A 57,671-nucleotide genomic window follows, 5' to 3' on the forward strand; every position below is an offset into this window, starting at 1 on the left:
GCGCATATTTTCTAGTTCAGAATCAGACATTTCTGGTGCAGCTGATGGCACTTCATTAGAACGGTAACTATCCTCATCAGTCTCCTCCTCTTGACCTTCAGGTTGCCAGTCAGTATTTGCCAAATTCATTTCTGGGGGTAAAATTAAATCGCTGTTGGCCGGAACAATTTCCCATTCATAGCCAGCACTTTCACAAAACCCCTTAATTTCCTCAGCATCGAGCATTTCCACTGTAGGGGTAGGAAAATCTTGAGCTTCGAGTAACAGGGCAAAGCGGAGAGCGTCATCTTCTGACTCGAACATCAAAATTTTATTGCGTACAGCCCCTGGCTGCGATGCCGAAGTATCTGCCACCCGAATTGAGTGAATCCCCTCATTTTCTGTGTGAGCATTGAAAATTAACACAAAAACACGCATTGGTGAAATCATCTGTCCTACTTTTTGGCGATCTACCTATACTATTAAAATTTGAGACTGTACATCAGGAAAACACACAGCTACAACTTTTACTTTATGCAAATTTTTTCCCAGCATCAATAACTATTGAGGTAGCAAGCAGGAGAAAATGGAACTTTGAACTCAAGAATTTCATATCCCAAAATCTAAAATAGGTCTGTATCCTGGAATAAGCATCACCATCATATTTGTCAGTTACTGCTAGTAGTCAGCCAGCTACACCAAGCCATAAGCGAAACCACATGACTAAATCTCCTAATGAAGATCACCATTCCAATTCCTCCGCCCACAAGCCTTTGTGGTGCATGGCTTTGAGTCGCGGTGGCATTGCCCTGAGCGGACTTTTGCTAGTGGGAATAGCCGGCGGTATTTGGCGGTTGAGGAGTTTTGTGCAACAAGAATTAACACCTCTAGCTCAAAGCGGCATCACGAACACACTCAACCGTCCGGTAAATTTGGGAGAAGTTACAGGCTTTTCCTTGACAGGAGTAAAATTTGGGGCTTCAACTATCCCCGCAACACCTACAGATTCAGATCGGGCAGTGGTTGATGCTGTAGAAGTGGGTTTTAACCCGTGGCAATTAATTTTTCAGCGTCAATTAAAGCTGGATGTGACATTAATTAACCCAGATATTTACATTGAACAAGATAATCAAGGGCGCTGGATTACGACTGAAATTGCCCCGCCTGGTAAACCAAGTCTGATTAAAACTGATTTAGACAAACTCCGGTTTCGTAATGGCAAGTTGGTTTTGATGGCGCAAGTCACAGATAAAACCCCTGTAGCATTTTCACAAGTCAACGGTACAGCCCAACTGCTAGAAAAAAACCAGCTGGTGAAGTTTGACGTGCGGGGTGAAGCAGATAGTGAGGGCAGTATTGCGATTCAAGGAGAACTCGTCCCCAAAACATTAGCAGCTAAATTACAACTGCGATCGCAAGATTTATTAGCTGCTAAAATTACCGACCTGATTAAGTTACCCTTCGACTTACAGGCGGGTAGAGTTAATGGCAACTTGCAGATTCAACTCAGACCAGAACAGCCGACTCTATTATTTGGCAATGCTGACTTACAAGGGGTAACGCTGCAAATTCCCAATGTACCCCAAGCTTTTCTGAATACTCAAGGGGCAATCCGCTTCCAGGGAACGGAAGTACAGCTAGATAATATTGTTGGTAGTTACGGTAAAATTCCTTTGGTGGCTACAGGCATTATCGACCCGCAAACAGGCTATAAATTGGCAGGGCGCGTCAATGGCGTGAGTGTGGCTAATACTCTAGAAACTCTGAAGATTAAAGCGCCAGTACCTGTAAATGGGGAATTACAAGCTAACTTGCAAATGCTTGGCCCCATTACCAAACCGATTCTCTCCGGCACAATTGGCACGATTAAAACAGCCCAAATTGATAAAATTAATTTCAATAATATTACAACTAAGTTTGAATTTGCTCCTAATGCTGATTTAATCAGTTTCAGAGACATTCAGGGCAAAGCCGCAGTTGGTGGAGAAATTACGGGGGTTGGTAAAATCAATCTAGGAACAACCCCCCAATTAGATTTTAATTTTGCAGCCAAGAATATTTCCGGGGATGCTGTAGCTAAACTTTATGAAACCACACCCCCAATCCAAATCGGTACTGTTTCCGCCACAGCTCAATTAACAGGTATAGCAAATAACGTCCAAACTATTGTCAGATGGCAAGCCCCGGAAGCCACCTATGCAGGTACTGGTGAAACTGCGATCGCCGCAGACCGTACCCTCGCCTTCCGCAATGTGGCGTTGAATGTCGGTGGTGGGATGGTGCGAGGTTCTGGTAGTTTTGCTAAAGGGCGTTGGCAAGCCGTCGCCCAAGCCTCTGGGGTAGGTTTGACACCTTTTGTAGACCAAAACCAACTGCAAAATATCTCTTTAGCAGGGGCAGAATTTAATGGTCGTGTCATTCTGGAAGGGAGCGCCGAACCATTTAAAATTGCTACGATTCGCACTGAGGGCGCAGGCGTAAACATTGGTGGTGGGACAGTTGCCGTTTCTCGTGTCGATTTGCAAAACCAAAACTTTTCGGCGCAACTGGTGGCTAATAATGTCCGCTTAGGACGCATCTTGAAAGAATCTCCCCCGGCTTTGGATAATCCCTTGGCGGGTACATTTCAAATCGCCGGGAACACAGAAAATTTGGGACTCAACACCTTACGCGGCACTGGTGAAGCCCGGCTGAATCTGGCAGGTGGAACTGTCACAGCCTCGAATATCCAATTAGCTAATGGTCTATATCAAGCCCAAGTGCAAGCCAATAATCTCGCTATACAGCAGTTGGCAGCAGTTCCAGAACAATTTAAAGGGGCGTTAACTGGTCAATTTAAGGTTGCAGGCTCGGTGGAATCTTTCAGTCCAGAAGCCCTCCAAGCCACTGGTCAGGGACGGCTTAACGTGGCAGGTGGTGCGATTACAGCCTCTAATATTCAATTGGCTAATGGTCGATATCAAGCGCAAGTGCAAACGAATAATCTTCCTTTGCAACAGTTGGTAGCAGTACCACCACAATTTCGGGGAGGGTTAACTGGTCAATTGAATGTAGCGGGGTCGGTTGAGTCTTTCAGTCCAGAAACTATTCAAGCTAGTGGTCAGGGACGGTTAAATGTTGCCGGGGGAACGATTACAGCCTCTAATATTCAACTGGCTAATGGTCGCTATCAGGCTGTAGTGGATGCGGCGGGGGTGGAATTAAATCGCTTCAATCAGCAGTTACGGGGTGATTTGGGCGGTAAGTTGCAGGTGGCTGGCATTTTGGGATCTGCCAAATTAGCTGATGTGCGTGCCGCTGGACAAGTACAATTATCTCAAGGTATCCCCGGTCTGGAGCAACCGTTGATTGCCGCACTCACTTGGACTGGGGAAAAAATAGCGATCGAACAAGCTATAGCGACTGGGTTAAATATCAGTGGTGACATTTTAACGAATGCGAAGACCGCAGCTATCCCGGAAATTACTCAGTTAAATCTCAACGTCCAAGCACAGAATTACAATTTACAACAGTTACCAATTAATCTGCCGAATCAGTTTGCTGTGGCGGGAAATGTCGATTTTGACGGACAAATTACTGGTAATCTGCCTTTACCCAATGTCACAGGAAAAATTGGGTTACGCGATTTAGTTGTCCAAGATATTGCTTTTGAGCCTTTGTTAACGGGAAATATCCGGTCGGCAACAAATCAAGGTTTAAATTTAGATTTGAGAGGTAATCGAGACAGGATTGCTTTAAACCTCGATGCCCAAAATCGTCCCCAATCGTTCCTCGTGCAGCGCCAAGAAGCATTCGCTACAGGTCAAGCCCAAGGCGATGATTTGGCGATTAAAGTCGCCAACTTTCCTTTACAGATTTTAAATCTCACACCACCGCCAGACCTGCGTTTAGGTGGGGGTACGGTGGCTGGGTCGTTAACTGGGGATGTGCTGGTTAATCAGCAGACATTGGCTGCAACTGGGAATTTAGCGATCGCCTCACCAGAAATTGGCCGGATTACAGGCGATCGCCTAGCAGCGGAATTCCGTTACAGTGATGGTCAAGCTACACTCACCAGCAGCGAATTTGTCAAAGGCGACAGTCGTTATGCCTTTGCTGGCAATTTTGGTCAAACCCCCCAAGGACCGCAACTACAAGGCAAACTGAATATCAATCAGGGTAATATCCAAGATGTGCTGACAGTAGCGCAGATATTTGAATTACAAGATTTTCAACGCGGCGCAGAGCCGCCCACCTACGGCACAGCAACGGATCTAGTCACTCAACCTCGTGGATTACCGGAACAGCCTTTATTAACCCAACTCAAACGCTTTTATGAAATTGATGCCCAGCTAGAGGCACAAGAACAACAACGGCGCGAATCCAATCCCATCCCAGACTTAGCAGACTTACAAGGGACTTTTAACGGAGAAATTGCTGTAGATACTGCCACAGCTAACGGCCTATCAGTGCAATTTAATTTGAACGGTCAAAATTTTACCTGGGGTCAAGAAACAGAAACTAATCGTTTCTATACTGCCAATAATATACTTGCCCAAGGCAGGTTTGAAAATGGCATTTTGCAATTACGACCATTACGAATAGAGTTAGAAAATAGCCGTCTCACCTTCGCTGGTAATATTGGCGGTGATGATCAATCTGGTCAGTTGCGGGTGAGCAATTTTCCCATAGAATTACTGAGTAATTTTGTTAATCTCCCAGTGGGAATTTCAGGTAATCTCAATGGTACAGCCGCAATCGCAGGTAGCATTGCCAATCCCCAAAGCAAAGGGCAGTTGGAAATTACAGAAGGAACATTGAATCAGCAGCCAGTTGAGTTAGCCAAAGCCAGTTTCAGTTATGCTAATGGGCGCTTCAACTTTGGCAGCATTGTCTCGGTTGTGGAAACAGAACCCGTGAATATTACTGGTAATATTCCCTATCAGTTACCTTTTGCTTCTGTAGCACCAGAAAACAATGAAATTACTTTGGATATCAAGGTACAAAATGAGGGATTAGCAATATTAAATCTCTTGACTAATCAGGTAACCTTTGAGAAGGGTGAAGGAGACGTAGACATTCAAGTGCGCGGAACCAGCGAAAAGCCGATAGTCAATGGAATTGCCACCCTGAATAATGCTACCTTTACCGCCCAGGCTTTACCAGAAAAAATCAGACGTGTTACAGGAAAAGTGCTGTTTGATTTTGACCGTATTTTAGTAGAAAACCTGGAGGGTCGGTTTAGCCGAGGTAATGTCGTAGCATCGGGAGAAATTCCCATCTTTAATAACGGACCAGCAAATCAGGAAAATCCCCTGACTGTTAACGTCGATGAGCTAGCTTTGAATCTTAAAGGCTTGTACCAAGGAGGTGCTAGTGGCAATTTACAGATTACAGGTTCTGCCCTAAATCCAGAAATTGGCGGTCAAGTGAATTTATTCGATGGTCAGGTTTTACTTGCAAATACTGCCAACCCAGAGCAACCTGTAAATAGTAATGGCTTGTCATCCTCTGTCCGAGACGCTACGCGAACAACAGCCAACAAGCAGATTCAACCTGATGGCGGGGATGCAAATGTGATGTTTAATAATTTAGATATAGAACTTGGTAAAAACGTAGAAGTCAATAATCCACCTATTCTCAGCTTTCGAGCCACAGGTAACCTCACCGTTAACGGCTCCTTTGCCGAACCAATACCCGATGGTACCATCAACCTAGAGGCAGGCGGAGTAAATTTATTTACTACACAGTTTAACCTCGCTCGTGGTTACAAACATACAGCCACCTTTAGAGCCAACCAACCCCGTGACCCCGAATTAGATGTGCGGTTAATCGCCAAAGTACTAGATGTCGTTCAGAGTAGTGATTTTACCAGGGCCAATACTGCCGGGTTAGCAGCCTTAGAAAGTGTACAAGTAGAAGCAAATGTCCAAGGTTTTGCCAGTCAAATCAATGAAACACTGGAACTCACAAGCAGTCCCAGCCGTTCAGAAACTGAAATTGTCGCTTTGTTAGGAGGTGGGTTTGCAGATGGACAAGGCGGTGGAGATAGCACCTTGGGTCTGATTAACATTGCCGGTTCAGCTGTATTCAGCAACTTTCAGTCAGCCTTTAGCCAGATTGGTAGTGCTGTCGGTTTAAGTGAACTGCGGATATTTCCCACAATTGTTTCTAATAATCCCGAAGCGGGAAGAAGCAGTTCCTCCAGCTTGGAATTGGCTGCGGAGGCGGGGATTGACGTTTCTCCCAAAGTTTCTCTTTCCAGTATCAAAATTTTGACAGCAAATGACCCATTTCAGTGGGGTGTAAATTACCGCATCAATGATGAAATTCGTTTGCGTGCTTCCACAAATTTAGACGATGATAGTCGGGCTGTAGTCGAGTTTCAACGGCGATTTTAAAGCTTATGTGGTGTTTTTGGGCGATGAAACCGATGGAAAAAGTTGCTACATATATAGTTATTTGCCTGATATAAATTCCGTTTTTCTCACCCAGACAGCACAGTGAATAGAAAAATTAAATAAATCAGTGTTAATTTATACTATTTATAATTTGGATAGTCGTTATACTCATTTTTAGGTTCTACCTGGGAATTATGAAGTGGCTTTGCCACTTCATTTTTATTAGACATCTGCGAAAATCAAATATGCATTATCCATCACCCTTGTAGAGACTCAGCATAAAAAACCTCTACATTTTTGTTCACCAGATAGCTATCAATCATTAGACTTTGTATCCTGCCATTTTTCACGGGTTTCTTTCACTTCGACATTTTTTGATCGCGCTAACTGCCAAGTTTTCAACATTAGAGGTTTTTGTCTTTCCAGATGGTTGACAAACTGCATAATTGACTGGTCTGACTTGATGGGGTTTTTCAAATCAAATTTAATTGTCTGAAAAATCTTCAGATCATCCTGAACAAAATTTATCCCCACAATTTTCATCAGCCACAGCACAACTCGATTATATAACCAACCTAAAATTCCCTGACGTTTCTGACTAATCAGCATCACCTGAACTTCCGATTTTCCCCCTTCCAGCAGGCGCACGGCAGAAATAACGTGAACATGGAAGCCATCAGTCCCAAATGTTGCTATGTTAGTGCTACCGTACCAATAGCAAATATTGTAAACATTATTTTTACAGAAGGGACGGAGCAGCTTCTCTAAAAATGACTTTCCAGTGTTAGGTTTAGTATTCGTGAAAATAATAGCATTCTGATTGATTTCCTGTTTTTCCAAATAAATTTCTGATGTTAATTTGTGAACTGTATTCATGTGTTGAGCATCAATCGGATTAATCATCACCGTATTCGGGTGACAGTTCACCAATAAATAATCACCAAAGACCACATCACATTCCTTGTTTTCTAACTCCAAAACAAAGGGTAAGGGTTGTTTGGGTATTGCTCCAGTCCAAACCCAAATCAGCCCATATTTTTCATCACTAGGCCAAGTTTTTAATTTGACGGAAATAGGCTCATTTAAACATGGAATATCAACACAAAATCCTTGAGCATCAAACTTCCAATGATGGAAAAAACAACGCAGTTCGTTACCCTCAACTTTTCCTTCAGCTAGGTGAGCGCCCATGTGCGGACAGTAAGCATCAACGATCACGACTCTTTGATCTTTACCACGGTAAATCGCTAATTCTCTCCCCAAAACTGTGACAGGCTTTACCTCTCCGACCCGCAGATTTTTTGATGGGATCACCCAGTACCATCCCTCAATAAAACGTTCAGGATTATTAAAGATTCTCGGTTTGTGGGTTGAGCTAAGGTTCTGCAAATTAACATTCATTTTCAGAGTTTCACTTGAAGTGAAGCGGTTAATCTAGAAGTAACATGATAATCATAAAAAAACAGTTACTTTTATTACTGGGAAATATAGTTTCACAACTAATTGATCAAATTCCCCAGATGAACTCTGAAATAAATATTCTAAAAATGTCTTTTTTTGTCAATTAAAAAACTTTTAAGATAGGCTGTTCTTGACTCAGTATATATATTTGAACAATGAAAACTGAGTATAATCTCTAATTAATTAAAAATTTCAGCTACTGACCCTAATATTTTGCTCATCTCTAAGTAACCCACTATTATCCTGAAGTTTATGGTGGGTTACGCTGCGCTTTAGCGAAGCCATGCCCCTTGGGCTATACCCACCCTACAATTTTTGGGTAATTTATTTGTTGGTGTTCCCCTACCTACTTAAGCTCTGTTAGCTATTGATGAAATATGTCATAATAAACACAAGAGTTAGGGAAGTCTGCCGTGTTAACTCAGGATAAAAAACTGTTTTTAATTGGTCAAGTCACGAATTTAAGCGGAATTTCGATCAGGACAATTCGCTATTACGAAAGTTTAGGTTTAGTAGAATCATCAGGACGCACAGAGGGAGGTTTTCGTCAATTCTCTACGGATGTGCTGACTCGTTTAGCTTTCATTAAAAGGGCGCAAAGTTTAGGTCTGAGTCTGGAAGAGATTCGAGATATTCTTCAAGTCTATGACCAAGGACAACCCCCCTGTGGCGAAATTAAAGAAAAGTTAGAAGACAAACTTTCACAGATTGATAGCCAAATTACTCAGTTGCTGACTTTACGTTCGGAAATTGGCGAATTACTTGCTGGATGGCACAATAAACCAGGTAAGCAAGAAGATAGAATCTGTCCAATTATCCAATAAACATGGACATAAATTCAATATGCTTTTTCTCAAACGCCTGTAGGGATGTTCCATGGAATATCTCTACATTCTTTGTCAGCAAATGTCTGATAAATTTAATCTTCAGTTAAAAATTCTTGTTCCTCTAGGTAACGAATAGCTAATCCATCCACTACCTTAATCACTCCTTTGGTATAGGTAGCGGCGTTATGTGCGGCTCTCCAGGCTGCCCAATTCGGAACAAAGCCTGTGAGGGTGACTCTGGCATTTTCCACTACGACGTTGACATCTTCAGCTTCTACAAAGCTATTGCGCTCCAAAGCGTTTTCAATGCTTCTGGCAATTTCCTCATCTTCAGGTCTTTTAGTAGGCACAACTGCTAGTTCATTGATAATATCAATTACCCCGGTAATGCCGTAACCTATATCTTCTACCTGAAATTTCTTCCAATAAGCGTCTACTGTACCTCGCATAGTCAGCAATCCACCAATGACGCTAACATCAATTTTGTTGGCATCAATATCGGGGTCCCAAGTCAGGGCATTTGCCACATTTGAGGCGATTTCGTCATCTATGGGAATAGGAATTGAGGCAGGATACTCCACCTGTAAATGATTAACTACCTCAATGATTCCCTCTAGTTCTTTAGTATCTTCTTCTGCTATGGTTTTGGCTCGATAGCTAGGTACTGTTCCCCGCAAGGTGACTTTGGCATGATCAACAGTTACACCAACATTCGCTGCATTCACACGGTCATCCCAGTGAAGTTTATCTACAACTTTAGCTTGGAGTTCTTCGTCTGTCGCTACAGTCATAATTACACCTGTTTGGTTGTTGTTTTCTCATCTGTGCAGCAACCATATTTATTTTGCTATTAATCCTATTTCCCTTTCCTCTTTCTTCGGAGATGAGTATGAAACTTTGATTCATATACCCCAGAAGGATGCTGTTTTTATCTGCCTAGCTAATATGGGAGGGGATTTTTTTGATCAGAGGAGATCATCGCTATGCCTCTAATCAGCATTCAAAAACCCCAAATCCGAAGAATCTTCAGCCCGCGTGGGCGAGCTGAGTTTGTATTGCTAATGAGATGCAGCTAATGTTTTATCAGTAACTTGGGTATATTGCATCACGATTTCGCGGAATCGTTCACCTTCAATGGTTTCTTCGTCTGCCAACAAATCGACTAAATATTCCAAGGCGGCGCGGTTGTCTTGCAACAGTTGTTTTGCTTCCAGGTAGCAATTGTTGATAATTTCGCGGACTTGGGAATCAATTTTGGCGGCAATTTTTTCCGAAAAGTCTGGTTTATTCATCCAGTCCCGTCCCAAAAATACTTCGCTATTCTGACTTTCTAAGGACAATAGTCCTAAATCAGACATCCCGAATCTGGTCACCATTTGCCGTGCCATTCCGGTAAGATGTTGCAAATCATTACTAGCACCTGTGGTGACTTCTGGCTTACCGAAAACAATTTCTTCGGCGGCGCGACCACCCAAAGTAGAGGTAATTTTGGCTTTGATTTGAGAACGAGAAACTAACCCCTGTTCTTCGTTGGGAGTAAACCAAGTTAATCCTAGTGCTTGACCCCGTGGAATGAGTGTCACTTTCTGCACTGGGTCATGGTCTTTGAGTAATGTGCCGATTAAGGCGTGTCCGACTTCATGGTAGGCAATCAAGCGCTTGTTCTTGCTATCTACTAAGGCTGTGCCTTCCATCCCTGCTACGACTCGATCTATGGCATGATCAATTTCCAGGATGGTGATCGCTTCTTTGCGTCTTCTGGCAGTAAGAATTGCGGCTTCGTTGAGTAAGTTGGCTAAATCAGCACCAGTAAAACCAGGAGTGCGGCGGGCGATCGCATCTAAAGATATACTGGAGTCAATTTTCTTATTGCGTGCGTGGACTGATAATATTTCGGCTCGTCCTTTGAGGTCTGGTGCATCGACCATCACTTGTCTGTCAAAGCGTCCTGGTCTGAGCAATGCCGAATCTAAGACATCTGGGCGGTTAGTGGCAGCAATAATAATAATGCCTGTATTACCTTCAAAACCATCCATTTCGGTGAGCAATTGGTTGAGAGTTTGTTCTCTCTCGTCATTACCACCACCGATACCGGTTCCACGTTGTCGTCCCACGGCATCGATTTCATCGATAAATATTAAACATGGCGCACTGTCTTTGGCTTTCTTAAACAAATCGCGCACACGGGATGCACCCACACCCACAAACATCTCCACAAATTCCGAACCGGAAATGCTAAAGAAAGGGACACCAGCTTCTCCGGCGATCGCTTTTGCGAGTAAAGTCTTACCAGTACCAGGAGGTCCAATTAATAAAACTCCCTTGGGAATGCGTGCGCCTACAGCCGTGAATCTTTCGGGCTGCTTCAGGAAGGTAACCACTTCTCCTAGTTCCTCTTTAGCTTCTTCTACCCCAGCTACATCGTCAAACTTCACACCAGTTTTGGCCTCCATTTGGAAACGAGCTCGAGATTTGCCAAAGTTCATCGCTTGATTAGAAGCATTGGTAGAGCGTTTCAGGAACAATAACATTAACACTACCAGTGGTAAAATCCACATCAGGTTAATCAACAGCCCCACAGCCACTGTGCTGTTAGCAGAGGAAACCTGACCAAAATCAACGTTTTGCTCTTTGAGTGTGTTAATTAACTCAGTGTTTTGTTGTAAAAGCCTAACTTCTATTGGTGGTGTATCCGGCTCTTGTCCCTTGAGATAAACCCTGGCTATTTGTTGAGTTTCGTCAAGCTCTACTTTTGTGACTTGCCCTGCCTTAGATTTATTGAGTAACTGACCATAAGTTAGAGATTCGCGCTCTACTTTTTGCGCCAGGGCGGGAGTACCCATGAAAATACCCGGCAACATCATTAAACTGGCTGCTAAGGCGGCTGTACGCTGTTTTATCAATGCCTTTTTCCCGAAATTTTGCATAATAATTACCCTTTGTCTATTGGCATCAGCTGAGCGCTGGTTTTATGCCTATTCTTCTAGCAAAAATTGCCATAACTGGAAATCACTATTTTCTCATCTAGTCTAACTTCTAGACAAAGCTATTCCCCAGTTTCCACCCCTGACTATTCAATAGTTCTCCAATTATGACGCTATCAGCCAGGGAGAAATGACAAAAAATTAGATCATCGTCAATAGAGTTATATAATATACAATTATAGATATTTGACTGCGAATCGCCACCCATTCGGATCATGTTGATTGACGATAAAAATATAAATCGCTAATATAAAATCGTAATGACTCCGCCTTTTATATATCCTGGTGGTGTAGAAAAATATTTAGTTGATGGGTGAATTATGGTAAAAATTGTTGGACTTGGTGGTAGTTTAAGACCTGATTCCTACACCCAAATCGCTTTACAAGTAGCAGCACAACGAGTAGAAGCCCTCGGTGCAGAGGTAGAAATTTTGGATTTGCGGCAGTTGAACTTACCATTTTGTCATGGTGGAAAAGAGTATCCAGAATACCCAGACGTTCAACGGCTACGTGATACCGTCAGTGCTGCTGATGGATTAATTTTAGCGACACCAGAATATCATGGCGGTGTGAGTGGTGTTTTGAAAAATACTTTAGATTTGATGAGTTTTGAGGAACTCTCTGATAAAGTCACGGGAGTGCTGAGTGTATTAGGAGGTCAAGTTAATAGCAATGCACTTAATGAGCTACGGCTGATTGTCAGATGGGTACATGGCTGGGTTATACCAGAGCAAATTGCCATTGGACAAGCCTGGGGCGCTTTTAGTCCGGAAGGAAAGCTGTTGGATGAAAAGCTGTCGGAACGGTTTGATAAATTTGCTCAGAGTTTAGTAGAAAATACTCGTAAGTTGCGAGGAGTTGATTAGAAACAAGATAGATATCAGGGGAGGACATTTCCGTGCATGGATTCTCCCTCAAACTAAACTAGTTTAATCCTTCGCCCAAAATATGTTAAATTTTGGGCTACTTTTATCGCCTTTTTCTTAACATTCAACACTTCTGTCGTAACCGGTCTTTTTTGAATTTTTAAACCTGTAGGAATCGGAAGATGAACAGGCGATCGCACTTTTGCGAAACCAACTCCAAAACTTGCTACAATCACAAATACCTGATTTAGTGATTAACGGAGACTTAAACAACCGTTTATCAGGTAACTTACATATTTCTATCCCGAATATTCCTAATAGTGCGATTATTGCTAGAGTTCGCCATCAATTAGCCATTTCCACAGGTGCGGCTTGTTCTTCCGGTGTTGTTGCATCATCTCACGTTTTACAAGCGATGAATCTTGCAGAAAATCTGATTGAAGGAGCGTTAATAATCGGTATTGGTAAATTTACAACCAAAGCAGAAATAGAAAAAACATCCTCTCTGATAATCAATGCAGTCAATAAAATTCAGCAACTTCTTTAAATTCCAGTCAACTCCAAACCTCAGTTAAATCCAACACAAACCCAGGTAAAATATCTTCCCCTGATAAACTAACAGGATGATCTAAAACTTCCACATTTCTACCAGGACGATAAATTTCTACTCGTTGATTTTTGCGGTCAATCAACCAACCCAAACCAGCACCATTTTCTATATATTCCCTCATCTTTGCTTGCAACTTTTCTAGAGAGTCCGTTTTAGAACGTAATTCCAGCACAAAATCCGGACAAATTGGCGCAAAGGTTTCTTGCTGTTCTGAAGTTAGAGCATTCCATCTTTGTTTACTTACCCAAGCTGCATCAGGAGAGCGATTAGCACCATTCGGAAGGCGAAAACCTGTTGAAGAATCAAAGGCTTCCCCTAATTTAGTTTGACGGTTCCACAACCACAGTTGTCCCGCTATATCCAAGTTTCTTTTTCCGGTATCACTGCCCGTGGGTGGCATAATAATTAACTCCCCCGTAGCATCTCGTTCTAATTGTAAATCTCGGTTAGCGAGTGCCAAATCAACGAATTGCTCATGGGAAACTTGAAGTGTGAGCGTATTTGGGATATTGACAGCAATAGCCGGGGTTAAGTTAGGTTGTGTCATCATTCCATCCTGAAACTGTTACTTATGAAGACTGTTGTACCAAATCTTCTAGCTACTTTTAGATTAACAACGAAACTTGATCTGTGGTATCAGAAAAACCTCTCTCCTGCAAGGAGAAAGGCTTTAAATTCTCCCCATTCCCTACAAGGGAATGGGGTTGGGGGGTTAGGTTCCAAACCTAATGATGGTGATGGTGATGGTGACCTCCCGCCAACTGGGGATTAACCGCCATAGCTTCCTGATTCATTAACTCAGCAATATGAGCATTTGCCCATTCAGCCGCCATTTCCAAAAATTCTGGATTGTCGTTGACACAAGCCATTTGGACATAATTCACATCGGGATGCTTTTTCGCCAAAGCATGAATGATGTGGTGTACATCTAATAGAGTTTCGTGGTTTTCTGTCGCAAAGCCAATGGGCATAAAGATGATGGCTTTTGCACCCAATTGAATCAAGTTACTAGCAGCTTGTTCGGCATTTGGTAATGTCCATTCAATTAAAGGTGTGTCGTGGTTCAGCCAACCCACCGAAATTAAAGGATAGCGGTTAATTAACTTATCCCGGACTAAATCATATAGTGCCTGACTTTCGGTAATTCCAGAGGTAAATCCTTTGGCTTTGTGGGGACAGCCATGATTCATTAAGACAATACCAATTTGAGAAGGTAGGTATGCTGCACCTATTTCGGCGCTAACCTTCTCCTCAACTAGATTAGCCATCAAATCAATGTAGGCTGGTTCGTTATAGAAGGAGGGGATGTAACGCTGTGCTTTGACCCAATGTTCTTCGCCATCAGGAATGTCAGCTAAAGCGTTGTTAACTTGCTCAACGGCAATTCCACTGGTAAAGATGGAATCAACCACCAATAAGGGGTAAATCAGTATTTTCTCGAAGCCTTGGTTTTTAATTTCTGCGAGAACCTGATCCGGTAAGTGAGGCGCACAGAAGTTAAAGGCTTTGAAAACTTGGATGCGATCGCCCCATTTGGCTTGCAAGTTCTTTTCTATACCAGCACGTTGCTGTTCAAAAATGGCATTGTGTGGGGAAATAAAATCATGGTGTGTGTGTCCCCATTCATGGCGGTCAAATAACGCCAATAACTTTGCTAAAGGGGGATAAATCCAGGTTGGTACTGGTGCGAATTTTGCAGTCAGTAGATTTAAAGCCTGTTCGTTATAGTTAGCAAAATCTTCATAGCTTTCGACTTCACCGTAGCCCATAAGTAAGACGGCAACTCTGTCTTTACCTGATAATTGCTCGTGGATGTGTTGCTGTTTTTCTGGGGTGGCAACCACAATGATTTCCTCAATATAAATCTATATAAACCAGAGTTGAGAATCAATAAAGCTAGGGAATAACTCCATTGGACTACTAACTCGTAGTTTATTATCCCATCCAGGGGGATAGGGTAGCTAAAAAATTAACAAGAATATATCAAAAGGCATACTAGGGTTATTACTAGCTACTGAGTATTGAAAAATAAGTTTTCTAGCACTCTGGAGTTCACATTTGATTTGTGTGAGAGGGAAATTTTCATATATCCTAAAGGCAAGGTTGATTAATTGAGTAAATTTATGTTGGCACTCTGTTTACTCTGAATTACTGTTCACCATGTCTGATTGAATACAAAACTTGTGAGAAATAACTGAAAAACTGTGATTAATTAAGACGAATGAGTATAATCATTTGCCCTGGAATTCATGAGCCAGCGTTAACTGAGAACTTTATATCAGAATGCTTATCTTCAGCTGATGATAGCTTAAGCGCACAAAACTGGGGCAAAATCCTGATTTTTCCGGCTGACAGTATATTAGCTTTGTCATCACTTCACATTGTGCAGTTTTTAAGCGATCGCTTGCAAGATGATCTAAAATCACCAGTAATCTTCATTAGCTTTAGTGCGGGTGTCGTCGGCGCAATAGGCGCAGCGTCCTCCTGGCAACTCTTAGGGGGTAATGTCAAAGCCTTTATTGCGATCGATGGCTGGGGAGTACCACTGGCGGGAAACTTTCCTATTCATCGAATGAGTCATGATTATTTCACCCATTGGAGTTCTTCGTTCTTGGGTGGTGGACATAATAATTTTTATGCAGAACCACCTGTTGAGCATTTATCCATGTGGCGATCGCCCCAAACCGTAAAAGGTTGGTGGGTAGATCCATCTGTGGAAATTTCTCCCCCTCCAGTTCACCTGAGTGCAACCGAATTCTTGCAGATGCTCATAAAACGCTATGAAGCAAATTAATCCGGAAAACAGAATGATTCAGCAGGAGTGAAGATTAAACAATTCAAATTTCCTTTCTTCAAAATTATGAACATCACCAGATAAGGAGGATCAGAGAAAATATTAATTTGCTTATTCCCCCTACTCCCTACTTCATACTCCCTACTCCCTATTCCCCATCCCCAGAATAAATGTTTCCCACTGAACCTGCTGCTGTCAATAACGGATTTAGCGCCCTGCTAAAAAATCGTGCTTTTATGCTCCTGTGGATTGGGCAGCTGTTGTCCCAGTTGGGAGATAAAGTTTTCTTCGTTTTAATGGTAGCCCTGCTAGAAAATTATCAACCGCCTGCTGGGTTAGCCCAAAACTCCATGTACTCAACTTTGATGCTAGCCTTTACATTACCGGCGATTTTGTTCGGTTCTGCGGGTGGTATCTTTGTAGACCGCTTTTCTAAAAAGTTCATTTTAGTAGGCGCTAATGTATTGCAGACATTATTAATGCTGCTCATAGCCTTTTTACCACGGGAGTTTTTTATTCTCTTGATATTGACCTTTGCAATTTCCACCTTGGCACAGTTTTTTGCTCCAGCAGAGCAAGCTGCTATCCCTGTTTTGGTACGAAAAGAGAATTTCATGGCAGCCAATGCACTGTATAGTAGCACCATGATGGGAGCTTTAATTATCGGTTTTGCCATTGGAGAGCCAATATTAAGTTTGGCAAAAACTTGGTTAGGAGCCGGCTATGGTCAAGAAGTTGTGGTTGGTGGACTATACTTATTATCGGCATTAGCCGTACAGCCGATTAACTTCAAATGTGAAAACAAATTAGGTGGCGATGATTGCTGTCCTGGAATTCATCCTTGGGCTGATTTTAAAGCAGGCTTGCGCTATCTCACTAAAAATCGTTTGATATTAAACGCTATGCTGCAACTCACCACTTTATATTGTGTGTTTGCCGCCTTAATGGTGTTGACGATTAGATTAGCCGCCGACTTTGGTTTGAAAGAAAAACAATTTGGCTTTTTCCTAGCCGCCGCCGGTGTGGGTATGGTATTTGGGGCTGCAATTTTGGGACACTGGGGAGATAAATTGCATCACAAACCTTTACCCCTCATAGGATTTTTGATTATGTCCTTGGTTTTAGGGGTGTTCACTTTCACCCATAATCTAATTTTAGCTTTAGGACTAAGTGCCTTTTTGGGTATAGGTGCGGCTTTAATTGGCGTACCGATGCAAACTTTAATTCAACAGCGCACACCACCCGCCATGCACGGGAAAGTATTTGGTTTTCAAAATCATATCGTCAATATTGCCTTATCTGCACCCTTAGCAATTACTGGCCCTTTAACTGATGTTCTCGGCTTACGAACTGTTTTGGTAGGAATGAGTATAGTAGTAGCAACTGTTGGTATTTGGGCTTGGAAAAACACCCGTGGAGTTCTACAGGACGTAATTTAGTCCAAATTATCAGCGTTGCTGAATTCTCTTGAATAGGTAAGTTCATGACTTGATTCAGCAACACCAAATTATTTATTGGCTAACCATGCCTCCAAATCCAACAAATTGGTAAAGTCCAATAAAGCCTCACCCAGATTTTCCAATTGTTCCAACGATAGATTTTCCAATTGTTCACGCATCCCTGGGGGTAATTCTCCCACTTTGCGAGTGAGTAGACGCAAAACCAGACTTCTTTCCCCTTTTTCTCGCCCCCTCTGTTCTCCTTCTTGTCGCCCTCGCTTTTCGCCTCGCTGTTCGCCTTCTTCGAGAATTTCTTGGTAAATTACTGACTCGCGCATCATACCCTCCCGAAATAATCTTTTAATCAAATCCTTCTTAAATTTTAACCCCGCTAAGATTTGGGTGTAGGCGGAAATTTCCGGTCGTTGGCTTGTCTCCACTTGATTGACTCGCTGCACAATTTGTTCTAGCAAGATTGGGGGTTGATTTGTGGCTGTTAATGGTGCTAGGGGTAATAATGCCGAATCCTGAAGAAACGGTTCGGGGTTTTCTTCCCACATCTTAATTACCCGATATTCGTGTCTAGTGTTTTCCACTGTAAAGGCTGTAGCAATTTCAATGTCATCTTTGGGAGGAAGTAATAAGACTACCACTTGTGTGATTGGTAAGCGATACAACCGATACAGTCGCACCCAATAATCCAGCATTCGCAGAGGTAGGGGTGGAGTGGATTCTAATTTAGTTTGAAATTCTAAGTGTAAAATCCTGCCTTCTAGTTGTAAAAAGGTGACGTAATCGGCGCGAATGGGTTCAATGCTCAATTCGGTTTTCAGGACTGTCGCACCTGTTTGAGGTGTCCCTAATACCCAACTGGCGAATGTTTCTGGATGTTTTTCTGATAGCAGTTTGCAGAGATTGTCGAAAGACATTGATGATACATGGCTATTTCACTAAGCATTTTTATTATCTCGTAGGTAGTCATCAATCTAATTACTTTAAGCAACTATCTACCATTATCTAGTACAAGTTTGCGTAAATAAACAGACCATTCAAAATCCATGAAAAGCCCATTTTATAAGCTTTTTGACTTTTGACTTTTGACTTTTGACTTCCGCCTTGCGGTACTAGCTTTTTAAGTCGCCAAATTTAGGACTCCACCACCCTTTGGCTGTGTTAAAGTAAGCGACATCTTGATGTTTTTTATCCTGGCGAGATTGAGGATTTGAACATCGCAACATGGTTTTTTGTTGTCCATCCTTGGTATAACTGTACTCTTCTAAAGGCTTTTTACACACAGGGCAGGGATGTGAAGTTATCTGGGCTGGAGACTTTGGCTCACTGTCTTGATTGCGGGGTGCTGACCAAGATTTAGAGCGATCGCTCCAAAACAGCACGACATTCTCACAGCCACTGGTACACTTAAGAAAATATTTCTTCTTCACCTTAGTGCTGGGAACCTTAGACATACAATTGTTACACTCAGGGCAACGAGTTCTAGAAACTTCAAACTGACGCTGGGGAAAAGTTTTACTATTTGATGCACCTGTAACGAGGGTCTTGGCTTTGGATAATGCGGGTATAAAATAATCCTGATTCCAACAACTGAGATATTGCTGCCAATTTTGTTTGCCATCAGCGATCGCATCTAAAGCATCTTCCATCTTAGCTGTAAATTCGGCCTCCAGTAAATCGGGTAAAGCTTTCTGTAAAAAATCATCAACCTCTAACCCCAAAGCTGTAGGCTGTAGGTTGTCTTTAATTAACTGCACATAATCCCGTTTTTTGAGCGTGGCGACAGTGGGGGCGTAGGTACTGGGGCGACCAATACCTTTGCGTTCCATTACCTGTACTAGCTTGGGTTCGCTGTAGCGTGGTGGTGGCTGGGTTTGCTTTTGCTCATGTCCGGCATTTTCTAGAGTCAGCACCTGTCCCTGTTTTACCGCAGGTAAATCTGAATCTTTACTGAGATTATTCCAGTAACGAGCATAACCGTAGAACTCAATTACCTGTCCTCTAGCTTGCCATAACAGGTTTCCTGACTGGGTGATGATTTGAGTTTTGCGGAGTTGGGCGGCTTTACATTGAGATGCGATCGCGCGTTTCCAAATCATCACATACAAGTTAAACTCATCAGATGGCAATTCTGCACGCAATTCCACTGAAGGACGAAAAACATCTGTAGGACGGATAGCTTCATGGGCTTCTTGAGCCGATTTACTACTCCGATGTTTGGCTAGTTGCTGCGGGACATTTTGAGGGTCATTTTGCTCTAACCATTGACGCGCACTAGCGCAAAATTCCGGACTTAGCATCACCGAATCTGTTCGCATATATGTAATTAACCCAGCTTCATAGAGCTTTTGGGCAACCTGCATCGTTCTATCTGGAGAAAGCCGCAGCTTGGAACCGGCGGCTTGTTGGAGTGTGGAAGTAATAAAAGGCGGAGGTGGTTGACGATTTACGGTTTTCCCTTCCACCTGGATAATTTTATGAGGATAAAGCCGGGCTTCTGCAACTAATCGTGTCGCTTCAGCTTCCGATAAAACACGTTTAGATTCTGGTTTTTCTTTGCTATTAGTCGTAGCTGTATCATCATTAGTTTCAGTTTCTGGCTGTGGAATATCTGAGGGAGAATTAGCTGTACCCTTGTAAAAAGCCCGAAATCCTTCTGCGTAATCTACCCAAACATTCCAGTAGTCTTGGGGGACAAAAGCTTGAATTTCCCTTTCTCGCTGACAAATCAGATGTAATGTAGCGCTTTGGACTCTACCAACACTTTTCGCACCGTTATTTAATGCCCAAACTAGGGGACTCCCTTTGTAACCGACTAACTTATCTAGGCAATCTCTGCATAATCCCGCACCTATCAAGTTTAAATCAAGTTTTCTAGAATGAGCGATCGCATTCCTGACCGCCGATGCCGTAATCTCTGTATAAACCACTCGTTTGGGTTCTTTCAATCCCAACACTTCTTTGAGATGCCAAGCAATGGTTTCTCCCTCCCGGTCTGGGTCAGTTGCTAGAATCACCTCATCAACCTGTTTGACCGCAGACTTAAGTTTCTGGATAGTTTCTTTTGCCCGTTGATCACGAGGCACATAATGACACTTTACCACGCCGCCATCCATATTGAATCCCAGAGAATCATCACCCTCATTACTCAGTTCTCGGATGTGACCGCAACTAGCGCGAACAATCCAATCCGCACCCAAAATTTGACTGAGTTTTTTAACTTTACCGGGAGATTCAACTACTAAAAGACGTTTTGGCATAGTAGGTGCATTTTAGTTACTTTATCTTATCTTTTTTGGGTACATTTTGAATAATATATGGGCAAGGAAGCAGCGCTCTGGCTTTGCACCATTCTTGTCGTCTTTTATACGCACAAATAACCGATCAAACCCCAAGAATCCCTAGTTTTCTTGGGGTTGGGTTTCTACTTATTGGCTAACCATGCCTCCAAATCCAACAAAGTGTTAAAGTCCAATAAAGCCTCACCCAGATTTTCCAATTGTTCCAAAGTCAGAGTTTCAAATTGTTTACGCATCCCTGGGGGTAATTCTCCCACTTTGCGATTGAGTTGACGCAAAACCAGATTTCGTTCTCGCTGTTCCCCTCGCTGTTCGCCTTCTTCGAGAATTTCTTGGTAAATTACTGACTCGCGCATCATACCCTCCCGAAATAATCTTCTAATCAAATCCTTCTTAAATTTTAACCCCGCTAAGATTTGGGTGTAGGCGGAAATTTCCGGTCGTTGTGTTGTTTCCACTTGGTTGACTCGCTGTACAATTTGTTCTAGCAAGGTTTGGGGTTGATTTGTGGCTGTTAACGATGCTAATGGTAATAATGCCGAGTCTTGAAGAAATGGTTCGGGGTTTTCCTCCCACATCTTAATTACCCGATATTCGTGTCTAGTGTTTTCCACTGTAAAGGCTGTAGCAATTTCACTATCATCTTTGGGAGGAAGCAATAATACTACCACTTGTGTGATTGGTAAACGATATAACCGATACAACCGCACCCAATAATCCAGCATTCGCAGAGGTAGGGGTGGTGTGGACTCCAATTTTGTTTGAAATTCTAAGTGTAAAATCCTGCCTTCTAGTTGTAAAAATGTGACATAATCGGCGCGGATGGGTTCAATACTCAATTCGGTTTTCATGACTGTAGCACCTGTTTGCGGTGTGCCTAATACCCAACTGGCGAATTTTTCTGGGTGTTTTTCTGATAGCAGTTTGCAGAGATTGTCGAAAGACATGGATGATAATTAGCTATTATTGTGATGAACTTGGTTTTTCTAGGCAATTGCATTGCGAAATCACAGCAATTCTTTGTTTATGTCAAACTTTATATTTTAATAGCGGAATTAAATTCAATTTTTCCATTAAAATGGAATACTAAATACAGAATTGACGCGTTAACTTAGCTATCGTCTGAGGTTTGACCGTGACCGTGCGCTTGCCATCCATAACTAGTCCCCCACATACCGAAAATCACAATCAGTCTGGTGTCACTCAATCGCCAGTCGTCGCGCCCAAGCGTGAAACTGGTGGTTTTGCTCTACTTGACAGCCTTGTCCGCCATGAAGTGGAATACATTTTTGGTTATCCTGGTGGGGCAATCCTGCCAATTTACGATGACCTATACAAAGTAGAAGCAACTGGTGCCATTAAACACATTTTAGTCCGGCATGAACAAGGTGCAGCTCACGCCGCCGATGGCTATGCTCGTGCTACTGGCAAGGTAGGAGTGTGCTTTGGCACTTCCGGCCCTGGGGCAACGAATTTAGTCACAGGCATCGCTACAGCCTACATGGACTCAATTCCCATGATTGTGGTGACAGGACAAGTGCCACGGGCATCAATTGGTACTGATGCGTTTCAAGAAACCGATATTTACGGAATTACCCTACCAATAGTCAAACACTCCTATGTAGTGCGCGACCCCAAAGACATGGCGCGCATTGTGGCTGAAGCTTTCCACATCGCTAGCACTGGAAGACCAGGGCCAGTTTTAATTGATGTGCCTAAAGATGTGGCTTTAGAAGAATGTGACTATGTACCCGTGGAACCGGGAACTGTGAAATTAAGGGGTTATCGTCCCACTGTGAAGGGAAATCCTCGGCAAATCAATGCGGCAATGAAGTTAATTCGGAACAGTAGCCGTCCTTTATTGTATGTCGGTGGTGGCGCGATCGCATCTAACGCCCACGCAGAAATAAAAGAACTGGCGGAGTTATTTAATATCCCCGTCACCACAACCTTGATGGGTATCGGTGCATTCGATGAACATCATCCCTTGTCTGTGGGAATGCTGGGGATGCACGGTACAGCTTACGCTAACTTTGCAGTGACAGATTGCGATTTATTAATCTGCGTTGGGGCGAGATTTGACGATCGCGTTACTGGTAAATTAGATGAATTCGCTTCCCATGCCAAAGTAATTCATATCGATATTGACCCCGCAGAGGTCGGTAAAAACCGAGTTCCTGAAGTCCCCATCGTCGGCGATGTCCGCCATGTTTTAATTGACTTATTGCGTCGCTGTCAAGAAACAGGCATCAAGAACATCCCACACAAAAATCAAGAGTGGTTAAATTTAATTAACCGTTGGCGACAAGACTACCCCCTAGAAGTGCCTCACTATGCTGACAGTATTTCACCCCAAGAGGTAATTGTGGAAGTTGGTCGCCAAGCACCCCACGCGTTTTACACCACAGACGTGGGTCAACATCAAATGTGGGCGGCACAATTCCTGAAGAACGGCCCCAGACGCTGGATTTCTAGTGCTGGTTTGGGAACGATGGGTTTTGGTGTCCCAGCGGCCATGGGTGCAAAAGTCGCCTTCCCTGATGAAGAAGTTATCTGTATCAGTGGTGATGCTAGTTTCCAGATGTGTTTGCAAGAATTGGGAACATTAGCACAGTATGGCATTAATGTCAAGACTGTAATTATGAATAACGGCTGGCAAGGAATGGTGCGCCAATGGCAACAAGCCTTTTATGGTGAGCGTTATTCATCCTCCAATATGGAAGTAGGGATGCCAGACATTGAGCATTTGACTAAAGCTTATGGCATTAAGGGTATGGTAGTTCGGACTCGTGAGGAATTACAAGGTGCGATCGCCGAAATGCTAGCACATGATGGCCCAGTTGTGGTTGATGTCCGAGTCACCAGAGACGAAAACTGTTACCCAATGGTAGCCCCAGGCAAAAACAATGCTCAAATGATCGGTTTGCCCATACAGCCGCCAAAAGCCGTAGTAGAACCTGTTTCTTGTAGCAATTGTGGGACAACAAATCCTCCTATCCATAACTTTTGTTCGGAGTGTGGAACTAAGTTATAAGGCATAGAGTAGACATCTGGTTAAAAAGTAGAGACGTTCCATGGAACGTCTCTACATAGTCTCTACATAGGTTTCAGGTGAAGCATATTTAAATTTGGTCGATGTCTAGTTCAGTTAAGCAATTTTTTCCAACTTTTCCAACTTTTCCTTCTCTCTCTGTGTACTCTGCGCCTCTGAGGTTAGGGAACACCTTTTTTATCATAGGATAAAAACTACGAATTACGAATTACGAATTACGCATTATATTGATGTCTAAAAAAATTACAATTGGCTTATTGTCGCTGTTTCTGAGTACCCAAATCGCTGTCAGCCAACAAACAGCTAAAGCACAAATACCAGTCACACCCACAACCACCACAAAAACAATTTGTCCCGCCCAATTAAAGTCAGCAGTGGACAGCATCACAAATAGCCCGGAATTTAGTCGAGTCCGTTGGGGGATTTTAGTCAAAAATCTGGCTGATGAACAAACTCTTTATCATCGAGATGCTGAAAAATATTTTAATCCAGCTTCTAATACCAAATTACTAACCACAGCCGCAGCTTTACAACAACTGGGTGCAGATTTTCGCATTCGCACTTCTGTTTATCAAGATGGCGATCGCATTTTGCGTGTAGTCGGTAGAGGCGACCCCAGTTTAAAAGTACCACAACTGCAAGAACTAGCCCAACAGTTACGCCAGCAGGGTATTACTCAAGTTAACCAGTTGATTGCTGATGATAGTTATCTTCAAGGAGAAACTGTTCATCCTAGTTGGGAATGGGAAGACTTAGGAGCTTATTATGGCGCACCAGTCAACAGTTTAATTGTCAATGAAAATGCTTCTCTATTGACAGTTTCGCCCCAAACTATAGGGAAACCATTACAACTCAAATGGAATGAACCGCTTGAAGCATATCAGTGGCTAGTGGAAAATAATTCTGTAACTACTCCAAAAGATGAATCGGGATTTGTTGCAGTTAGCCGGGGTTTAAAAGGGCCTGTGTTGCGAATTCAGGGACAGATGGCTGTAAATTCCACCCCTAATATCACGGCTATAGCTGTTTTTGACCCCGTGCAAAATTTCTTGCGTCACTTCCGCCAGACGTTGGTGAAGGAAGGAATTTCTGTGAGTCAGATGTCTAACGGTACGAGTGGAAAAAACGAACGAGAACTAGCAGCAGTGGAATCACCACCTTTATCTGAGTTGTTAAAAGAGACTAATATTAATAGTAATAATTTATATGCGGAAGCTTTACTGAGGGCGTTAGCTAAACAACCATTAGAAAATAATCAAACTACAGCTGATGCAGGTTTAGAAGTTGTCAAAACTACTTTAACTAAATTAGGAGTAGATCCCACAAGTTATATATTAGTAGATGGTTCTGGATTATCTCGCAAAAACTTAATTAGTCCCCAAGCTTTGGTGCAAACTTTAGAAGCAATGGCAAAATCACCACAAGCAGAACTTTTTCGGGCTTCTCTACCTGTTGCTGGTGTGAGCGGAACTTTAACAAATCGCTTGCGTGACACTCCGGCTGTGGGAATTGTCCAAGCAAAAACAGGCACGATGACAGGTGTCGTTTCCCTCTCAGGATATGTAAATTCGCCTAATTATCAGCCTTTAGCATTTAGTATAATTGTGAATCATTCTGAACAACCTGCTAGAGTTGTCCGCCAATCAATGGATGAAATTGTCGTTTTGTTAACACAGTTAGGGAGTTGCAGAGGAATATAAAAACATCTTCCGAAATTGATCGTTTAAGTAAGGAACTTTCAGATTCCTCAGTCAGACAAAACTCCTCTTTTCTGTAAATAAGCCTCAAAATCCTGCCCTTTCTCGACAATACCATCAATATCTGAGTCAATCATGTCTTCAGCCAAGTAATTAGCTTGAGCGGTGACAAAGCTGTTTGGTGTAAACATATCCTGTGGGAAACAGTCGAACTGCGCTAACAAAATGTCAATCAAGCTAGAGAAGAGTTTAGGTGCTTTGGCAATACCAAACTCGCTAGCATTGTAAACAGCTTGTAGGAGATAATTCCAACGATTTAAGGCTTCTATATCTTCATGTGCATACCATCTCACAAAGGCAAATTGAAGCTCACTCAGAAAAGCCTCTATATCACCACCATGCTGGTTAAATAAGGTTTGTTCAAACCTGGATTTTCGTTGTTCCATGAGCAAATCACTAGGATTGTCAACAGGTATATTGACCGCAGCATTTCTAAGAATTGGAGAAAAAACAGGAGGATGAATATGGTTAGTTAATTTCTCCCAGATTTCTCCAGAATCATGCTCATAAGGGATGAGAACGTGATCCATCGCCCCTCCTAATGCTAATTTTTGGTAGTGTGCTGTGGTTTCTGGTTCATCGTCTTCAAATTGCTGGGAAGTGTGGTTAAAGACTTTCACTAAAACCTCGTTTGGTTCTAGATAAGACCAAAAGCCTTGATAGATTTGATCAACTTTCACGCCCACATAATGAAGCCCAGATATAACTTGTTTAAAACCTCGAAAACTACCTTCAATTTCATAAACATCTGTATCTATCTGTGCCTTTTTTTTTGGCAGATCACGCAGAATTATCCAACAAAATTTTGTATTGATCATATGCTTGTTTTGTGCAAGTAAGTCGGGGAGAAAAATTCAATGTATCTGAAGGAATGTAAATTATTCGTAGTGTGTGTTATGCCGTAGGACTACCGCTTACCTTGAATTGTTGACGGTGCGTTGAGCTGCGCGACAACACACCCTACAGTTTATTTGTTTTTACTTGTCTTCCTGGAGAATTTTATCCGAATTTGTCTTACTCATTGGTAAACTGCTGTAAATTTCAAAATTGCAACCTTTGGCGCAAAATTTCCTGAATCACTTGTTGCACTGCTTCTTGAGTTAAATTACCATCTACTCGGACAATCCGAGATGGATAAGATGCGGCTAACTCTGCGTAACCTTGCTGAACACGCCGATGAAATTCCATTGTTTCTTGTTCAATACGGTCAAACTTATCACCTTGTTTTCTGGCTAGTCCCACTTCCACATCGACATCTAGCCAAATAGTCAAGTCGCTTTCTAACCCACCCGTGGCCATATAATTGAGTTGTTCGATTAAGGTCATGTTCAAACCCCGACCATAACCTTGGTAGGCAGTGGTAGAATCAGTATAGCGATCGCACAATATATATTTTCCTTCTGCTAAATTCGGTTTGAGTTCTTGTTCTACGTGTTGCGATCGGTCAGCCGCATACAATAATAATTCTGTCACCTCAGCAATTGGTTTATTTTCCACCTTCTCCAGTAAAAGGCGGCGCAGATGTAAGCCTAACTCTGTTCCCCCTGGTTCACGAGTCACAACCACGGAGATCCCTAAATTTTGCAGCCATTGACAACACAGCTGCATTTGGCTAGTTTTGCCGCAGCCTTCCACCCCTTCAAATACAATTAATTTGCCACCCATGCTTTTTAAATTGGTTTAAATATACTAGTTCGCTGAAGTTTGCATGATATTTGACCTATCGGCTCAACTTTACCTCAAATCAGTTAGTTTTTCGCAATCCTTGGTTTGCGTTGAAACACTGGATACCAAAGCTAAACTGCAAACAACAACTAATATTTGTATTTATTTTTTTATACACAAAAAAGCACTTGAGAATTTTGCTTACTCAAGTACTTTTTTGTAAAAGTATATACCATTTCACTTGTTTGATGCCACATTTGAAAACTGTAATACCACTTTAAGAGAAGCATTGCCAGAATTACTTGTAACAAACATTGTGTGAAGTGGTAGCACTCCTTGCACTATATCAATAGTAGCTCTTCTAGAATAAAATCGAACATTTTCTTCGTGACAGTTTATTAACCAAGCTGAGTTATAAATAATGCACTGTGCTTAGTAGCCATTAAAACTGCACTCTCCTGGTGTCAGAGCTACCCTCTAGTCATCACTCCAAATCTTACCCAGTAGCCAGTAGCGTGTGTTGTCACGCACAACCCAGCATTCTTGATTTTGGGTGCGTTAGAACTGATCTCCATAACGCACCTGAGAAAACTGAAATTGCGCCCCTTTTAATTGGAGGCAGATTTGGCAACACTCCACCAAGCTAAACCATAGGGTTGAGTGGCTTCGTTGACCTGTTGGCGAAACTGGACACGGATTTTATAATTGCCATCAGCAGAAACGGGGCAGAATATATGTTCTACACTATCAATTCCACTGACTGAGGAGCAAACAACACCAGCATCGGCATCTTGAGCATCTGCTTTGACTAAGTATAGGTCAAGGTTATTCAATCCGCGATCGCTAAAAGTTTCACCCAAGTCATATTGCTCGTTTTTATTGGTATCATTTAGCTCTACCAACCGATTCCAACTCAGAGTAATACTCACAAAACTGTCTTTTTTTAAAGGTTTGGCTAAGGCATAATCTACAGTAGATCCCACATCCACCTGGCTATAATCCCAACCAACAGCCGGAACTGTGCTTGATGCTGGCCATTGACCAGCGCTAAATTGCTGATAAGCCCGAAAACTATTTAAATGACCTGTTCCCATTTGAGCATCCAAGGGAATTTGGGGATTTTGATAAGCATCCGATTCCAGCCAATCTTGATTTTGTTTATCAATGAGCGTCCGAGACATACCCAGGCGCAAGCCATCACCACTATCTTTCAGCTTCTCTGCTGAATTCAACAATACAGCCTTCATCACTTGATGACGGCGAGCATCAATACTCCAATTGCGTTGTCGTTCCTGTAGCTGTCGGTCACCAAATTCTTGTAACAAAGCCACAGTGGCGGTAACTTGAGGAGCCGCAAAACTTGTACCTGTGACCTTATTCAACTTACCATCTGGATTCAGCATGGGAATATTACTTCCTGGTGCTACCAAAGCGATAGAAGGACGACCATCAATATTAAACTCCTTACCAGCTAACCGAGCCGTAGCTCCTTTCTTCGTAGCCGCTAGATTAGAAACGTCAACTTTATTAAAAATATCTCCTCGGCGGGATGAAAAAGCAACGTTGAGTCCGTTAAAATTATCTGTAGGAATGGGAATCCCTCCTTTGCCTTGGTTACCCGCGATCGCATACAAAACATCATGAACGCGACTAGACCAGTCCAGACATAAAGTTAGTAAAGCATTACCATCTAAAACTGGATTCGGACGCGGATCACGACTTAGCGGCTCACCAAAGCTAAAGTTAATCGCGCGGACATCACGACCATTTTGTAAGGCTATGTGTTGTGCCGTTAAGCACTCTTCTGGCTGACCCATGTTTCTGGTAGAACCCACCGCAGACGAATACAATCGCGCCTTTGGGGCTACTCCTGGGAGAGCTTTATCTTGACTAACCATCACACCAGCAACATTGTAGGCGTGGGAGTCAACACCAGTATTGGATTTAGCTGGTCCATCGCGTAAAAACACTGCTGCTAATGATATAGCCGGATTTTGAGATACAGCCTTATCCCAGCCAAACATTCCCGGACGACCAATTTCCACCTGACCAATGGCAATCTTGCGACCAAGTAAATTATAAGGAGGTTGGTGTAATCTGAGAGCGTCAATGCCATTAGTGCCTAGAAAAGTTTGCAGCGCTGAAGCAAGTACAGGCGCAGTTAAACAAGAAGCACTCAATCCCCAAACTATCCAGCTGAGTTTTTTGCCCATTGTTTAGTAATTAGTTATTAGTTGTTATTAATTATTGTTTATCAAGATAATTTTTTTTGCTTCCCTGTTGAGGATTAATTATTTGGCAGTCGGAACAGGGTGGGATCAAAATTATTAGAATTGGCTCAATATTTTGTTACAATGCCTACAGACGAGAACGCTTTAAAACCCACTAACCATGACCCAAAAACCATCTCAAAAGCCCATTGTGATCTCTCCATCTATCTTATCAGCGGATTTTAGTCGTCTGGGCGACGAAATTCGGGCTGTAGATGCCGCCGGAGCTGATTGGATTCATGTTGATGTCATGGACGGTCGTTTCGTACCTAACATTACAATAGGTCCTCTGGTTGTGGAGGCGATTCGCCCAGTGACAACCAAGCCACTGGATGTCCACTTGATGATTGTGGAACCAGAGAAGTATGTAGAAGATTTTGCCAAGGCGGGTGCGGATATTATCTCTGTACATTGCGAGCATAATGCTTCGCCGCACCTGCACCGGACATTGGGACAAATCAAAGAATTAGGCAAGCAGGCTGGCGTTGTCCTTAACCCTGGTACGCCTTTAGTCCTAATTGAACACGTTTTAGAATTGTGCGATTTAATCCTAATTATGAGCGTTAACCCCGGTTTTGGCGGTCAAAGCTTTATCCCCGGTGTATTGCCCAAAATCCGTCAATTGCGCCAAATGTGTGATGAGCGTGGTTTAGACCCCTGGATTGAAGTGGATGGGGGACTCAAGGCTAATAATACTTGGCAGGTTTTGGAAGCTGGCGCTAATGCCATTGTTGCTGGTTCGGCTGTATTTAAGGCTCCTGATTACGCTGAAGCTGTGTCATCTATTCGTAACAGTAAGCGTCCTGCACAAGAATTTGCCAAGGTTTAAATCGGTTTTGGATAAACAAAAAGGTAGGCTGGACATTGGCTAGCCTACTTTTTTTAAGAATTATTTACTTGCGATTAAAACTGAGTCTGTTGTGCCTGTTTACGCTTCAGCAATGAACCAGCACCGAAAGCACCAACCGCTAACAGACCGAAGATGGAATTTCCTTCAGGAATAGATGTAGGTGGAACTGGGTCTACAGGTGGAACTGGGTCTACAGGTGGAACTGGGTCTACAGGTGGAACTGGCTCTGGAAGTTGAACTGGGTTGTCAGCAGTGCCGCTATCAGTATCAGCTAGGTATCTTAATTCACCTAAAAACCCTGTAGACCAATCTAATTTTAAAGCGCCAAATAAGTCTCCTGTGGAAATGTCAATGGGAAGAGAGTAGTTGAATGAAGTGGGGGCTGTTCCCGATTGGACACTAAAAGATCGACCTCCAGCTGAACCTGGTGTACTCGGAGAAGTACCAATATCAAAAACGGCATTACCAGGAATAGCATTAATCATCAAGGAAGCAATGGACTGGGTGGCGTTTAAAGTCCAGGGTTGACCAAAGCTATCACCTGATTGAAACAGACTCCAGCCACCACCAGTAACTCCACCTGAATTAGCATCTATAGCTGACCAGATTTGTGTCTCGGAGCCTCCACCAAAAAAGTCGACTTTCACTTCCATACCAGCCATCTGAGAACCAAAGGTTTGGAAACCTGATATGACTGTTTGTGCTTGGACTGGGGTTGCAGCTTGAATGGTAGCAACACCGAGGACGGTTGCTGATGCCAATTTGAACAAGCTGTTTTTAATACAAAGTTGAGTCATTGTCACCTCTGATATCTAGTAAAATTTGATCATTGGGTAGGCGCAATTAAACGAAAGATACCCCTGAATAGACAAAGAGTTTCCAGCAGGGGTATCTCAGATTTAATAACTATCTAGTGAGTATATAGAATCTTAAATTACTTGATTCACTCTATCCACTTATCTGCATCCTACTTACAGTCAATTTACTGTACAGATGTGCTAAAAAGCAATCAGCTTGGCGAATCTTCAGATGAATTAAGCAAGCAAAATTAAAGTTTTTACTTAAAAATAGAATAAATTAGGCTTTAGGAGCCATATATATAGCAAAAGTCAAAAGTCATGCGATTGTTGCTAGTTCGGTTGTATTTAACGCTCCAGATTACGCTGAAGCTGTGTCATATATTCGTAACAGTAAGCGTCCTGCACCAGAATTGGCTAAAATTTAATCTGTTTTGGCTCAGTAAAAAGGTAGGCTGGACATTGGCTAGCCTACTTTTTGAAGAATTATTTACTTGCGATTAAAACTGAGTTTTTTGTGCATCTTTACGTTTGAGCAATGAACCAGCACCGAAAGCACCAACCGCTAACAGACCGAAGATGGAATTTGCTTCAGGAACAGATATAGTTTGACCTGGGTTTAGAGTTTGAATTTGCTCTAGAGGTTGAACTGGGTCGTCAGTAGTGCCGCTATCAAGATCAGCTAAGTATGATAGTTCACCTACAAACCCTTCAGACCAGTCTAATATTAATGTCCCAAATAGGTCTCCTGTGGAAATGTCAATGGGAACCAAGTAGTCGAATGAAGTGGGGGCTGTTCCTGATTGGACGAAGAAAGATTGACCTGCTTCTGAACCTGATTTACTAGGACTATTACTCGTATCAAAAGCGGCATTACCAGGAATAGCATTAATAATCAAGGAACTAATGGACTGGGCGGCGTTGAAAGTCCAAGGTTGATCAAAGCTATCACCTGATTGAAACAGAGTCCAGTCACTACCAGTAACTCCACCTGATTCTTTATCTATAGCTGACCAGATTTGTGTCTCTGAGCCTCCATCGAAAAAGTTGACTGTCACTTCCATACCAGTTATGTCAGCACCAGAGGTTATTAAACCTGATAGTGTGGTTGCTTGGACTGGGGTTGCAGCTTGAATAGTAGCAAAACCGAGGACGGTTGCTGATACCAATTTGAACAAGCTGTTTTTAATACAAAGTTGAGTCATTGTCACCTCTGATATCGAGTAAAGTTTTATTAAGTAGGTAGGCACAATTAAAGTGAAGATTTCCCCTCAATAGGCAAAGAGCTTTCGCCAGGGGTATCTAAATTACGATGATTTACATGATTTTTGACTAATTGCGACTTTGAAAATATCTCCTTATATCTACTTATACGCAATCATATTTAGTATAATAACTGAATAAGGTTGCTAAAAACTAATCAATTTGGCGAATTTTATTGTTAAAAATTACTTTATTCAAACTATTTAAATACTAGACAACTAGGGAAATTCTTATTTTTGAGCTTGGTTTCATGGTCAAAACAAGTCAAGTAGGATTGGTATTACCAACCCTACTTTTTTTAGAGACTTGTGGAAGATATTTTTCTAGTTTCTCAGGATCTTTACTTGCGACTACCGAACCACTTCGCTGCTGCAACTCCAATCAGCCCGGCGACAATGGGATTGCTGAGAAACTTCATAATTGCCGGTTGTTCAGCTAACACGTCACGGAAAATATCCGGGTGGTTGTGATAAGCGAAAGATGCAAGTTTGCTCACATCATCAGCGCTCATGCGGTTAGGGTTGTGAGTAGAAAGACCTAATTGTTTTTCTAAGTGTTTTTCGTCTAAACCTCTAGATTTCAATTCTTTGAAAAAGCCCTTAGCGACATCATCCCGCTCATTGGGTTTGATTTGTGCGATCGCTTTTTGTAATTCTGGCTCCATTTGGCTAGAAGGTATCCGTTCAGGACTTGCAGATTTGCCAAATAACTGACGACGTTGATCAGGTGTTGTCCGTTGGGCAAAATCATCGAAGTTGTCATAGGAAGCATCATCAAGAGATTCTACATTGCCACTAGACAAATCTTTCATGATTTGTTTTCTGTACTCTTCGCTACTTGTCACGTTACTTACTCCTTTTTTTGATCACCTGAATGATTGAGTCTGAATCAAATTAGCTATACTGAATTTGATTAGTCGCCCTGTCATACTCAGTAGTCAAAATTAACTTTTTGTCAGGGCTATATACTAAAACAGTTAAGTTTTGCTCTGGAAAGTTTTTCTGAAAACCTTCCACTAAGGATTTTGCTAGAGGTCGCACTTCGTTAGGTCTAACTTGAGGAGAAATTACCACACCTAACTTATTGTTATCGCGGACATAAGCATCGTTAATTAAACCGCTCGATGTTTTGACAACCCAGTCACCAAAATTTTGTCCAGATGGAGTGTTACCTCGCTCTAACTGTGCATAAGTTACATCACGGCCAATTGGTGGGGTAGCAGTGCGGTCAACTTCTGTGACAGTACCACCGCCACAAGCGGTAGTTATTGTTAACACTAAAACTAAGATGAAAGCCATCGCCATCTTGCGACCCTGCTCAAGCAGATTCATTTTTTACCTCTCATAGTAAAATAGTTAGCAACTATGTAATTTGATTCCCATGAATCAAAGGAAAACTTAATTTATTCACAGGGTTTGCTGTAGATGTAAATATAAGAAAAATCTTTTTTTAGCTGACTTATAAATCACGCATTACTCCTATATTCTCCTCGCCAGTCAGAAACCAAAGTTAAGTATTCATAACTTCGAGATTTTTTGTACCCACACACAAAAAGGATTTAGCCAAGATTTTAAACAGTGTTTATCTTGGCATAATCAGATTAACCCGGGTTATGTGGCTAGATATTTACCACAGAAAAGAATTTCTAATCTAGCTTTTCTTTGACATTATCTTTCACGTTTTCTACTCCGTGACGCACTTGGCTTTCAGCTTGTTTTGCTTTGCCTTTAGCCTTATCTTCTGGATCTCCAGTAACATTACCAAGTGCTTCTTGAGCTTTGCCTTCAATATTTTTAGCAGTAGCTTTGGCGCGATCTTCTATGCTCATTTTGCACTCCTTAATGGGATAAAAAAATGTCTTTAAAGTGATGATTTAACTTTAAAAACTCTTTTTCACTACCCTTCTACTGTAGTAAACTTTTGCATTGCCATCTTCCGCCATAAGGTATATTAGTTATCTATATAAAAAGAGTGATTATAAAAGCAACTTGAATATTTTATTTGATTAAAAAACCCGGTTGTGTTATGGAACCGGGTGATGGCAATTATAGTATTTTGAGGACTAATCGAGAAAACCCATCAAAATTTCCGATTCATCAGTCTCATTTGGGGCTGTGGGACGGTTACCGAAGGACGAATAACTATCAGAAATTGCTAGTATACTTGAACCAATTGGACGAATACCGGATAAGTTCATCGTGTCAACAATTTCAAATGTATGAGCGCCGATGGGGCGAATTCCCATAATATTTACTGTATCAGCTACTGTCAAAGTGCTGACTCCAATAGGACGGATTCCAGAAATTTGGACTGTCCCAGCAATTTGTAGATCACTGCTACCAATGGGACGAACTCCAGCAACGGCTAGTTTCCCTTCCTCTTTCGGCACTGGCAGATCCGAGCCTTTTTCGATGTTATCTGTATTCAAAGTATTATCCTGCTTATTTTCAACTGCCACTGTATTTTCTCCCTTTAGCTTGGTATCCTGTTGTTGAGGATCGATTTCTTCGCCAGTGCTGCTAATATTCATAAACCGATCCCTCTGGTTTATTAACTGAATTTTACAATAATGAAGGAAAAATTAATTTTTTTCCACGCATAAAGAGTGTAACCTGAAAAAACCTGGTAAATATATAAGTATCTTTAAAAGAGATACATAAGAAAATTTAAATTGTAAAATTTTGTAAAATAATCTTGCTGTTTATTAGTTTGATTACCTAAGTTCGGCAGAGGCGGAACTGTATAGTTACCATGAGATAGGGTATTTTCAACAGAACCGTATGACAGGATTTTGTCTTCAAGCTCCCTTTATTCCCACAGGCGACCAACCACAGGCGATCGCACAACTAACTAGCAGTATCCAAACTGGCAACCGTTACCAAACTTTACTAGGTGCTACGGGAACAGGTAAGACATTTTCCATAGCCGCAGTCATTGAAAAAGTGGGTAGACCTACCTTGGTATTAGCCCATAATAAAACTTTGGCGGCACAACTGTGTAATGAATTGCGGGAATTTTTTCCTCACAACGCAGTGGAGTACTTTGTCAGCTACTACGATTACTATCAGCCAGAGGCGTATATTCCGGTTAGCGACACTTATATTGAAAAAACAGCTTCGATTAATGATGAAATAGATATGTTGCGGCATTCCGCGACGCGATCGCTCTTTGAACGCCGTGATGTGATTGTTGTGGCTTCCATTAGCTGCATCTACGGTTTGGGGATTCCCGCCGAATATCTTAAAGCCGCCATTCCTTTCCAAATCGGGATGGAAGTGAATCAGCGTCAAATTTTACGTGATTTGGCATCAGTGCAGTATAGCCGCAACGACATAGAAATGGGTCGGGGACGTTTTCGCGTCCGGGGTGATGTCTTAGAAATTGGTCCCGCCTACGAAGACCGGATCATCCGTGTAGAATTCTTTGGCGATGAAATCGACGCGATTCGCTACATTGACCCAGTGACAGGTGAAATTATCCGCAGTCTGGAATCTGTAAATGTTTACCCAGCGCGTCACTTTGTCACCCCAGAGGAACGCTTAGAGGTGGCTTGTCATGACATTGCAGCCGAATTAAAGCAACAAAAAGCAGAACTAGAACAAGCGGGAAAATTATTAGAAGCACAACGCATAGACCAACGGACACGCTATGACTTAGAAATGTTGCGTGAAGTTGGCTACTGTAACGGCGTAGAGAACTATTCTCGCCACTTAGCCGGAAAACAAGCTGGCGCACCCCCAGAGTGTTTAATTGATTATTTTCCCAAAGATTGGCTGTTAGTCATAGACGAATCGCACGTATCAGTGCCACAAATTCGTGGTATGTATAACGGTGACCAAGCTAGAAAAAAAGTTTTAATTGAGCATGGGTTTCGTCTTCCCAGTGCTGCTGATAACCGTCCGTTAAAAGCAGAAGAATTTTGGCAAAAGGTGAATCAGTGTATTTTTGTTTCCGCCACACCAGGAAATTGGGAATTAGAAATATCTGAAGGTCATATTGCTGATCAAGTAATTCGACCGACTGGGGTAATTGATCCGGAAATTTCCGTGCGTCCCACAGAAGGACAAATTGATGATTTATTAGGGGAAATTAAAGACAGAGTTGACCGTCAAGAACGAGTGTTAATTACCACATTAACGAAGCGCATGGCGGAAGATTTGACTGAGTATCTGCAAGACCACAGTATAAAGGTGCGCTATTTGCATTCAGAGATTAATTCCATTGAGCGCATCGAAATTTTACAAGATTTACGTGCGGGGAAATTTGATGTTTTGGTAGGTGTGAACTTGCTACGGGAAGGCTTAGACTTACCAGAAGTTTCCTTAGTGGCAATTATGGATGCAGATAAAGAAGGCTTTTTACGCGCCGAACGTTCCTTAATTCAAACTATTGGGAGAGCCGCACGGCACATTCGGGGACAAGCAATTATGTATGCTGATAATATGACAGGCAGCATGATTAAAGCCATTGATGAAACAGATCGAAGGCGGGGGATTCAGATGGCTTATAACCGGACGCATGGAATTACACCGCAACCGATTATTAAGAAATCGAGTAATGCAATTTTATCTTTTTTAGATGTTTCCCGGCGATTAAATGCGACTGATTTAAAAGTGGTCGATGAACATATAGATGAACTGCCTTTAGAGGAAATTCCAGGGTTGATTGCGAAGTTAGAAGCACAGATGAAAGATGCTGCGAAAAACTTAGAATTTGAAGAGGCGGCAAAATTGCGCGATCGCATCAAGCATCTGCGAGATAAAATGCTAGGACGTTAATGCTTGGTTAGGGTAGCTCTAGAATGACGGACAAACTATACTGGAGACAGTCACTAATCGAATCGCTGGATAAAAAGCAGCCGAAGTGCGATCGCATTCCGGTTACTCCGGCGATAGGCTTGACTTTCGTCAAGGACGCGACCTCGTTCATAAGTTTCCGCAGTAAAGCTTTTAATGGTAGCCATCCCAGAGATATTATTAGCTAAACGACTATTAATAAATCCGGCTTTACCCCTAAGAAAAATATGCTTAGATATTTGATAGGGTTAACTATCTACTGGAATGCTTCATGCGGCGTGATTCAATTTTTTATAAACTATTTCAACAATCTCCTAGTTTACTGTTTGAATTATTGACAAATCCGCCAGAGAATGCTGATGTATATCGGTTTGACTCGGTGGCTGTCAAAGAACCTAAGTTTGAAATTGATGGGGTGTTTCTACCACCTGAAAATGCAAGTCCGGGAATTGTATATTTCTGTGAGGTACAGTTTCAAAAGGACGAAAAACTGTATGAACGGGTATTTGCAGAATCATCATTATATTTTTACCGCAATCGTGACAGATTTAGTGATTGGCAAGCGGTAATTATTTATCCGTCACGTAGTACTGAACAAAGTGATATTCATCCGCATCGAGGTTTTTTGAATGGAGAGCAAGTACATCGGGTGTATTTGGATGAATTGGGAGACATTCGCTCTTTGCCGTTGTGGGTGGCGGCAATGGTGTTAACTACTGTCAAGGAGGAAGAAGCCCCAGAACAAGCGCGGTATTTGTTAAGTCGAACTCGCGCTGAGTTATCGCCATTAGATAGTCGTGCGATAATTGAGATAATTACAACAATCATGACTTATCGGTTTGATGAACTGAGTAGAGTTGAGGTAGAAGCAATGTTAGATATTACACTAAAGGAAACGAGAGTTTATCGGGAAATTAAGCAGGAAGGACGAGAAGAAGGACGAGAGGAAGGACGGCAAGAAGAAGCTGTTAACTTTGTTTCCCGACAGTTGACTAAGCGGTTTGGAGAACTTCCCCAGGAGGTGCGTTCTTTGGTTTCGGGTTTGCCTTTGTCGATGTTGGAAGATTTGGGTGAAGCTTTGCTTGATTTTACCAGTGTGGCTGATTTACAGGCTTGGCTAGAAGCACGAATCGATAATTGATTGCACAGTCTGGTAATACCAATTCTCTAAATTTTGGCAAGAGATTCAAATCCTCTAAAGCTAGAATGTATAAGACTTTTGTAATTACGAATTATTTTGTGGGGGTATTTGCGCGAAAATAGCAGATTGTAAGATTTCGGGAAGCTGTTTCCACACTACATTTCCTTTAGCACTTTTGATATACAGTTGCATAAAATCTAGTAAAGCTGTGGCACTTTCTCCAGGAATGAGATTGACGATTTTACGCGATCGCATTCTACTTGACTTGAAATTAGGTAAGCAAGCCCCTGGATACAAAGCTGTTCAAAAAGCTCTCAATCGTTTCATCGCTGAATTGACTTATACAAACACGAGGGTTTTTTGACTTCGCCAACAGCATCAATGCAGTGCGAAAAACTGAAATCTCGTAGACTTTATCAGGCTTTGAGAATTTTCGTGAGAGATCCAGGTTAGACGTTAATATACTCCATCATCCCATACTCATACTGTCTTGCACTCAAGCGGGAACCGCTATAGTTGGCTCTCAAAGCGGCTATAAACAATTCGGGTAGGATACCAGGAAGAAAACCAGTATGAATCTTGAATAACTTTGTAAGAATTACTGGTGTCTGTCAATTCAAACTGAACTAAGGCCAAATTATTGACTCCCACCACTTCTCGTCCATCTTGAAACCAAGGAGATTTCCAGAACATTAGCTGCTGTAACCATAGCCATCTATCGTTTTTGGCTGTTTGTCGAGGAGTCCTGAGCCATGACACATTAGTGCCAAAGTTAGGAGTCTGAAAGTTTTGTCGAGGAATCCATTCCAGCTGACAATTCCAATCTGGGTTCATTTGCGGATGGTGGGATTGTCTAGCTCTTTGTTCTACCATATCCGGTGGATTGAGCCATCCTATCCAATGTCGTACCTTTTCGGGCAAGAGCCAGTGTTTCAGTCGTGTATGCAGTATACGAGTAATAGGCTCTTCGTTTTTCATTGCACTAGAAGTTAACTGCACTAAAACTGATGGGTTGGCAAAATCTGGAGAAGTACTTACAAAAGATAAACGAATAACTGAACTGTAGTGAATATCTCCAGATAAGATCACGATTTTTTGGCGTTGTGCAAATAAAGTTGTGAGCAATTTCGCCAATGCTTGGGAGTTAACATTCCACGCATCTCCAACATCTGTGGCAAACACTTTGTCACGTTGCAATTGCCAATGGTGAATCCGATCAATTATTTTCAAACTAAACACATTTGTCGGTGCAATCACCATCGTGGCTTGAATCCCAGAAGCTTGTTGTAGAGGTAAGGAGAGTTGACGCTCAAAGGTGTGTGGAGATAACAGCATTGGTGGTGCTGTCGGTTTTTGATCAGCAGGGTAGCCCCGCCATGTACGTGTATCTAAAACTATTACTTCATGGCAATTGCTACGTACTGTATAGTGCCAAGTAAGTGCTTCTGGATGTCGATCTAGGACTAAGACTGAACCGTCCAAAGTAAACTCAGTTAAGCCAGTGTGGGGGTTATTGGCGGGCATTCCCACATAACGAGCGATCGCCTCATAGGCCGCAGTATCTGTTCCTTGGGAAGCAGACCAGTCATGGGCTGCCATTAATAGTTTTTCACCAGATTGATTGGCTTCAAATTGCCAGGGTGTATTGCCCCATGCTTGAGAAACTGTATAAGCTAACAGCGCGTTTTGCACCACTCGTTGCCCCAAGGGTTGTCCCAGTACCCGCAAACACCAACTTTGGTTGAGGTTCCAGTCATCACTGACATCATGGTCATCAAAGATACTGTACATGGGAATATTGGCCAGGGCGCGGCGGACTTTCCCAAGAGTGTGGATAAATTGCCGCAGATTTTGAACTTGCTGATCCCACTGGCGAGTGGCTTTGCGAGTTTTCATCATTTTCCGTCCCTGAGAAAAAGTATCTGGCCAACACACTGGAGACCAAATCAATAAATAAGATGCATAATATTCACCCAAGCTCAGAAGATGATTAACGACCTTAGCGCGTTTATTGTCTAATCCTGCGGTGAAGCCAGCTTGGTGAGTTACCACATCAGCCCGATGTCCAGGAGGTAGTTGCTTTGGTGTGTAATGAGCAGCATCCCCAGGCTTTTTTTGAGTGGCTGGTAGCCGTTCTTCCCAACCCAATAACGCATCACCAAGCATACTGGAAACCCACAATAGTGGCTCAGATACATCATCTCCATAAATTTGGTCGCCAGTCAAAAACAGTTGATGGGGGCGTTTTCGAGGCTGGCTGGCAGTTTCCTCAATGAGGCAATCTAGAATGGGTAGTGTATCAAACCCATGCCCGTGGGGTTTGCGACAGGAACCATGTACAATTCGCAAATCTTGCAGATTACTGGGTGGTAGGACAAACGTTGGTTTTTGGTGGTCAAAATAGCTGATGTTGACCGTAGGAAAGCGCTTTGAACATAAGACTTGCTGCAAAGTTTGCTGAGTTTGGTCAGTCTGGTCAATGAATTGGAGATCGTAAGCGTAGATGCGATCGCTTCTGAGGCGGGACATATTTAAAGAACGAGCTGTTACAGCAACAATATGCAGCGATTTGCCAAGGGCAATGGTAGAACGTCTTCCCTGGAATATAGCATTTCCTAACACTGTACCGTTATTTGTCGTCTCGTAAACCTTGAGTTCTACCTGATAAGCCTGTTTGAGCGCAATCCAGACCGTAACTGATTCAGGTTCTGTATGTTTTAACACTGGCCCTGCTATAATTAGGGGTATGTCGTGTAAATACTCGTCCTCAGATTGATAGTTCATTCCCAACTGCACAAACTGTTAAATAAATAAAAGTATACTTTCAAGACACACATTCCGTGGGGTGAGAAATAGGGATGAGTTCTAAACCAAAAGTCTAGCAATTTTTATTCCTTAAGCAGCTACACGTCCTATTGTCGCTATCCTAGAAAAGTAAATCATTCCCCAATCACGCCGATGGTTGCTTTACCCGATAATTTTTTAATGAGTGCAGCAGAATATCTGCTTTGGGAACCCACCCAAGAGCAACGCTACGAATATTGGGATGGCGAAGTTGTGGCAATGAGCGGTGGTACACGCAATCATAATCGGGTTTCTCTTAATTTCTCAAAGCTTTTAGATGATGCCCTAGCAGACCGCTCCTGTGAAGTATACATTGTAGATGTGAAAGTCCAGGTAGAACCAGGGCAGAAGTATTTTTATCCCGATGTGGTAGTGACTTGCGATCAGCGCGATCGCGATCCACAATTGATACAATTTCCCTGCTTAATCATCGAAGTGCTATCACCTTCCACAGAAGCAGCCGATAGGGGCAAAAAGTTTGCCAAATATCGCCAATCACCCACCTTACAAGAATATGTCTTAGTCCAAGTAGCGCAACCATTAGTAGAAGTATTTCGGCGCAACCAACAGGGGCAATGGGTACTATCAGAGTATAATTTGGGTGATAGATTGCGACTAGAATCAGTAGATGTAGAAATAGCGATCGCTGATTTGTACCGACAAGTGCAGTTTGAACCCGAAACCACCGATGAAGATGTGTAGACGTGAAGTGGCTTGTCGTTAGCGATCGCATCAAGCATCTGCGAGATAAAATGCTAGGACGTTAATATTTGCTGAGGATAACTCTAGAATGACGGACAAACTATACTGGAGACAGTCCATAGCTTTTAACAACTATGCAAGAACTCGAAGCTATATTTGACGGTACAGCCCTTCAACTAGAAGCACCCTTAAACCTTGCCGCAGGTACGAGAGTAAGAATTATAATTGACAGTGTGTTACCCAACGAACAAAAACCACCTAAAACGTTTCTTCAAACTGCTCAATCCTTACAATTACAGGGTGAGCCAGATTGGTCAGAGCAAATTGACCAGTATTTATATGGGGAAAGCATTTCTTTAAATGATTGAAGTCTTTTTAGATACGTCTTTTGCCATCGCCCTATCTTCCATTACAGATCAAAATCATCTGCGGGCTGTTGAACTTGCTCATCAGCTTGAAGCTAATAAAATTCGTTTAGTAACAACTCAGGCAATATTACTAGAAATTGGTAATGCACTTTCTAAACAAAGGTACAGAGTAGCCGCAATCCAACTTTTAAAATCCCTCGAAGATGATCCCAATGTTGAAGTTGTATTATTAACAAAGGATTTATACACAGCGGCCCTTGAAAATGGATGCACAAAAGGTTGTTTAAAGTGGAAACTAAACCAATGCCAACGTTTAAAAAAGTTAGATTCAAATAGATACATATGCAATTCAAACAAATCCATATAGCATACTCCTGGTAATTTAGGTCACTAATTTTAATTTAAATGTTGATGAGATGAAGCTGATAATTAACCCACCTACTAACTCCCCTGGGTAGAGTTGGGAGGTACTGCGGTCAAAAAATGGTGATGCCTTAAGGAATAAACATTGTCGCTGACTGTGTAATGATTGCAGTTGGAGTATTTTTAGTCATTAAAACTTAATCATAATTTATACAATAAACTAATTCTTCTTTGCGTCTTTGCGCCTTTGCGCGACACTAACTCATCTTTTCACTCAGCATAAAAATTCTCCCTTTCCACCTGAAAAGCCTTAAATCTATCCACCGCCATTTTGCAGTAATCAGACTTAATTTCAAAACCTAAAAATATCCGTCCTAAACCTGCGGCTGCAATCCCAGTAGAACCAGAACCAGCAAAAGGATCAAGCACTACTCCCAGTTGATTTGAAGAAGCTTTGACAACTCTCTCTACAATACCTAAAGGAAACTGTGCCGGATGTCCAGTGCGTTCCTTGGAACTGCGTTTTTCACCAGTAGTAATTTTAGGAAATTCCCAAACATCAGAGGGATTTTTACCCAGAGGATTACATCTATATTTACCATTTTTTTTCTGATGGGGATATTTCACATTTGGATCACGTATATCATCTAAATTAAACGTATACCTCAGAGAATCCTTAATATAAAAAAGCCATTTTTCGTTACGTGGACTGAGACGATATTTTGTAGAAACACCAGCGCCATATTGCCATACCACCTCTTGGAGTAAATAGAACGGTGACTTATCCCATAATAAATAAGGTATAGGTACACATAAACCCTTGTCGGAAACTTCAAAATGTCCCACATTTAACCAAAATGCCCCATCTGGTTTGGTAATTTTATAAATTTGAGACATCCATTGCGAACAACTTTCGACATACTCATCTACAGACATTGGTGCTTCATATTCTTTGCCAATGTTATAAGGTGGAGACGTAACAGTTAAATCAATATTGATATTAGTTGAACTGAGTTTGTCTAAAAAATCCGTTGAATCACCGTGATAAAGAATAAATCCATTGTCAGCATAAAATGGATTACCTAAAACTTTAAATAATTCTGTTTCTAAAACTTTTTGTTTAACTGAAAGATTATGCTTTAAATCTTTAGAAAAACTTTGTAGTAGTGAAGATGGAGCCGACTGGGTGGCTTTGTGCGGCGCAATTCCTTCAGCAAGATAAGTATTATGCTCTTTACTGGCTATCTTTCGTGCCTTATCCTCTGGGACTGGAACCTTCATAATTAACTACTTTTGAACTGCAAACACCGATATGCTCAGATCCCCGACTTCTTCAAGAAGTCGGGGATCTTTGGTTTCGTAACTTATTTAAACGACTACAAAATTCACCAACCTTCCAGGAACCACAATCACCTTTTTAATTTCCTTACCCTCAATGTAGCGCTGAACTAATTCAGATTCACGAGCGTACTTCTCCAACTCTGCCTTATCAGCTTGTGCCGGAACTTCAATATCAGCACGCTTTTTACCGTTAATTTGAATTACCAAAGTAATTTCATCAGCTACCAAAGCCGCCGGGTCAAAAGCTGGCCAAGTTTGAGTGTGGACGGAATTAGGATTACCCAATAACTGCCATAATTCATCCGCAATATGTGGTGCAAAAGGCGCTAGCATAATTACTAAAGTCTGAATACCTTCAGCATAAATCGGTGAATTATTGCAGTCGGCATCAGTTAGGGCATTACTTAACTTCATCAATTCGGAAACGGCTGTATTGAATTGATATTCATCTTCCAAATCCTCTGTCACAGCTTGAATAGCCGTATGAATTGCCCGCCGTAATTCCTTTTCTGGTTTACTCAAATCAGAGAGTTGCGCTTTTTTACGTGATACCCCAGTCTTAGCGTAATCTGTCACCAAGCGCCATACCCGATTTAAAAAGCGAAATTGCCCTTCGACATCGGCATCATCCCATTCCAGGTCTTTTTCTGGTGGCGCTTTGAACAAGATGAACATCCGCGCCGTGTCTACACCATACTTACTAATTACGTCTTCTGGTGCTACACCATTACCCTTAGATTTAGACATGGTGGCATATAGGCGTTGCAATGGTTCACCTGTCTGAGGGTCGCGGGGGTCGGCTACATTCACCAAATTAGAAGGAACCCATTTATCTTTACCGCCCTTATTAGGATTCATGTAAGTTAAACCCTGTACCATACCTTGAGTTAACAGGCGTTGAAAGGGTTCATCAAAGTTTAATAAGCCTCTGTCGCGGAGGACTTTAGTAAAGAATCTGGAATACAACAAGTGTAAAATTGCGTGTTCAATGCCACCCACATACTGGTCTACTGGCATCCAGTCATTAGTTTTGCCGGGGTCGAAAACTTGTTGCTCATTCTGCGCGTCAGGATAGCGCAAGAAATACCACGAGGAATCAATGAAGGTATCCATCGTATCGGTTTCTCGCTTGGCTGGAGTGCCGCAAGTCGGACAAGGAACATTTACCCAACTTTCTAACTGAGTCAAAGGGGAACCACCACGCCCAGTCAATTCCACCTCTTCGGGTAATTTAACTGGCAAATCCTCGTCCGGGACTGGGACTATTCCACAATTTGGACAGTGAATTACTGGTATGGGTGCGCCCCAATAACGTTGTCGGGAAATTAACCAATCCCGTAAGCGATATTGGATTCTCAGTTTGCCAAAACTTTGTTCTTCAGCATATTTAATGATTGCGGCTTTGGCATCTGTAGAATTCATGCCTGTAAAAGACCCAGAATTAATTAAAATTCCTGGCTCAGTATATGCCTCGTTGTATTCAATTTTAATCAGTTTTGTGATTTCATCTGTTTCTGATGTTGGCGTTAAGTCAAAATCTGCTACATCATCGGGAGCAGCAATCACAAACTCAATGGGTAAATTATAAACACGGGCAAATTTAAAATCCCGCACATCATGAGCAGGTACACCCATGACTGCCCCAGTACCATACTCATACAGTACATAATCGGCAATCCAAATTGGCACTTCTTCCCCGGTAAAGGGGTTGATGGCTTTGCCACCAGTGGGAATACCCCGCTTTGGTTTGTCTTCGGCAGTACGTTCTAACTCGCTTTGCTGAGAAACTTCTTGAATAAAGGCTGCTACGGCGGTTTTTTGTTCTGGGGTGGTGACAACCTGGGTTAAAGGATGTTCTGGTGCTAATACCAGATAGCTCACACCATAAATTGTATCTGGGCGTGTGGTGTAGACAGCAATTTTTTCATCCATCCCCACCACAGGAAATTCTAAATATGCGCCTGTAGATTTACCAATCCAATTAGCTTGCATTAACTTGACCCGTTCCGGCCAACCTGTTAATTTCTCTAAATCACTGAGCAATTCTTCGGCGTAGTCGGTAATCTTTAAAAACCACTGCCGTAATAGTTTGCGTTCAACTTTTGCTCCACTGCGCCAAGAACGTCCTTCGTTATCAACTTGTTCGTTGGCGATGACAGTTTGGTCAACGGGGTCCCAATTTACTGCTGCTTCTTTTTGATAGGCTAAACCGGCTTGCCAGAATTGCAAGAAAATCCATTGCGTCCACTTGTAATAATCTGGTGAACAAGTGGCAAGTTCGCTGTCCCAATCGATAGCCAAACCCAGACGCTGCAATTGCTGCCGCATTTGGGCAATATTTTGATAAGTCCACTTAGCAGGGGGAACTCCTCGGTCAATGGCGGCGTTTTCTGCTGGCAAACCAAAGGCATCCCAACCCATTGGGTGCAGTACCCTATACCCTTGCATTCGCTTGAGGCGTGCAATCACATCGGTAATTGTGTAATTACGGACGTGACCCATGTGTAGGCTGCCCGATGGATAGGGGAACATGGAAAGCGCGTAGAATTTGGGCTTGTGACTATTTGCAGGTGTCTTATCTAAGCCAAGTTCTGCCCATGTTTGTTGCCATTTTTCCTCAATGTCTGCTGGGTTATATCGGGACTCCACCAAAAATTCTCCTAGAGGACTGTAATTTTGTGTGCTTACATATTGTAGATGCTAGACACTGTATTGAGTTGATTAAAAACAGGGATGTGCAATTAAAAGCAAAATTTCCTGGTTTGGTAGGGGTTTTAGTTGACGGTACGCTCAAACCAGGTGAAGCTAATTATCCTAGATTTGGCGCTGCCAAGGTGATGAACGCGAAAAGAGCAGTTGTCTTGGGCAGATTATTTACTTTCAATCTCACAAAGCTTCAAAGTCAGATGTAAATCCAGACAAGTTTGCACACTCTTCCTGAAAAGCCTCTGCATCGCTGACATCTTCTATTTTATATCCCATGATTCGCGTCCCATCTGGCATTTTCTTGGAAGAAATACACTCGCCTTGATACTTGTCTGGCATTGTTTTGAAGTTAGCACCGTGTTGTTTCCAAGCATCACCGGAACAAGTCACATTAACCCGCCACATAATTTATCTCATTTACTAGCTATTAATACCTATTATCTCACAAAGGTTACACCAAGTTTTTAGATATTTAACAGGATAAATCTTGTGGGGTGGACAAAGATACTCGCCCTTGTCTATTTGAATCAAATGAAAGAAGTCATCTGCTGTAGTAGTTAATTATGGCGCTTTTCTATCTAAGGGAGGTGTCTATTTCTCAAGCCCTACACCATAATGTATATGGAAGATCATGTCTGGAAAATTTTATCCAATTAGCTCAATAGGAAAGCTGAAAAATGCCTAACAACATCAAGGAACAAATTCAAACTGACTTGAAACAGGTGAAAGAAACTGGACAGTTAAGAACTGAGCGCATTCGCGAAATTGTCAAGTCTGCTGTTTCTCAGTTAAGTTCAGAGTTGAAAGCAGGTTCTAGTGAAATTCGTTTTCTGGTAAAAGATGCGGTTTCTGCTGTGATTGAAAACTTTCAAGATAAAGGTGCAGAAATCAGAGAAGAAGTGACAGCTTCCATTGAAGGGGCTTTGGAAGGTGTTAACAGCAAAAGACACAACTCTATAGTGGAAACTCAGGCGGAACTGAAAAAGCTACAAGCTCAATTGGATAATGAAGAGGAACAAATTCAGCAAGAAGTTGATGGTATTTTAGCAGAGATTGAAGAAACTGGCAAAGACAAAACTGATGATACTAAAGATGCCATTAATTCTGCTATTAATGCCATTCGAGATAGTGAAGAAGTCTCTTTATTAAAGAAACGTTACGCTCAATTGCAAGCGCAACTATCCATTGTCAGAGCAAATTTGGCTGCACGCTACGGCGGACGGGATGGAGAAGTTAAAGATTATATCGACGAAGCAAAACACTGGTATAATCAAGCTCGTCCGAAAGCTGAAGTTGTGGCTACACAAGTAGACGAGAAGCGATCGCAACTAGAAGATAAACTGGGTGAAGCTGGTTCTGCGATCGCTAAAAAAGAGCGTCAAATCAAACAAACTCTAAGGGAGTTACTGCTATCAACGGCTGATATCTTCAAAGAGAAGGAACCTGCTGATAAACATGGGGAACTTACGAAGAAATAGGCGGGGTCAGCTAAAAAATGAAATAAGCTTGTAGTCAGGGTTTTATCCCTTTTTAGAGGACTAAAGTCCTCACTACAAACTTTATTTACCTAGCCTATTTAGTAACTACCTCTCTCTGCATTAATTTGTTCTTCATGTTTAGCAATTACCCAAACTGCGTGAATACTGCCGGGAAGCCAGCCTAAAAGTGTTAGTAAAATGTTAATCAACAAAGTTGGGCTAGCACCCACTGTGAGAAAAACACCTAAAGGAGGCAGTACTATACCTAAAAGAAAACGAACTATTTTCATGATTTTTCGATCCGATTTTGTGGAATTACATACTCACGGTAAGGCTGAATTATCGTAATTCAGCGATCTTTCCGTGATTTAACTGGCGTTTACTTCCGCCCATACTTATCTAGAGGGTAATTCGCCTTGGGGATTTACGTCACCACTACTGTTTAAAGCAGGATTCCTTTCGGCAAAATAATTGTTAATGAAGGTGTTAGCAAAAGATAGAATCACTGGACCCAGGATAAAGGCGATAAGTCCACGAACTGCAAACCCAGGAACCAGCACTGCTGCTAACCAGAAACAAAAACCGTTAACTATTAGCGAAAAGCCCCCTAATGTGGCGAAGTTAAGCGGTAAAGATAAAGCAGATAGAACTGGTTTTACTGAACCGTTAATCAAACCAATTACCAAAGCCGCAATCATGGCTGCTGGAAAATTAGCAATGTTGACACCAGGTACAACTAAATCGACAATTAACAAGCTCAAAGCTGTAGCTATGGCAGTTAAAAATGTTCCTAACATGGTGTTCACCTACTAAATATAACAGATAGATTCTTTACGAGTCTTTTACTATTTTCCAATAACTTCTATGGTTCTACATCTCTTTCAAGATAGATTTTAGTTCTACCATTTGGCTGATTATTTGGTGTCTTGGTGTCTTAATGGTTAATTAAATTCGTGTTTTTACCAAAAAGCCACAAAGACCCAAAAATACTTTTATTGTTGAACGGCTTTCATCGACAAACTAATACGTTTCAATTTCTCGTTAATTTCCAAGACTCGAATTTTCACAACTTGTCCGACTTTGACGATTTTCTGAGGGTCATCTACAAATCTGTCAGCTAGTTGGGAAATATGTACTAAACCATCTTGATGCACACCAATATCGACAAAGGCACCGAAGTTAGCTACGTTTGTGACAATTCCCTCTAATTCCATTCCCACCTCTAAATCCTTAATTTCTTTGATTCCCTCGCTAAAGGTGGCATATTTAAATTCTGCACGGGGGTCTCTACCTGGTTTATCTAGTTCGCTGATAATATCGCGCAGTGTGGGTTCGCCAACGCTATCAGTGATGTATTTCTTCAGGTTGGTTTTTTTGAGTTTTTCGGCAATTTGGGTGACTTGATTTAAGGATACATCTAAATCAGCTGCGATCGCCTGCACGACAGAGTAACTTTCTGGATGCACGGCTGTGTTATCTAAAGGATTATCTCCACCACGAATTCGCAGAAAACCCGCAGCTTGTTCAAACGCCTTCGGCCCCAACTTAGCCACCTTTAACAGTTGTCGGCGATTCTTAAAGACTCCATGCTCGTTGCGATAAGCGACAATGTTATTAGCCACCGTAGCCGTAATTCCGGAAACAAAGGTCAAAAGTTCCTTAGAAGCCGTGTTTAAGTCCACACCGACGTAATTCACGCAACTTTCTACAGTTTCATCCAGCTTCTTTTTCAGCAACTTTTGATCAACATCATGCTGATATTGTCCCACACCGATAGATTTAGGATCAATTTTCACCAGTTCCGCCAGAGGGTCTTGCAAACGGCGACCGATACTAATCGCACCACGCACGGTAATATCTAAGTGGGGAAACTCTTCTAACGCCACTTTACTGGCAGAATATATCGATGCGCCAGACTCATTTACCATGACTTTAATTGGTTTGCGGTCGATATCTTGTAATATCTGCGCCACAAACTCATCTGTCTCACGGGAAGCTGTACCATTACCAATAGCAATTAACTCAATCTGATATTTGGTAATCAAATTTTTAATAGTTTGTGCAGCTTTGGCGCGTTGTTCAGCCGCTTGGTGAGGAAACACCGCCTGGTATTCTAAAAATTGTCCGGTTTGGTCGAGTACCGCCACTTTACACCCAGTTCTAAAGCCTGGGTCTATAGCCAGTGTCGGTTTCATCCCCGCTGGTGCAGACAAGAGTAATTCTTGCAGATTTGTTTCAAAGGTTTTAATCGACTCCATATCAGCATAAGTTTTCTTCTGAGAAATCACCTCACCCATAATGGAAGTTTTCATCAGCCGATTAAATGCGTCTTTGAGCATCCCTTGGTAAAAATCGCGAATTATCCGAACTTTGCTGTTAATTTCCTTTGATTCTAGATAAGACAGTACCACATCTTCATCAAAAGCAATTTCATAGCTTAACACTTTCTCAGCTTCACCGCGACACAACGCCAGCAGATTATGGGGTGCAATATTTCTCACTCGCATCTGATAGTTGCGGTACATCTCAAATTTGGTTGAACCTTCGGGATGATCCTTTTTGAGATGAGAGACAAATACCCCCTCGGCTAGCAAGTAGTCACGCAGATATGCACGTAACTCGGCTTTTTCTGCCACTTCTTCCGCTAAAATATCCGCAGCACCTTTGAGTGCTTCTTCTGGTGTTTTAACTCCCTGAGTTTCAGAAATATACTTCGCTGCTTCTTCTTCCAGTGAGGCTGTTGAAGCATTTTGGACATTTAGCGATTTAATCAACTCGGCTAAGGGTTCTAAACCTTTTTCTCTGGCGATGGTGGCGCGGGTACGGCGTTTTGGTCGATAGGGAAGATATAAATCTTCTAGTTCGGTTTTTTGTAAACAGGATGTAATTTTGGCTTTGAGTTCATCTGTGAGTTTACCTTGTTCGGCGATCGCATTTAAAATTACCGATTTCCGTTCAGCCAACTCTGTTAAGTAAGCATAGCGCTCAAACAGGTCGCGCAGTTGGACTTCATTCATTTCCCCAGTGCGCTCTTTGCGGTAACGTGCAATAAAGGGAACCGTCGCACCTTCGGCTAAAAGTTCTAACGCGTTTTGGATTTGATCAGGTTTGAGGTCTAATTCAGTCGCCAGTAGTTGAGGAATATTCAGCATCGGGTGTTTAATTTAAAAAAGTTCCTTCTAAATGTAATATGCTAGATCGTCTACTCAGGAATAGCACGAACGGTTAACTTAATTACGGGATTTTTGCCTCATCTAGAGGGTTGATTCATCTGAAGGATTTTGGATAAAATCCACTTAGTTGTAAAATTAACCACAATTATAAAAACAGTTTTCGTCTGCTTTTATCCATTTTTGCATTTTAGTTACGAGGATATTAAAAATGCATTTGTCTTTTTTGATTCCACTCTGTACTGGTTTAGCTTGCGGCTATGTATCTAAAAAATGTCATGGCGAAATAGCTTATCTAATCAGTTTGTTTACGATTCTCAGTCTAATTTTGAGTTTGGTATTAGCCCCTTGGCAATTTCAGCTAGTGCTGTTGATTGTGGTTCTGGTCAGCACTGATAGATTTTTACTGAGACATTAAGTATAAAATATGATTAGCTACGCCTTGGTTTTGGCGATCGCACAATTTATGGCAGTATTAAAAATATCAAGATTTTTGTGTGGTTACAAAATAATGAATTGACTTTCAGATATTTGCAATATGTCCTTGAGATTATTTATGATTGGCTGCTGGGAACCTCTTATGTACGATGTCCTTTAGTGCATTCTCAATGATATCTACATCCTCCGCCAAGTAGGCGTATGATTTTTTCATGAACCGCCCACGGGAATCCGCACGGGCTACGATTCGGGGGCGTATTTTGTATTTCTCTGTATAGCTTTGTGCCACCTGTGTAGCGAGTTTATGATAGTCGCCTTTAGTCTCTAACTCAATGCCGTGGCCATCCAAATACTCAGCCAGCGTAATCATATCTTTAGGGGCAACATCTTCATTCTGTAGAGCCTTGACGGATTCAGCAGTAGCTAGTATGTAACGATTAGGATAAAAGCTTGCCTCTTCTAACAGTTTCAGTAGGTTCCCCTTGGTTAATGTCTCTAAATACATGACTTTAACTGGTTCAGGGGAAGATTGCGGGGGAAGCACGTTCATGACTAGCATTTTTTTCCATTGCTCTGGTATGACTTTACTCTAGCACCTTTACCTATGATGTCAACCTAGTGTAAATATTGGCAATCCCAGCCTTTGTATGTCTTGCGTTTACCTTGTGCAACTTTAGTTAAATTTCCTTGGTCTAGGGCGTGGGTAACGCAGAAAGGACGTAAGCCAGATACTTGGAACACCTCGCCACCTGGGGAAGTTACGACATATTTGCGATGTCTTTTGGCGACGGATTCAGGCGGTCTAGGTCTGCCATATTCAGGATGTAGTTGACCCCGTATCTTGGACGAGGGGTGTAAATCGCCTTTTATGCCGTACATGGGGTTAAGTTCACCTCTAAACATCTCTGAAAGTCGCTTTTTCTCTTCCTCAGTCCATTTATGCCCCTGTAACCCTCTCATAGGTGAATATGTAGATCGGGCGGTATTGTACAGAGTTGCCCAGTTCGCAGTATTGAGATATATCTGCTCTAACTCTGCCAACTCTGTAACCTCGCAGAGTTCTAGAACTCCCAACTGAAAAGCAGACCTACCATAATAGTTCCAAGCCGCCTGTAGTGCCTTGCAATGGTGTTTATCCCGGTTTAAAAAGCTTTTGTGCTGACCCCAACGTTTATCTATGTTCTGGCTACTACCGATGTAACCCATGCCTCTGTCTGAGTTTGATATTAAATATATCCCGGTTTTCATTGGTTCTCTGATGAGTGATTATGGCATCATATAGCAGGTTAACATATAGGTCAACCAGTTAAAGCACGGCAAAATAAAACCCCCTAGCTCTGTACTAGAGGGTTATTAATGGACGTACTCGGACTCGAACCGAGGAACCTCTACGATGTCAACGTAGCGCTCTAACCAACTGAGCTATACGTCCTTAACCACACGAAAACTTAAGATAACATATATCTCACAGGAAAGCAAATATTAATTTTCATGCCGTCAGTCCATAGATGCACGGCGGGCTGTTCTGTGGTGCTGAAAGTAGTATTTGTACCTCTGCTGAGGTGAAGATTTCCCAGCTTTCCCCAAAAAATACACTAGCAAGACTGACACAAAATTTTGGGTAACCCTTGATTTTCTTGTATATGCTTTGTTCCTGGCTCTGCGTTATTGTTTACGTGTGTGTCAGTCCAAACTGAATGCTGAGTATCATTTTTATACTTGTTCTTAAATAACTCGGAATAGTTAAAAGTGGTAGAAACTATTTTTAAAACTTATAATAATGATCATAAAATGTTAAAAATTTTAGAATGCTAACTGCTTTAATAACTGGTGCCTCTAGTGGTATAGGTAAAGCTTTTGCAGTGGAATTAGCTGCACGGCAGACAAATCTTGTTCTAGTTTCTCGTTCTGAAGAAAAACTTAATCAACTAGCAAAAGAACTACAAGATCAATACCAAATTCAAGTAGATGTGATAGTTAAAGACCTGACAGAGCCTGATGCACCTGCTGCTGTATTTGATGCTACTAAAAGTAAAGGATTAACCATTGATTTATTAATTAATAATGCTGGTTTTGGTGATTATGGTGATTTTGCAGAAAGTGACAGAGAACGGCAAATAAAAATTATTCAACTTAACGTTTTGGCATTGGTAGATTTAACCCATAAATTTCTACCTCTAATGCGGCAACGTCATTCTGGTGGCATTATTAACGTATCTTCAATTACAGCATTTCAACCAATACCATATCTTTCTGTGTATGCTGCCAGTAAAGCTTTTATTCTCAGTTTCAGTGAAGCGCTTTGGGCAGAAAATCGTCCCTATGGAGTTCGTGTCCTAGCTACCTGTCCAGGTCCCATAGAAACAAACTTTTTTGTAGAAGCTAACTTTCCTACAACTTTAGCAGGAAATACAGATAAGGCTTATTCGTCTGAAGAAGTTGTGCGTGAATCATTAAAGGCTTTAGCAAATTATCAACCAACACTAGTTCTGGGTGACATTAAAACTCAAATCAGAAGTACATTAGCTCGATTAGTACCACGAAAAATTCTGTTAAATATGTTAGCACGACATTTTAAATGTTAACATAATGTAAGAAATTATGAATGGCCGAAAATATACTTAACTTTATAAGTTAAGTAAAATTGCGTTTGCAAGAAAAATGTGTGGTTTATAACTATTAATATAGAGGATTTACTCTGATAGCTTGCGTGGCGTAGCCATAGCTGCACACGATTTTTACCCCTCCCAACTTCCTTTTATTTAGGGGAGGAGCCGCAGGCGGTGAGTTTATTTCTATGCGTCTTCATATGGAAATGGTATAACAGGTTATATTAATAGTAATAAATATGACATTATCAATTGAAAAACTAAAAACTACCCAGAATTAAGCAACATAGGCATTCGATGATAATTCTAGAGGCTGTGTTGACACTCCGTTTTTCAGCAAATACTCACTGTAATTAAATTTTTCTCATGGAACTGCTACATAATTTTTTTTTCCTAGCCAATTGATTCCTCACGGACATTGCTATCTCTGGAAACCAGGATTGGTATGGTTGCATATTATTTCTGACTCCTTAACTGCCCTGGCGTACTATTCTATTCCGGTGATGCTGGTCTATTTTGTCCGCAAACGAAGAGATATCCCTTTCGGTGGGATATTCTTGATGTTTAGTACATTTATTGTTGCTTGCGGTACAACCCATCTGATGGATGTGTGGACACTTTGGCATCCTACTTATTGGCTATCCGGGTTAATCAAAGCTATCACCGCCTTTGTTTCTGTTTTGACAGCCATAGAACTGTTCTCATTAATACCTAAAGCCCTCGCATTACCTAGTCCTTCCCAACTAGAGGCGGCAAACTGCCAATTAGCAAAAGAAATAGCTGAACGCAAACGCACAGAAGAGGTGCTAAGAGAAAGTGAGGAACGCTGGCAGTTAGCTTTACGTGGTAATAATGATGGTATTTGGGATTGGAATGTGAAAACCAATGAGGTTTTTTTCTCAACTCGCTGGATAGAGATGCTTGGTTATGAAGAACAGGAGATTTCACACCATTTAGACGAAAGTTTGATGCGGGTGCATCCAGATGACCGCGATATGGTGGTCAAAGCAGTTGAAAATCATTTTTCCAAGATAACGCCGTTTTACATTCACGAGCATCGAGTTTTATGTAAAGACGGTACTTACAAATGGATTTTAGATCGGGGTCAAGGGCTGTGGGATGAAAATGGTAATGTAGTACGTATGGTAGGTTCACATACTGACATTACGGAGCGCAAGCAAGCAGAGGAGGCATTAAGCAGCCTACTAGAGCGACTAGAAACTATAGTGGAACAACGGACAGTAGAGTTAAGACAAATTAACAACTCACTAGAAGCAGAAATCACTGAGCGCCAGCGAATCGAGAAGGCATTAAGAGAAAGCGAACAGCAATTCCGTGCAGCATTTGATCAAGCTGCTGTTGGTATTGCTCATGTCGGCATAAATGGTCAGTGGCTATTGGTTAACCAGAAGCTGTGCGATATTCTTGGCTACACATCTGAGGAACTACTGTTGCTAACTTTCCAGGATATTACTCACCCAGATGATCTGGATAATGATCTCAAATATGTTAAGCAGATGTTAACGGGTGAGATTCCAAATTATTCTCTGGAAAAACGCTATTTTCGGAAAAACGGTTTCCTAGTCTGGATTAATATCACAGTGTCTTTAATGCACAAACCTTCTGGTGAACCAAAGTATTTTATTTCCGTTGTGGAAGATATTAGCGATCGCAAGCAGTCACATCAGCTGATACAAGCATCACTCTTAGAAAAAGAAGTGCTGTTAAAAGAAATTTACCATCGCGTGAAAAACAATTTACAGGTGATTTCTAGCCTGCTAAACTTGCAATCTGCATATATCAAAGATCCAGAAGATATGGCAATATTCCAGCAAAGCCAGCAGCGCATTGCCTCAATGGCTTTAGTTCATGAGAAAATGTATCAGTCACCAGATTTAGCCAAGATTAATTTAAATGAATATGTCCAAGATTTAGTATCAAGTTTATGCACTTGCTACGAATTTAATACAAATATCATCTCCATAAATATTAATGTTGAGCAGGACATTTCACTGGGATTAGATACAGCAATTCCTTGTAGTTTAATTATCCATGAACTGGTTTCTAATTCCTTAAAACACGCATTTACTGGAGAGCGAGCGGGTGAGATTAACATTGAAATTAAAAAAAGTTCGGTAAATAAGATTGCACTTGTAGTTAGAGATAATGGGCAAGGTTTACCATCAAACTTTAATTTTAACAATACAGCATCGTTAGGCTGGGAGTTAATAGATGCTTTAAGCAGTCAACTCTCAGGAGATATCACTATTAATAGCGATATCGGAGTAAAATTTCAAATAGATTTTCCCCTAGTATAAGTAAACTTGAATTACATATGTCAAGCACAAAAATTTTGATCGTAGAAGATGAAGCTATTGTTGCCAAAGATTTACGCAATCGGCTGCAAAAGTTTGGTTATATAGTTTCTGCAATCGCTTCTTCAGGACAAGAAGCAATTAATAAGTCTCTAGAAATTTGTCCAGATTTAGTGTTAATGGATATTAGATTGAAAGGGCAAACAGACGGTATAGAAGCGGCTCATGAAATTCGTAAGCATTTGGATATTCCCATTATTTATCTCACGGCTTATGCGGATGAAAAAACTTTAGAGCGTGCCAAAATAACAGAACCTTTTGGCTACTTACTCAAACCTTTTAAAGAAAGAGAGCTACAAATAAATATCGAAATAGCTTTGACTAAACATCAACTAGAAAAGCAATTAAAAACACATCAAAAATGGTTATCTACACTCCTTAAAAGCATCAGTGATGGAGTAATTGCTAGCGATTTTCAAGAATTAGTAACTTTTATGAATCCTGTGGCTGAAAATCTCACAGGGTGGAAACAAGAAGAAGCTTTTGGGAAAAATGCATCGGAAGTATTCAAAATTGCTCATAGAGAAACTCACGAGCCTGTGGAAAGTCCGATCAAAAAAGTCCTGGAAGACGGAACTGTTGTTGGTTTACCAGCAGAAACTATTCTAATTTCTAAAAGTGGTGCAGAGATTCCCATTGATGATAGTGCTGCACCCATTAAAGATGATCTTGATCATATTACAGGTGCAGTATTAATTTTCCGAGACGTTACTGAGCGCAAACAGGCTATGGAGGCTCATCAAAAGCAAATTGAGCAAGAGCAACTCGTAGCGCAACTAGCAGAAGTCAATCAACTCAAAAATGAGTTCTTAAATTTATTGTCCCACGAATTGCGATCGCCTCTCAGCAATATGAAGGTGATGATTCAAATATTACAAATGTCTATGACGGCTGAGGAAAATCAGCGCTATTTGGAAATGTTGTCAATTGAGTGCGATCGCGAAATGGCGCTAATCAACGATTTACTAGACTTACAACGCTTAGAAGCTGAAGCCTGTCCATTAATTACCCCAGATGTGTTGCTCTTAGAACAGT

47 protein-coding genes, 1 tRNA gene and 2 pseudogenes (1 of these 50 running past the window's edge) are annotated in these 57,671 nt (G+C 41.8%); 20 read left to right on the forward strand and 30 right to left on the reverse strand.

Annotation, left to right across the window (positions count from 1 at the left end; all coding sequences use genetic code 11):
* Nucleotides 1-429: DUF3110 domain-containing protein (locus AACX33_RS10810; RefSeq protein WP_227789014.1), on the reverse strand; the 429-nt coding region annotated here is incomplete at its 3' end.
* Nucleotides 430-698: 269 nt separating this feature from the next.
* On the opposite strand from AACX33_RS10810, the gene AACX33_RS10815 reads away from it, so the two are divergent.
* Nucleotides 699-6,359 (forward strand): translocation/assembly module TamB, encoded by a 5,661-nt coding sequence (locus tag AACX33_RS10815; RefSeq protein WP_193999199.1) that lies wholly within the window; start codon nucleotides 699-701, stop codon nucleotides 6,357-6,359.
* A gap of 315 nt (nucleotides 6,360-6,674) precedes the next feature.
* Here the strand turns inward: AACX33_RS10815 and AACX33_RS10820 are convergent, their stop codons facing one another.
* Nucleotides 6,675-7,760: an aromatic ring-hydroxylating dioxygenase subunit alpha gene (locus AACX33_RS10820; protein ID WP_193999197.1), complete on the reverse strand. Its 1,086-nt coding sequence runs from the start codon at nucleotides 7,758-7,760 to the stop codon at nucleotides 6,675-6,677.
* Between the two features lie 473 nt (nucleotides 7,761-8,233).
* On the opposite strand from AACX33_RS10820, the gene AACX33_RS10825 reads away from it, so the two are divergent.
* On the forward strand, nucleotides 8,234-8,644 hold the full coding sequence (locus AACX33_RS10825) for a MerR family DNA-binding protein (protein ID WP_193999195.1): 411 nt from the start codon (nucleotides 8,234-8,236) through the stop codon (nucleotides 8,642-8,644).
* 95 nt (nucleotides 8,645-8,739) lie between these two features.
* Here the strand turns inward: AACX33_RS10825 and AACX33_RS10830 are convergent, their stop codons facing one another.
* Together AACX33_RS10830 and ftsH are read right to left on the reverse strand one after the other, a co-directional pair.
* The gene (locus tag AACX33_RS10830; protein ID WP_193999193.1) at nucleotides 8,740-9,438 is read right to left on the reverse strand and encodes a BON domain-containing protein; all 699 of its coding nucleotides are present in this window, start codon (nucleotides 9,436-9,438) and stop codon (nucleotides 8,740-8,742) included.
* A gap of 267 nt (nucleotides 9,439-9,705) precedes the next feature.
* Nucleotides 9,706-11,574 carry an ATP-dependent zinc metalloprotease FtsH gene (ftsH, locus tag AACX33_RS10835; RefSeq protein WP_193999191.1) on the reverse strand — a complete coding sequence of 623 codons (1,869 nt, stop codon included), beginning with the start codon at nucleotides 11,572-11,574 and terminating at the stop codon, nucleotides 9,706-9,708.
* 377 nt (nucleotides 11,575-11,951) lie between these two features.
* Between ftsH and AACX33_RS10840 the strand changes: the two genes are divergently transcribed.
* Both AACX33_RS10840 and AACX33_RS10845 read left to right on the forward strand, forming a co-directional pair.
* The gene (locus tag AACX33_RS10840; protein ID WP_193999188.1) at nucleotides 11,952-12,497 is read left to right on the forward strand and encodes an NADPH-dependent FMN reductase; all 546 of its coding nucleotides are present in this window, start codon (nucleotides 11,952-11,954) and stop codon (nucleotides 12,495-12,497) included.
* A 202-nt stretch (nucleotides 12,498-12,699) separates the two neighbouring features.
* Nucleotides 12,700-13,044 (forward strand): hypothetical protein, encoded by a 345-nt coding sequence (locus tag AACX33_RS10845; protein ID WP_227789015.1) that lies wholly within the window; start codon nucleotides 12,700-12,702, stop codon nucleotides 13,042-13,044.
* A gap of 7 nt (nucleotides 13,045-13,051) precedes the next feature.
* On the opposite strand, the gene AACX33_RS10850 is transcribed toward AACX33_RS10845, so the two are convergent.
* Together AACX33_RS10850 and AACX33_RS10855 are read right to left on the reverse strand one after the other, a co-directional pair.
* Nucleotides 13,052-13,654 (reverse strand): Uma2 family endonuclease, encoded by a 603-nt coding sequence (locus tag AACX33_RS10850; RefSeq protein ID WP_193999552.1) that lies wholly within the window; start codon nucleotides 13,652-13,654, stop codon nucleotides 13,052-13,054.
* Nucleotides 13,655-13,832: 178 nt separating this feature from the next.
* Entirely contained in the window at nucleotides 13,833-14,951 is a 1,119-nt protein-coding gene (locus AACX33_RS10855) for a ferrochelatase (RefSeq protein ID WP_193999186.1), read from the reverse strand.
* Between the two features lie 377 nt (nucleotides 14,952-15,328).
* Here AACX33_RS10855 and AACX33_RS10860 point away from each other — a divergent pair, with 377 nt between their 5' ends.
* Both AACX33_RS10860 and AACX33_RS10865 read left to right on the forward strand, forming a co-directional pair.
* On the forward strand, nucleotides 15,329-15,901 hold the full coding sequence (locus tag AACX33_RS10860; protein ID WP_193999184.1) for a hypothetical protein: 573 nt from the start codon (nucleotides 15,329-15,331) through the stop codon (nucleotides 15,899-15,901).
* Between the two features lie 170 nt (nucleotides 15,902-16,071).
* Entirely contained in the window at nucleotides 16,072-17,340 is a 1,269-nt protein-coding gene (locus AACX33_RS10865; protein WP_193999182.1) for an MFS transporter, read from the forward strand.
* A gap of 68 nt (nucleotides 17,341-17,408) precedes the next feature.
* Here AACX33_RS10865 and AACX33_RS10870 read toward each other — a convergent pair whose 3' ends face one another.
* From AACX33_RS10870 to AACX33_RS10880, 3 genes are all read right to left on the reverse strand, one after another.
* Nucleotides 17,409-18,269: a DUF4351 domain-containing protein gene (locus tag AACX33_RS10870; RefSeq protein ID WP_193999180.1), complete on the reverse strand. Its 861-nt coding sequence runs from the start codon at nucleotides 18,267-18,269 to the stop codon at nucleotides 17,409-17,411.
* Nucleotides 18,270-18,464: 195 nt separating this feature from the next.
* The gene (gene topA, locus AACX33_RS10875; protein ID WP_193999178.1) at nucleotides 18,465-20,612 is read right to left on the reverse strand and encodes a type I DNA topoisomerase; all 2,148 of its coding nucleotides are present in this window, start codon (nucleotides 20,610-20,612) and stop codon (nucleotides 18,465-18,467) included.
* A gap of 164 nt (nucleotides 20,613-20,776) precedes the next feature.
* A complete protein-coding gene (locus AACX33_RS10880; protein ID WP_193999176.1) occupies nucleotides 20,777-21,598 on the reverse strand; it encodes a DUF4351 domain-containing protein in 822 nt (273 codons plus the stop codon).
* A 188-nt stretch (nucleotides 21,599-21,786) separates the two neighbouring features.
* Here AACX33_RS10880 and ilvB point away from each other — a divergent pair, with 188 nt between their 5' ends.
* Together ilvB and dacB are read left to right on the forward strand one after the other, a co-directional pair.
* Nucleotides 21,787-23,685, forward strand: a complete 1,899-nt coding sequence (gene ilvB / locus AACX33_RS10885; protein WP_193999174.1) for a biosynthetic-type acetolactate synthase large subunit — start codon at nucleotides 21,787-21,789, stop codon at nucleotides 23,683-23,685.
* Nucleotides 23,686-23,933: 248 nt separating this feature from the next.
* The gene (dacB, locus tag AACX33_RS10890; RefSeq protein WP_193999171.1) at nucleotides 23,934-25,403 is read left to right on the forward strand and encodes a D-alanyl-D-alanine carboxypeptidase/D-alanyl-D-alanine endopeptidase; all 1,470 of its coding nucleotides are present in this window, start codon (nucleotides 23,934-23,936) and stop codon (nucleotides 25,401-25,403) included.
* 47 nt (nucleotides 25,404-25,450) lie between these two features.
* Here dacB and AACX33_RS10895 read toward each other — a convergent pair whose 3' ends face one another.
* The 3 genes from AACX33_RS10895 to AACX33_RS10905 form a co-directional block, all read right to left on the reverse strand.
* Nucleotides 25,451-26,278 carry an AAR2 splicing factor family protein gene (locus tag AACX33_RS10895; protein WP_227789016.1) on the reverse strand — a complete coding sequence of 276 codons (828 nt, stop codon included), beginning with the start codon at nucleotides 26,276-26,278 and terminating at the stop codon, nucleotides 25,451-25,453.
* Nucleotides 26,279-26,501: 223 nt separating this feature from the next.
* Nucleotides 26,502-27,125 (reverse strand): dTMP kinase, encoded by a 624-nt coding sequence (gene tmk / locus AACX33_RS10900; protein WP_193999169.1) that lies wholly within the window; start codon nucleotides 27,123-27,125, stop codon nucleotides 26,502-26,504.
* Nucleotides 27,126-27,733: 608 nt separating this feature from the next.
* Nucleotides 27,734-29,338, reverse strand: a complete 1,605-nt coding sequence (locus tag AACX33_RS10905; protein WP_193999167.1) for a S8 family serine peptidase — start codon at nucleotides 29,336-29,338, stop codon at nucleotides 27,734-27,736.
* A 178-nt stretch (nucleotides 29,339-29,516) separates the two neighbouring features.
* On the opposite strand from AACX33_RS10905, the gene rpe reads away from it, so the two are divergent.
* Nucleotides 29,517-30,224 (forward strand): ribulose-phosphate 3-epimerase, encoded by a 708-nt coding sequence (rpe, locus tag AACX33_RS10910; protein ID WP_089093358.1) that lies wholly within the window; start codon nucleotides 29,517-29,519, stop codon nucleotides 30,222-30,224.
* Between the two features lie 74 nt (nucleotides 30,225-30,298).
* Here rpe and AACX33_RS10915 read toward each other — a convergent pair whose 3' ends face one another.
* Entirely contained in the window at nucleotides 30,299-31,042 is a 744-nt protein-coding gene (locus tag AACX33_RS10915; RefSeq protein WP_193999164.1) for a PEP-CTERM sorting domain-containing protein, read from the reverse strand.
* A gap of 320 nt (nucleotides 31,043-31,362) precedes the next feature.
* Between AACX33_RS10915 and AACX33_RS10920 the strand changes: the two are divergent.
* Nucleotides 31,363-31,470: pseudogene (locus tag AACX33_RS10920) on the forward strand (ribulose-phosphate 3-epimerase); the annotation flags it as partial.
* A 72-nt stretch (nucleotides 31,471-31,542) separates the two neighbouring features.
* Here the strand turns inward: AACX33_RS10920 and AACX33_RS10925 are convergent.
* The 5 genes from AACX33_RS10925 to AACX33_RS10945 all read right to left on the reverse strand — a co-directional run bounded on the left by AACX33_RS10925 (nucleotide 31,543) and on the right by AACX33_RS10945 (nucleotide 34,835).
* On the reverse strand, nucleotides 31,543-32,247 hold the full coding sequence (locus AACX33_RS10925; protein ID WP_193999162.1) for a hypothetical protein: 705 nt from the start codon (nucleotides 32,245-32,247) through the stop codon (nucleotides 31,543-31,545).
* Between the two features lie 398 nt (nucleotides 32,248-32,645).
* Complete coding sequence (locus AACX33_RS10930; RefSeq protein WP_193999160.1) at nucleotides 32,646-33,149, reverse strand: hypothetical protein; 504 nt, start codon at nucleotides 33,147-33,149, stop codon at nucleotides 32,646-32,648.
* A gap of 49 nt (nucleotides 33,150-33,198) precedes the next feature.
* Nucleotides 33,199-33,636 (reverse strand): hypothetical protein, encoded by a 438-nt coding sequence (locus tag AACX33_RS10935; RefSeq protein ID WP_193999158.1) that lies wholly within the window; start codon nucleotides 33,634-33,636, stop codon nucleotides 33,199-33,201.
* 314 nt (nucleotides 33,637-33,950) lie between these two features.
* Complete coding sequence (locus AACX33_RS10940; RefSeq protein WP_193999156.1) at nucleotides 33,951-34,133, reverse strand: CsbD family protein; 183 nt, start codon at nucleotides 34,131-34,133, stop codon at nucleotides 33,951-33,953.
* Between the two features lie 234 nt (nucleotides 34,134-34,367).
* Complete coding sequence (locus AACX33_RS10945) at nucleotides 34,368-34,835, reverse strand: hypothetical protein (RefSeq protein ID WP_193999154.1); 468 nt, start codon at nucleotides 34,833-34,835, stop codon at nucleotides 34,368-34,370.
* A 250-nt stretch (nucleotides 34,836-35,085) separates the two neighbouring features.
* On the opposite strand from AACX33_RS10945, the gene uvrB reads away from it, so the two are divergent.
* Nucleotides 35,086-37,083 (forward strand): excinuclease ABC subunit UvrB, encoded by a 1,998-nt coding sequence (gene uvrB / locus AACX33_RS10950; protein ID WP_193999152.1) that lies wholly within the window; start codon nucleotides 35,086-35,088, stop codon nucleotides 37,081-37,083.
* 53 nt (nucleotides 37,084-37,136) lie between these two features.
* Here uvrB and AACX33_RS10955 read toward each other — a convergent pair whose 3' ends face one another.
* A complete protein-coding gene (locus AACX33_RS10955) occupies nucleotides 37,137-37,268 on the reverse strand; it encodes a hypothetical protein (protein ID WP_265338650.1) in 132 nt (43 codons plus the stop codon).
* Between the two features lie 104 nt (nucleotides 37,269-37,372).
* Here AACX33_RS10955 and AACX33_RS10960 point away from each other — a divergent pair, with 104 nt between their 5' ends.
* Nucleotides 37,373-38,242: an Rpn family recombination-promoting nuclease/putative transposase gene (locus tag AACX33_RS10960; RefSeq protein ID WP_193999150.1), complete on the forward strand. Its 870-nt coding sequence runs from the start codon at nucleotides 37,373-37,375 to the stop codon at nucleotides 38,240-38,242.
* A gap of 84 nt (nucleotides 38,243-38,326) precedes the next feature.
* On the opposite strand, the pseudogene AACX33_RS10965 reads toward AACX33_RS10960, so the two are convergent.
* Nucleotides 38,327-38,482, reverse strand: a pseudogene (locus AACX33_RS10965) (DUF1636 family protein); the annotation flags it as partial.
* Nucleotides 38,483-38,752: 270 nt separating this feature from the next.
* Nucleotides 38,753-41,026 carry a PhoD-like phosphatase gene (locus tag AACX33_RS10970; RefSeq protein ID WP_193999148.1) on the reverse strand — a complete coding sequence of 758 codons (2,274 nt, stop codon included), beginning with the start codon at nucleotides 41,024-41,026 and terminating at the stop codon, nucleotides 38,753-38,755.
* A gap of 174 nt (nucleotides 41,027-41,200) precedes the next feature.
* Here AACX33_RS10970 and AACX33_RS10975 point away from each other — a divergent pair, with 174 nt between their 5' ends.
* The 3 genes from AACX33_RS10975 (at nucleotide 41,201) to AACX33_RS10985 (ending at nucleotide 42,523) form a co-directional block, all read left to right on the forward strand.
* The gene (locus AACX33_RS10975; RefSeq protein WP_193999146.1) at nucleotides 41,201-41,788 is read left to right on the forward strand and encodes a Uma2 family endonuclease; all 588 of its coding nucleotides are present in this window, start codon (nucleotides 41,201-41,203) and stop codon (nucleotides 41,786-41,788) included.
* 134 nt (nucleotides 41,789-41,922) lie between these two features.
* Complete coding sequence (locus AACX33_RS10980) at nucleotides 41,923-42,156, forward strand: hypothetical protein (RefSeq protein ID WP_193999144.1); 234 nt, start codon at nucleotides 41,923-41,925, stop codon at nucleotides 42,154-42,156.
* Nucleotides 42,149-42,523: a type II toxin-antitoxin system VapC family toxin gene (locus AACX33_RS10985; protein ID WP_193999143.1), complete on the forward strand. Its 375-nt coding sequence runs from the start codon at nucleotides 42,149-42,151 to the stop codon at nucleotides 42,521-42,523. Before AACX33_RS10980 ends, AACX33_RS10985 begins: the two co-directional genes overlap by 8 nt.
* Nucleotides 42,524-42,789: 266 nt before the next feature.
* Here the strand turns inward: AACX33_RS10985 and AACX33_RS10990 are convergent, their stop codons facing one another.
* The 3 genes from AACX33_RS10990 to AACX33_RS11000 all read right to left on the reverse strand — a co-directional run bounded on the left by AACX33_RS10990 (nucleotide 42,790) and on the right by AACX33_RS11000 (nucleotide 46,971).
* On the reverse strand, nucleotides 42,790-43,800 hold the full coding sequence (locus AACX33_RS10990; protein ID WP_193999142.1) for a DNA-methyltransferase: 1,011 nt from the start codon (nucleotides 43,798-43,800) through the stop codon (nucleotides 42,790-42,792).
* Nucleotides 43,801-43,887: 87 nt separating this feature from the next.
* A complete protein-coding gene (gene leuS, locus AACX33_RS10995) occupies nucleotides 43,888-46,509 on the reverse strand; it encodes a leucine--tRNA ligase (RefSeq protein ID WP_193999141.1) in 2,622 nt (873 codons plus the stop codon).
* A gap of 237 nt (nucleotides 46,510-46,746) precedes the next feature.
* Nucleotides 46,747-46,971, reverse strand: a complete 225-nt coding sequence (locus tag AACX33_RS11000) for a hypothetical protein (protein ID WP_193999140.1) — start codon at nucleotides 46,969-46,971, stop codon at nucleotides 46,747-46,749.
* A gap of 272 nt (nucleotides 46,972-47,243) precedes the next feature.
* Here AACX33_RS11000 and AACX33_RS11005 point away from each other — a divergent pair, with 272 nt between their 5' ends.
* Entirely contained in the window at nucleotides 47,244-48,044 is an 801-nt protein-coding gene (locus AACX33_RS11005; RefSeq protein ID WP_193999139.1) for a histidine kinase, read from the forward strand.
* 98 nt (nucleotides 48,045-48,142) lie between these two features.
* Here the strand turns inward: AACX33_RS11005 and AACX33_RS11010 are convergent, their stop codons facing one another.
* The 3 genes from AACX33_RS11010 to AACX33_RS11020 all read right to left on the reverse strand — a co-directional run bounded on the left by AACX33_RS11010 (nucleotide 48,143) and on the right by AACX33_RS11020 (nucleotide 51,196).
* A complete protein-coding gene (locus AACX33_RS11010) occupies nucleotides 48,143-48,334 on the reverse strand; it encodes a YqaE/Pmp3 family membrane protein (protein WP_193999138.1) in 192 nt (63 codons plus the stop codon).
* Nucleotides 48,335-48,439: 105 nt separating this feature from the next.
* Nucleotides 48,440-48,841 carry a phage holin family protein gene (locus tag AACX33_RS11015; RefSeq protein ID WP_193999137.1) on the reverse strand — a complete coding sequence of 134 codons (402 nt, stop codon included), beginning with the start codon at nucleotides 48,839-48,841 and terminating at the stop codon, nucleotides 48,440-48,442.
* 195 nt (nucleotides 48,842-49,036) lie between these two features.
* Nucleotides 49,037-51,196 carry a Tex family protein gene (locus AACX33_RS11020; protein WP_193999136.1) on the reverse strand — a complete coding sequence of 720 codons (2,160 nt, stop codon included), beginning with the start codon at nucleotides 51,194-51,196 and terminating at the stop codon, nucleotides 49,037-49,039.
* Between the two features lie 229 nt (nucleotides 51,197-51,425).
* Between AACX33_RS11020 and AACX33_RS11025 the strand changes: the two genes are divergently transcribed.
* Nucleotides 51,426-51,632 (forward strand): hypothetical protein, encoded by a 207-nt coding sequence (locus AACX33_RS11025; protein ID WP_193999135.1) that lies wholly within the window; start codon nucleotides 51,426-51,428, stop codon nucleotides 51,630-51,632.
* Nucleotides 51,633-51,764: 132 nt separating this feature from the next.
* On the opposite strand, the gene AACX33_RS11030 is transcribed toward AACX33_RS11025, so the two are convergent.
* The 3 genes from AACX33_RS11030 to AACX33_RS11040 form a co-directional block, all read right to left on the reverse strand.
* Nucleotides 51,765-52,202, reverse strand: coding sequence for a hypothetical protein (locus AACX33_RS11030; protein ID WP_193999134.1), 438 nt, complete (start codon nucleotides 52,200-52,202; stop codon nucleotides 51,765-51,767).
* Between the two features lie 65 nt (nucleotides 52,203-52,267).
* Entirely contained in the window at nucleotides 52,268-52,900 is a 633-nt protein-coding gene (locus AACX33_RS11035) for a GIY-YIG nuclease family protein (protein ID WP_193999133.1), read from the reverse strand.
* Nucleotides 52,901-53,009: 109 nt separating this feature from the next.
* Nucleotides 53,010-53,084, reverse strand: a tRNA-Val gene (locus tag AACX33_RS11040).
* A gap of 376 nt (nucleotides 53,085-53,460) precedes the next feature.
* Between AACX33_RS11040 and AACX33_RS11045 the strand changes: the two genes are divergently transcribed.
* From AACX33_RS11045 to AACX33_RS11060, 3 genes are all read left to right on the forward strand, one after another.
* Nucleotides 53,461-54,237 (forward strand): SDR family NAD(P)-dependent oxidoreductase, encoded by a 777-nt coding sequence (locus AACX33_RS11045; RefSeq protein WP_193999132.1) that lies wholly within the window; start codon nucleotides 53,461-53,463, stop codon nucleotides 54,235-54,237.
* A gap of 464 nt (nucleotides 54,238-54,701) precedes the next feature.
* The gene (locus AACX33_RS26495) at nucleotides 54,702-56,579 is read left to right on the forward strand and encodes a PAS domain S-box protein (protein WP_193999131.1); all 1,878 of its coding nucleotides are present in this window, start codon (nucleotides 54,702-54,704) and stop codon (nucleotides 56,577-56,579) included.
* A 17-nt stretch (nucleotides 56,580-56,596) separates the two neighbouring features.
* Nucleotides 56,597-57,671, forward strand: partial view of a hybrid sensor histidine kinase/response regulator gene (locus tag AACX33_RS11060; protein WP_193999130.1) — the 5' portion only. Its footprint extends 455 nt past the window's final position; 1,075 of the gene's 1,530 nt are visible here — the first part of the coding sequence; it begins with the start codon at nucleotides 56,597-56,599; its stop codon lies off the right edge, out of view.

The sequence above is a fragment of the Nodularia sp. LEGE 04288 genome, from assembly GCF_963896525.1.
GTDB lineage: Bacteria > Cyanobacteriota > Cyanobacteriia > Cyanobacteriales > Nostocaceae > Nodularia.

Coding starts and splice junctions, on each gene's coding strand:
- AACX33_RS10815 (WP_193999199.1), top strand. CDS start 699: ATGACTAAATCTCCTAATGAAGATCACCATTCCAATTCCTCCGCCCAC.
- AACX33_RS10820 (WP_193999197.1), bottom strand. CDS start 7,760: ATGAATGTTAATTTGCAGAACCTTAGCTCAACCCACAAACCGAGAATC.
- AACX33_RS10830 (WP_193999193.1), bottom strand. CDS start 9,438: ATGACTGTAGCGACAGACGAAGAACTCCAAGCTAAAGTTGTAGATAAA.
- ftsH (WP_193999191.1), bottom strand. CDS start 11,574: ATGCAAAATTTCGGGAAAAAGGCATTGATAAAACAGCGTACAGCCGCC.
- AACX33_RS10840 (WP_193999188.1), top strand. CDS start 11,952: ATGGTAAAAATTGTTGGACTTGGTGGTAGTTTAAGACCTGATTCCTAC.
- AACX33_RS10850 (WP_193999552.1), bottom strand. CDS start 13,654: ATGACACAACCTAACTTAACCCCGGCTATTGCTGTCAATATCCCAAAT.
- AACX33_RS10860 (WP_193999184.1), top strand. CDS start 15,329: ATGAGTATAATCATTTGCCCTGGAATTCATGAGCCAGCGTTAACTGAG.
- AACX33_RS10865 (WP_193999182.1), top strand. CDS start 16,072: ATGTTTCCCACTGAACCTGCTGCTGTCAATAACGGATTTAGCGCCCTG.
- AACX33_RS10870 (WP_193999180.1), bottom strand. CDS start 18,269: ATGTCTTTCGACAATCTCTGCAAACTGCTATCAGAAAAACATCCAGAA.
- topA (WP_193999178.1), bottom strand. CDS start 20,612: ATGCCAAAACGTCTTTTAGTAGTTGAATCTCCCGGTAAAGTTAAAAAA.
- AACX33_RS10880 (WP_193999176.1), bottom strand. CDS start 21,598: ATGTCTTTCGACAATCTCTGCAAACTGCTATCAGAAAAACACCCAGAA.
- dacB (WP_193999171.1), top strand. CDS start 23,934: ATGTCTAAAAAAATTACAATTGGCTTATTGTCGCTGTTTCTGAGTACC.
- AACX33_RS10895 (WP_227789016.1), bottom strand. CDS start 26,278: ATGATCAATACAAAATTTTGTTGGATAATTCTGCGTGATCTGCCAAAA.
- tmk (WP_193999169.1), bottom strand. CDS start 27,125: ATGGGTGGCAAATTAATTGTATTTGAAGGGGTGGAAGGCTGCGGCAAA.
- AACX33_RS10905 (WP_193999167.1), bottom strand. CDS start 29,338: ATGGGCAAAAAACTCAGCTGGATAGTTTGGGGATTGAGTGCTTCTTGT.
- rpe (WP_089093358.1), top strand. CDS start 29,517: ATGACCCAAAAACCATCTCAAAAGCCCATTGTGATCTCTCCATCTATC.
- AACX33_RS10915 (WP_193999164.1), bottom strand. CDS start 31,042: ATGACTCAACTTTGTATTAAAAACAGCTTGTTCAAATTGGCATCAGCA.
- AACX33_RS10925 (WP_193999162.1), bottom strand. CDS start 32,247: ATGACTCAACTTTGTATTAAAAACAGCTTGTTCAAATTGGTATCAGCA.
- AACX33_RS10935 (WP_193999158.1), bottom strand. CDS start 33,636: ATGAATCTGCTTGAGCAGGGTCGCAAGATGGCGATGGCTTTCATCTTA.
- AACX33_RS10940 (WP_193999156.1), bottom strand. CDS start 34,133: ATGAGCATAGAAGATCGCGCCAAAGCTACTGCTAAAAATATTGAAGGC.
- AACX33_RS10945 (WP_193999154.1), bottom strand. CDS start 34,835: ATGAATATTAGCAGCACTGGCGAAGAAATCGATCCTCAACAACAGGAT.
- uvrB (WP_193999152.1), top strand. CDS start 35,086: ATGACAGGATTTTGTCTTCAAGCTCCCTTTATTCCCACAGGCGACCAA.
- AACX33_RS10955 (WP_265338650.1), bottom strand. CDS start 37,268: ATGGCTACCATTAAAAGCTTTACTGCGGAAACTTATGAACGAGGTCGC.
- AACX33_RS10960 (WP_193999150.1), top strand. CDS start 37,373: ATGCGGCGTGATTCAATTTTTTATAAACTATTTCAACAATCTCCTAGT.
- AACX33_RS10970 (WP_193999148.1), bottom strand. CDS start 41,026: ATGAACTATCAATCTGAGGACGAGTATTTACACGACATACCCCTAATT.
- AACX33_RS10975 (WP_193999146.1), top strand. CDS start 41,201: ATGGTTGCTTTACCCGATAATTTTTTAATGAGTGCAGCAGAATATCTG.
- AACX33_RS10980 (WP_193999144.1), top strand. CDS start 41,923: ATGCAAGAACTCGAAGCTATATTTGACGGTACAGCCCTTCAACTAGAA.
- AACX33_RS10985 (WP_193999143.1), top strand. CDS start 42,149: ATGATTGAAGTCTTTTTAGATACGTCTTTTGCCATCGCCCTATCTTCC.
- AACX33_RS10990 (WP_193999142.1), bottom strand. CDS start 43,800: ATGAAGGTTCCAGTCCCAGAGGATAAGGCACGAAAGATAGCCAGTAAA.
- AACX33_RS11000 (WP_193999140.1), bottom strand. CDS start 46,971: ATGTGGCGGGTTAATGTGACTTGTTCCGGTGATGCTTGGAAACAACAC.
- AACX33_RS11005 (WP_193999139.1), top strand. CDS start 47,244: ATGCCTAACAACATCAAGGAACAAATTCAAACTGACTTGAAACAGGTG.
- AACX33_RS11010 (WP_193999138.1), bottom strand. CDS start 48,334: ATGAAAATAGTTCGTTTTCTTTTAGGTATAGTACTGCCTCCTTTAGGT.
- AACX33_RS11015 (WP_193999137.1), bottom strand. CDS start 48,841: ATGTTAGGAACATTTTTAACTGCCATAGCTACAGCTTTGAGCTTGTTA.
- AACX33_RS11020 (WP_193999136.1), bottom strand. CDS start 51,196: ATGCTGAATATTCCTCAACTACTGGCGACTGAATTAGACCTCAAACCT.
- AACX33_RS11025 (WP_193999135.1), top strand. CDS start 51,426: ATGCATTTGTCTTTTTTGATTCCACTCTGTACTGGTTTAGCTTGCGGC.
- AACX33_RS11030 (WP_193999134.1), bottom strand. CDS start 52,202: ATGAACGTGCTTCCCCCGCAATCTTCCCCTGAACCAGTTAAAGTCATG.
- AACX33_RS11035 (WP_193999133.1), bottom strand. CDS start 52,900: ATGAAAACCGGGATATATTTAATATCAAACTCAGACAGAGGCATGGGT.
- AACX33_RS11045 (WP_193999132.1), top strand. CDS start 53,461: ATGCTAACTGCTTTAATAACTGGTGCCTCTAGTGGTATAGGTAAAGCT.